52 protein-coding genes (1 of these 52 running past the window's edge) are annotated in these 57,671 nt (G+C 55.9%); 16 read left to right on the top strand and 36 right to left on the bottom strand.

Annotated elements, in window-relative coordinates; all coding sequences use genetic code 11:
* Positions 1-71: 71 nt before the first annotated feature.
* Positions 72-632, bottom strand: a complete 561-nt coding sequence (gene gmhB, locus ACQUTD_RS11570; RefSeq protein WP_318363914.1) for a D-glycero-beta-D-manno-heptose 1,7-bisphosphate 7-phosphatase — start codon at positions 630-632, stop codon at positions 72-74.
* Positions 633-822: 190 nt separating this feature from the next.
* Between gmhB and metN the strand changes: the two genes are divergently transcribed.
* From metN to proS, 6 genes are all read left to right on the top strand, one after another.
* Positions 823-1,854, top strand: a complete 1,032-nt coding sequence (gene metN / locus ACQUTD_RS11575; RefSeq protein WP_072570793.1) for a methionine ABC transporter ATP-binding protein MetN — start codon at positions 823-825, stop codon at positions 1,852-1,854.
* On the top strand, positions 1,847-2,500 hold the full coding sequence (locus ACQUTD_RS11580; RefSeq protein WP_072570759.1) for a methionine ABC transporter permease MetI: 654 nt from the start codon (positions 1,847-1,849) through the stop codon (positions 2,498-2,500). The genes metN and ACQUTD_RS11580 overlap by 8 nt, the downstream gene beginning before the upstream one ends.
* Positions 2,501-2,543: 43 nt before the next feature.
* The gene (locus tag ACQUTD_RS11585) at positions 2,544-3,359 is read left to right on the top strand and encodes a MetQ/NlpA family lipoprotein (protein WP_318363913.1); all 816 of its coding nucleotides are present in this window, start codon (positions 2,544-2,546) and stop codon (positions 3,357-3,359) included.
* Positions 3,360-3,466: 107 nt separating this feature from the next.
* Positions 3,467-3,871, top strand: a complete 405-nt coding sequence (rcsF, locus tag ACQUTD_RS11590; RefSeq protein WP_318375152.1) for an Rcs stress response system protein RcsF — start codon at positions 3,467-3,469, stop codon at positions 3,869-3,871.
* Complete coding sequence (tsaA, locus tag ACQUTD_RS11595) at positions 3,868-4,572, top strand: tRNA (N6-threonylcarbamoyladenosine(37)-N6)-methyltransferase TrmO (protein ID WP_473276149.1); 705 nt, start codon at positions 3,868-3,870, stop codon at positions 4,570-4,572. Before rcsF ends, tsaA begins: the two co-directional genes overlap by 4 nt.
* Positions 4,573-4,683: 111 nt before the next feature.
* Entirely contained in the window at positions 4,684-6,402 is a 1,719-nt protein-coding gene (gene proS / locus ACQUTD_RS11600) for a proline--tRNA ligase (protein ID WP_318377324.1), read from the top strand.
* 121 nt (positions 6,403-6,523) lie between these two features.
* On the opposite strand, the gene arfB is transcribed toward proS, so the two are convergent.
* Both arfB and ACQUTD_RS11610 read right to left on the bottom strand, forming a co-directional pair.
* A complete protein-coding gene (gene arfB, locus ACQUTD_RS11605) occupies positions 6,524-6,937 on the bottom strand; it encodes an alternative ribosome rescue aminoacyl-tRNA hydrolase ArfB (protein WP_072570750.1) in 414 nt (137 codons plus the stop codon).
* Positions 6,934-7,479, bottom strand: a complete 546-nt coding sequence (locus ACQUTD_RS11610; protein ID WP_473276152.1) for a YaeQ family protein — start codon at positions 7,477-7,479, stop codon at positions 6,934-6,936. Before ACQUTD_RS11610 ends, arfB begins: the two co-directional genes overlap by 4 nt.
* A gap of 197 nt (positions 7,480-7,676) precedes the next feature.
* On the opposite strand from ACQUTD_RS11610, the gene ACQUTD_RS11615 reads away from it, so the two are divergent.
* Both ACQUTD_RS11615 and rof read left to right on the top strand, forming a co-directional pair.
* Positions 7,677-7,877, top strand: coding sequence for a YaeP family protein (locus tag ACQUTD_RS11615; RefSeq protein WP_072570746.1), 201 nt, complete (start codon positions 7,677-7,679; stop codon positions 7,875-7,877).
* The gene (gene rof / locus ACQUTD_RS11620) at positions 7,864-8,124 is read left to right on the top strand and encodes a Rho-binding antiterminator (RefSeq protein WP_072570744.1); all 261 of its coding nucleotides are present in this window, start codon (positions 7,864-7,866) and stop codon (positions 8,122-8,124) included. Before ACQUTD_RS11615 ends, rof begins: the two co-directional genes overlap by 14 nt.
* 29 nt (positions 8,125-8,153) lie before the next feature.
* Here rof and tilS read toward each other — a convergent pair whose 3' ends face one another.
* The 20 genes from tilS to rpsB form a co-directional block, all read right to left on the bottom strand.
* A complete protein-coding gene (gene tilS / locus ACQUTD_RS11625) occupies positions 8,154-9,446 on the bottom strand; it encodes a tRNA lysidine(34) synthetase TilS (protein WP_473276153.1) in 1,293 nt (430 codons plus the stop codon).
* A 61-nt stretch (positions 9,447-9,507) separates the two neighbouring features.
* On the bottom strand, positions 9,508-9,897 hold the full coding sequence (locus ACQUTD_RS11630) for a VOC family protein (RefSeq protein ID WP_318363908.1): 390 nt from the start codon (positions 9,895-9,897) through the stop codon (positions 9,508-9,510).
* A 58-nt stretch (positions 9,898-9,955) separates the two neighbouring features.
* The gene (locus ACQUTD_RS11635; protein WP_473276155.1) at positions 9,956-12,094 is read right to left on the bottom strand and encodes a lysine decarboxylase LdcC; all 2,139 of its coding nucleotides are present in this window, start codon (positions 12,092-12,094) and stop codon (positions 9,956-9,958) included.
* A gap of 101 nt (positions 12,095-12,195) precedes the next feature.
* Positions 12,196-13,155 carry an acetyl-CoA carboxylase carboxyl transferase subunit alpha gene (gene accA / locus ACQUTD_RS11640; RefSeq protein ID WP_072570737.1) on the bottom strand — a complete coding sequence of 320 codons (960 nt, stop codon included), beginning with the start codon at positions 13,153-13,155 and terminating at the stop codon, positions 12,196-12,198.
* A gap of 12 nt (positions 13,156-13,167) precedes the next feature.
* A complete protein-coding gene (dnaE, locus tag ACQUTD_RS11645; protein WP_072570735.1) occupies positions 13,168-16,650 on the bottom strand; it encodes a DNA polymerase III subunit alpha in 3,483 nt (1,160 codons plus the stop codon).
* Positions 16,651-16,684: 34 nt separating this feature from the next.
* Positions 16,685-17,281, bottom strand: a complete 597-nt coding sequence (gene rnhB / locus ACQUTD_RS11650) for a ribonuclease HII (RefSeq protein WP_072570734.1) — start codon at positions 17,279-17,281, stop codon at positions 16,685-16,687.
* Entirely contained in the window at positions 17,278-18,423 is a 1,146-nt protein-coding gene (gene lpxB / locus ACQUTD_RS11655; protein ID WP_318363906.1) for a lipid-A-disaccharide synthase, read from the bottom strand. The genes rnhB and lpxB overlap by 4 nt, the downstream gene beginning before the upstream one ends.
* Positions 18,423-19,211, bottom strand: coding sequence for an acyl-ACP--UDP-N-acetylglucosamine O-acyltransferase (gene lpxA, locus ACQUTD_RS11660; RefSeq protein ID WP_318363905.1), 789 nt, complete (start codon positions 19,209-19,211; stop codon positions 18,423-18,425). The genes lpxB and lpxA overlap by 1 nt, the downstream gene beginning before the upstream one ends.
* Positions 19,212-19,214: 3 nt before the next feature.
* The gene (gene fabZ, locus ACQUTD_RS11665; RefSeq protein ID WP_006173598.1) at positions 19,215-19,670 is read right to left on the bottom strand and encodes a 3-hydroxyacyl-ACP dehydratase FabZ; all 456 of its coding nucleotides are present in this window, start codon (positions 19,668-19,670) and stop codon (positions 19,215-19,217) included.
* A 102-nt stretch (positions 19,671-19,772) separates the two neighbouring features.
* Positions 19,773-20,798, bottom strand: coding sequence for a UDP-3-O-(3-hydroxymyristoyl)glucosamine N-acyltransferase (lpxD, locus tag ACQUTD_RS11670; RefSeq protein WP_318375080.1), 1,026 nt, complete (start codon positions 20,796-20,798; stop codon positions 19,773-19,775).
* Positions 20,799-20,801: 3 nt separating this feature from the next.
* Positions 20,802-21,296 carry a molecular chaperone Skp gene (skp, locus tag ACQUTD_RS11675; RefSeq protein WP_072570727.1) on the bottom strand — a complete coding sequence of 165 codons (495 nt, stop codon included), beginning with the start codon at positions 21,294-21,296 and terminating at the stop codon, positions 20,802-20,804.
* 106 nt (positions 21,297-21,402) lie between these two features.
* Positions 21,403-23,820: an outer membrane protein assembly factor BamA gene (bamA, locus tag ACQUTD_RS11680; protein WP_072570725.1), complete on the bottom strand. Its 2,418-nt coding sequence runs from the start codon at positions 23,818-23,820 to the stop codon at positions 21,403-21,405.
* A gap of 29 nt (positions 23,821-23,849) precedes the next feature.
* Positions 23,850-25,202, bottom strand: coding sequence for a sigma E protease regulator RseP (rseP, locus tag ACQUTD_RS11685; RefSeq protein ID WP_072570723.1), 1,353 nt, complete (start codon positions 25,200-25,202; stop codon positions 23,850-23,852).
* Between the two features lie 11 nt (positions 25,203-25,213).
* The gene (cdsA, locus tag ACQUTD_RS11690) at positions 25,214-26,071 is read right to left on the bottom strand and encodes a phosphatidate cytidylyltransferase (RefSeq protein WP_072570722.1); all 858 of its coding nucleotides are present in this window, start codon (positions 26,069-26,071) and stop codon (positions 25,214-25,216) included.
* Positions 26,072-26,083: 12 nt separating this feature from the next.
* On the bottom strand, positions 26,084-26,842 hold the full coding sequence (gene ispU, locus ACQUTD_RS11695; RefSeq protein WP_072570720.1) for a (2E,6E)-farnesyl-diphosphate-specific ditrans,polycis-undecaprenyl-diphosphate synthase: 759 nt from the start codon (positions 26,840-26,842) through the stop codon (positions 26,084-26,086).
* Between the two features lie 186 nt (positions 26,843-27,028).
* Positions 27,029-28,228, bottom strand: coding sequence for a 1-deoxy-D-xylulose-5-phosphate reductoisomerase (gene ispC, locus ACQUTD_RS11700; protein WP_318363903.1), 1,200 nt, complete (start codon positions 28,226-28,228; stop codon positions 27,029-27,031).
* Between the two features lie 93 nt (positions 28,229-28,321).
* On the bottom strand, positions 28,322-28,879 hold the full coding sequence (gene frr, locus ACQUTD_RS11705) for a ribosome recycling factor (protein ID WP_072570719.1): 558 nt from the start codon (positions 28,877-28,879) through the stop codon (positions 28,322-28,324).
* Between the two features lie 159 nt (positions 28,880-29,038).
* Entirely contained in the window at positions 29,039-29,764 is a 726-nt protein-coding gene (gene pyrH / locus ACQUTD_RS11710; RefSeq protein ID WP_072570717.1) for a UMP kinase, read from the bottom strand.
* Positions 29,765-29,912: 148 nt separating this feature from the next.
* The gene (tsf, locus tag ACQUTD_RS11715; RefSeq protein WP_072570716.1) at positions 29,913-30,764 is read right to left on the bottom strand and encodes a translation elongation factor Ts; all 852 of its coding nucleotides are present in this window, start codon (positions 30,762-30,764) and stop codon (positions 29,913-29,915) included.
* Between the two features lie 136 nt (positions 30,765-30,900).
* On the bottom strand, positions 30,901-31,626 hold the full coding sequence (rpsB, locus tag ACQUTD_RS11720) for a 30S ribosomal protein S2 (RefSeq protein WP_072570714.1): 726 nt from the start codon (positions 31,624-31,626) through the stop codon (positions 30,901-30,903).
* Positions 31,627-31,936: 310 nt separating this feature from the next.
* On the opposite strand from rpsB, the gene map reads away from it, so the two are divergent.
* The 4 genes from map (at position 31,937) to ACQUTD_RS11740 (ending at position 36,836) form a co-directional block, all read left to right on the top strand.
* Positions 31,937-32,731 (top strand): type I methionyl aminopeptidase, encoded by a 795-nt coding sequence (gene map, locus ACQUTD_RS11725; protein WP_318363901.1) that lies wholly within the window; start codon positions 31,937-31,939, stop codon positions 32,729-32,731.
* A 64-nt stretch (positions 32,732-32,795) separates the two neighbouring features.
* Entirely contained in the window at positions 32,796-35,468 is a 2,673-nt protein-coding gene (gene glnD / locus ACQUTD_RS11730; RefSeq protein ID WP_473276165.1) for a bifunctional uridylyltransferase/uridylyl-removing protein GlnD, read from the top strand.
* A gap of 32 nt (positions 35,469-35,500) precedes the next feature.
* A complete protein-coding gene (dapD, locus tag ACQUTD_RS11735) occupies positions 35,501-36,325 on the top strand; it encodes a 2,3,4,5-tetrahydropyridine-2,6-dicarboxylate N-succinyltransferase (RefSeq protein ID WP_072570709.1) in 825 nt (274 codons plus the stop codon).
* A gap of 121 nt (positions 36,326-36,446) precedes the next feature.
* Positions 36,447-36,836 (top strand): DUF3461 family protein, encoded by a 390-nt coding sequence (locus ACQUTD_RS11740; RefSeq protein WP_072570707.1) that lies wholly within the window; start codon positions 36,447-36,449, stop codon positions 36,834-36,836.
* A 93-nt stretch (positions 36,837-36,929) separates the two neighbouring features.
* Here the strand turns inward: ACQUTD_RS11740 and cdaR are convergent, their stop codons facing one another.
* The 3 genes from cdaR to dgt form a co-directional block, all read right to left on the bottom strand.
* Entirely contained in the window at positions 36,930-38,087 is a 1,158-nt protein-coding gene (gene cdaR / locus ACQUTD_RS11745; protein WP_072570705.1) for a DNA-binding transcriptional regulator CdaR, read from the bottom strand.
* 156 nt (positions 38,088-38,243) lie between these two features.
* The gene (degP, locus tag ACQUTD_RS11750) at positions 38,244-39,674 is read right to left on the bottom strand and encodes a serine endoprotease DegP (protein WP_072570703.1); all 1,431 of its coding nucleotides are present in this window, start codon (positions 39,672-39,674) and stop codon (positions 38,244-38,246) included.
* A gap of 136 nt (positions 39,675-39,810) precedes the next feature.
* Positions 39,811-41,325: a dGTPase gene (gene dgt, locus ACQUTD_RS11755; protein WP_473276168.1), complete on the bottom strand. Its 1,515-nt coding sequence runs from the start codon at positions 41,323-41,325 to the stop codon at positions 39,811-39,813.
* 107 nt (positions 41,326-41,432) lie between these two features.
* Between dgt and mtnN the strand changes: the two genes are divergently transcribed.
* The 3 genes from mtnN to ACQUTD_RS11770 are packed head-to-tail and all read left to right on the top strand — an operon-like array spanning position 41,433 to position 43,549.
* Entirely contained in the window at positions 41,433-42,131 is a 699-nt protein-coding gene (gene mtnN / locus ACQUTD_RS11760) for a 5'-methylthioadenosine/S-adenosylhomocysteine nucleosidase (protein WP_318363899.1), read from the top strand.
* A complete protein-coding gene (gene btuF / locus ACQUTD_RS11765; RefSeq protein WP_321988637.1) occupies positions 42,124-42,924 on the top strand; it encodes a vitamin B12 ABC transporter substrate-binding protein BtuF in 801 nt (266 codons plus the stop codon). The genes mtnN and btuF overlap by 8 nt, the downstream gene beginning before the upstream one ends.
* Before the next feature lies 1 nt (position 42,925).
* Complete coding sequence (locus tag ACQUTD_RS11770) at positions 42,926-43,549, top strand: TRIC cation channel family protein (RefSeq protein ID WP_072570696.1); 624 nt, start codon at positions 42,926-42,928, stop codon at positions 43,547-43,549.
* Between the two features lie 152 nt (positions 43,550-43,701).
* Here the strand turns inward: ACQUTD_RS11770 and erpA are convergent, their stop codons facing one another.
* The gene (erpA, locus tag ACQUTD_RS11775; protein WP_072570694.1) at positions 43,702-44,046 is read right to left on the bottom strand and encodes an iron-sulfur cluster insertion protein ErpA; all 345 of its coding nucleotides are present in this window, start codon (positions 44,044-44,046) and stop codon (positions 43,702-43,704) included.
* A gap of 80 nt (positions 44,047-44,126) precedes the next feature.
* The gene (clcA, locus tag ACQUTD_RS11780) at positions 44,127-45,548 is read right to left on the bottom strand and encodes a H(+)/Cl(-) exchange transporter ClcA (protein ID WP_072570692.1); all 1,422 of its coding nucleotides are present in this window, start codon (positions 45,546-45,548) and stop codon (positions 44,127-44,129) included.
* A 178-nt stretch (positions 45,549-45,726) separates the two neighbouring features.
* Here clcA and hemL point away from each other — a divergent pair, with 178 nt between their 5' ends.
* Positions 45,727-47,007: a glutamate-1-semialdehyde 2,1-aminomutase gene (hemL, locus tag ACQUTD_RS11785; protein WP_072570690.1), complete on the top strand. Its 1,281-nt coding sequence runs from the start codon at positions 45,727-45,729 to the stop codon at positions 47,005-47,007.
* Positions 47,008-47,125: 118 nt separating this feature from the next.
* Here the strand turns inward: hemL and fhuB are convergent, their stop codons facing one another.
* From fhuB to ACQUTD_RS11825, 8 genes are all read right to left on the bottom strand, one after another.
* Entirely contained in the window at positions 47,126-49,108 is a 1,983-nt protein-coding gene (gene fhuB, locus ACQUTD_RS11790; RefSeq protein WP_473276173.1) for a Fe(3+)-hydroxamate ABC transporter permease FhuB, read from the bottom strand.
* Positions 49,105-49,995, bottom strand: a complete 891-nt coding sequence (gene fhuD, locus ACQUTD_RS11795) for a Fe(3+)-hydroxamate ABC transporter substrate-binding protein FhuD (RefSeq protein WP_473276175.1) — start codon at positions 49,993-49,995, stop codon at positions 49,105-49,107. The genes fhuB and fhuD overlap by 4 nt, the downstream gene beginning before the upstream one ends.
* Positions 49,995-50,792 (bottom strand): Fe3+-hydroxamate ABC transporter ATP-binding protein FhuC, encoded by a 798-nt coding sequence (fhuC, locus tag ACQUTD_RS11800; protein ID WP_072570686.1) that lies wholly within the window; start codon positions 50,790-50,792, stop codon positions 49,995-49,997. The genes fhuD and fhuC overlap by 1 nt, the downstream gene beginning before the upstream one ends.
* Positions 50,793-50,839: 47 nt before the next feature.
* Positions 50,840-53,050: a ferrichrome porin FhuA gene (fhuA, locus tag ACQUTD_RS11805; protein WP_473276178.1), complete on the bottom strand. Its 2,211-nt coding sequence runs from the start codon at positions 53,048-53,050 to the stop codon at positions 50,840-50,842.
* A gap of 200 nt (positions 53,051-53,250) precedes the next feature.
* Positions 53,251-54,264, bottom strand: a complete 1,014-nt coding sequence (locus ACQUTD_RS11810) for a fimbrial protein (RefSeq protein ID WP_473276181.1) — start codon at positions 54,262-54,264, stop codon at positions 53,251-53,253.
* 13 nt (positions 54,265-54,277) lie between these two features.
* Positions 54,278-56,761, bottom strand: a complete 2,484-nt coding sequence (locus tag ACQUTD_RS11815) for a fimbria/pilus outer membrane usher protein (protein WP_473276183.1) — start codon at positions 56,759-56,761, stop codon at positions 54,278-54,280.
* Between the two features lie 31 nt (positions 56,762-56,792).
* Positions 56,793-57,506 (bottom strand): fimbria/pilus periplasmic chaperone, encoded by a 714-nt coding sequence (locus ACQUTD_RS11820; RefSeq protein WP_473276185.1) that lies wholly within the window; start codon positions 57,504-57,506, stop codon positions 56,793-56,795.
* 55 nt (positions 57,507-57,561) lie between these two features.
* Positions 57,562-57,671, bottom strand: the 3' end of a protein-coding gene (locus ACQUTD_RS11825) for a fimbrial protein (RefSeq protein WP_473276187.1). 439 nt of this gene lie beyond the right edge of the window; 110 of the gene's 549 nt are visible here — the last part of the coding sequence; its start codon lies beyond the right edge, outside the window; it ends in the stop codon at positions 57,562-57,564.

A 57,671-nucleotide genomic window follows, 5' to 3' on the forward strand; every position in this document is an offset into this window, starting at 1 on the left:
CCGGACGGGATGACAAGCATAAAACTGCATTTTTGTTTCAACCGCTCACCTTTTCATCACAACGCTTATTTTTACTGCTTTTTAATCGCCGCAGGCAGGTCAGCAAGGCTATTTATCACCCAATCTGCTGCGTTTTCTGCTTCAGGCGTGACGGGTTTACCCGTGCGCACTAATACTTTATGACCCACACCTGCGGCAGCGGCAGCCTGCATATCTTCAAGTTTGTCGCCAACCATATAAGAAGCGGTCATATCAATGTGCAAAAAATCGCGCGCGGAGATAAGCATTCCCGGCTGCGGTTTACGGCAATCGCATACCTGGCGGAACTCTTCCACGCTTCCTTCCGGATGATGCGGACAGTAATAGATGCCATCCAGGTCGACGCCGCGATCCGCCAGCGACCAGTCCATCCATTCGGTCAGCGTTTCGAACTGCGCTTCGCTGAACTTACCGCGGGCGATGCCGGACTGATTGGTGACGACCACCAGCGCATAGCCCATTGCTTTCAGTTCGCGCATGGCATCTATGATGCCATCGATAAATTCGAAGTTATCACTCTCATGGACATAACCATGATCGACATTAATCGTGCCATCACGATCGAGAAAAATTGCGGGTACTGACTGTGCCACCGGTTTGCTCCTTTATATAAGACCTATGGCGTTAGTATCTCATGTTTCTGAACGCAAGAAAGTGCTCATCATACAGAGTTACATTGAAATAGACGTCTGGATGCCTTAACATCCGTTTTGTTTACGGTCATCGCCCGTATCCGGCAGAACAAAATGCCACGGCTAACTTTTAAACGATAAAAATAATCTAATGATTAAACTTTCGAATATCACCAAAGTCTTCCAGCAGGGGAACCGCACTATACAGGCGCTGAACAATGTCAGCCTGCATGTTCCTGCCGGTCAAATTTATGGCGTCATTGGCGCTTCAGGTGCGGGGAAAAGTACCTTAATCCGCTGCGTAAACCTGCTGGAGCGTCCGACGCAGGGCAGCGTGCTGGTTGACGGTCAGGATTTAACTGCCCTGACCGAATCCCAGTTAACCAAAGCCCGTCGTCAGATCGGCATGATCTTCCAGCATTTTAACCTGCTTGCTTCGCGCACCGTGGCGGGTAACGTCGCATTACCGCTGGAGCTGGACAACACCCCCGCCGCTGAAATCAAACGCCGCGTCACCGAGCTGCTGGAGTTAGTGGGCCTGAGCGATAAGCATGACAGCTATCCGGCGAATCTTTCCGGCGGTCAAAAACAACGTGTGGCCATTGCCCGTGCGCTGGCCAGCAATCCCAAAGTATTGCTGTGTGATGAGGCCACCAGCGCGCTGGATCCAGCGACGACCCGCTCCATCCTCGAACTGCTCAAAGATATTAACCGCCGTCTTGGTTTAACCATCCTCCTTATTACGCATGAAATGGACGTGGTGAAACGTATCTGCGACTGCGTGGCCGTGATCAGCAACGGCGAGCTTATCGAGCAGGACACCGTCAGCGAAGTGTTCTCGCATCCGAAAACGCCGCTGGCGCAACAGTTTATTCAGTCCACGCTGCATCTGGACATTCCGGAAGATTATCAGCAGCGCATGACGGCAGAGCCGGGCGCCACCAGCGTGCCGATGCTGCGTATGGAATTTACCGGTCAGTCGGTGGATGCTCCCCTGCTTTCTGAAACCGCACGCCGTTTTAATGTGAACAACAACATTATCAGCGCGCAGATGGATTACGCCGGTGGCGTGAAGTTCGGCATCATGCTGACGGAAATGCACGGCACACAACAGGATACGCAAGCCGCCATTGCGTGGCTGCAGGAACACCATGTAAAAGTAGAGGTGCTGGGTTATGTCTGAGCCAATGATGTGGTTACTGGCGCGGGGCGTCTGGGAGACGCTGGCGATGACCTTTGTCTCCGGCTTCTTTGGTTTTGTGATCGGGCTGCCGGTAGGCGTACTGCTGTACGTCACCCGTCCCGGTCAGATCAGCGAGAACGCAAAGCTGTATCGCAGCATTTCCGCGCTGGTGAATATTTTCCGCTCCATTCCGTTCATTATTTTGCTGGTCTGGATGATCCCCTTCACCCGCGTGATTGTGGGCACATCCATCGGCTTGCAGGCGGCTATCGTACCGCTGACCGTGGGCGCAGCGCCCTTTATTGCCCGTATGGTTGAGAACGCCTTACTGGAGATCCCGACCGGACTTATCGAAGCCTCACGCGCGATGGGCGCCACGCCGATGCAGATCATTCGTAAGGTCCTGCTGCCGGAAGCCCTTGCTGGTCTGGTGAACGCGGCTACCATTACCCTGATCACCCTTGTGGGTTATTCCGCCATGGGCGGTGCTGTGGGTGCCGGTGGCCTGGGACAAATTGGCTATCAGTACGGTTACATCGGCTATAACGCCACCGTGATGAATACGGTGCTGGTACTGCTGGTGGTGCTGGTTTATCTGATCCAGTTCTCGGGTGATCGTATCGTCCGGGCTGTCACTCACAAATAACGTTATAAACAACACAATCGACTCTGAGAGTTAAGGAAATAGCATGGCGTTTAAATTCAAGACCTTTGCGGCACTGGGTGCCCTGATTGGTTCTCTGGCCCTTGTGGGTTGCGGTCAGGACGAAAAAGATCCCAACCACATTAAAGTGGGCGTGATCGTCGGCGCTGAGCAGCAGGTAGCGGAAACCGCCGCGAAAGTGGCGAAAGAGAAATACGGTCTGGACGTGGAACTGGTGACCTTTAACGATTACGTGCTACCGAACGAAGCGCTGAGCAAAGGCGACATCGACCTGAACGCCTTCCAGCACAAACCCTATCTGGATCAGCAGATCAAAGATCGCGGCTATAAGCTGACCTCCGTGGCGAACACCTTCGTCTACCCGATTGCCGGCTACTCCAAAAAAATCAAATCTATTGATGAGTTGCAGGAAGGCGCGCAGGTTGCCGTACCGAACGATCCGACTAACCTGGGCCGTTCCCTGCTGCTGCTGCAAAAACAGGGTCTGATCAAACTGAAAGATGGCGTCGGTCTGCTGCCGACCGTGCTGGACGTGGTGGAAAACCCGAAAAACCTGAAGATTGTTGAACTGGAAGCGCCGCAGCTGCCGCGTTCGTTAGACGACGCGCAGATTGCGCTGGCCGTCATCAACACCACTTACGCCAGCCAGATCAACCTGACGCCGGCAAAAGACGGTATCTTCGTTGAAGATAAAGACTCCCCGTACGTCAACCTGCTCGTTTCCCGCGAAGACAACAAAGATGCGGAAAACGTGAAGAAATTCATCCAGGCTTACCAGTCTGATGAAGTTTACCAGGAAGCCAACAAAGTCTTTAACGGCGGCGCGGTTAAAGGCTGGTAATCGCTTTTTTCTGTAATATCCTTCAAGGCGGGCGTAAGCCCGCCTTGTCATTTCTGTACTCTCCTGTTTCAATACCTGGTAATGCCATTATTTACTGAGGATATATTATGCGCGCTTTACCGATCTGTTTACTGGCACTCATGCTGAGCGGCTGTTCCATGCTAAGCAGATCTCCCGTCGAACCGGCCAGGGGCACCGCTACAACCACAAAAACCGAGCCGGAAAAACCAAAAGCGCCGCGCGCGGCCCCGGTAAGAATTATCACCAATGCCGAAGAGCTGGTTGGTAAACCGTTCCGCGATCTGGGTGAAGTGTCCGGCGACTCCTGCCAGGCGTCTAATCAGGACTCCCCGCCGAATATCCCGACCGCACGTAAACGCATGCAGATTAACGCTTCTAAAATGCGCGCCAACGCCGTGCTACAGCACAGCTGTGAAGTTACCAGCGGCACGCCGGGCTGCTATCGTCAGGCGGTATGCATCGGTACTGCGCTTAACATTACGGCAAAATGAGTGCCTTTTCGTTTGAGCAAATAGGCGTTATCCGTTCGCCCTATAAAGAGAAGTTTGCCGTACCGCGCCAGCCAGGGCTGGTAAACAGTCGCGGCGAACTTCATCTTACTGCCCCATACAATCAGGCCGATGCCGTACGCGGCCTTGAGGCGTTCAGCCATCTGTGGGTGCTGTTTGTTTTCCATCAGACGATGGAAGGGGGCTGGCGGCCAACGGTGCGCCCTCCCCGTCTCGGCGGCAATGCCCGAATGGGCGTGTTTGCCACGCGTTCAACATTCCGCCCGAATCCGGTCGGCATGTCGCTGGTTGAATTAAAAGGCATTCGCTGCCAGAAAGATCAGGTCATTCTTGAGCTCGGCAGTCTGGATCTGGTCGACGGCACGCCAGTGATCGACATCAAGCCCTATCTGCCGTTCGCCGAAGCCTTACCCGACGCGAAAGCCAGCTACGCCCAGCTTGCGCCGCAGGCGGATATGCCGGTGTTTTTTACCGAAGACATTGCCCGGCAGTTACCGGCGCTGGAGCAGCGCTACCCTGCCCTGCGACAGTTCATCATCGATGTACTGGCCCAGGATCCGCGCCCGGCCTACCGCAAAGAAGAAGAGATGGGCAAAACCTATGCCGTATGGTTGCTGGATTTTAACGTGCGCTGGCGCGTAACGCCGTCGGGATTTGAGGTCTTTGCGCTGGAATCGCGCTAATTTTAGTGCGCTCTCTTTTGGCATCATTGCCAGGCTGATAAACTAAACCACTTTTTTTGTGTCAGGCTCGTTTTGAGCCTGTGCTCATCGTCCAAATGGAACCGTAACTACATGCGTACTAGCCAATATCTGCTCTCCACTCTGAAGGAGACACCTGCCGATGCCGAAGTCATCAGCCACCAGTTGATGCTGCGCGCCGGGATGATCCGCAAGCTGGCCTCAGGGTTATACACCTGGCTGCCGACCGGCCTGCGCGTTCTGAAGAAAGTCGAAAACATCGTGCGTGAAGAGATGAACAACGCCGGTGCGATCGAGGTGTCCATGCCGGTTGTTCAGCCCGCCGATCTGTGGGTGGAAAGCGGCCGCTGGGAGCAGTATGGCCCGGAACTGCTGCGTTTTGTCGACCGTGGCGAACGTCCGTTCGTGCTCGGCCCGACGCATGAAGAAGTGATCACCGACCTGATCCGTAACGAGCTCAGCTCTTACAAACAGCTGCCGCTGAACTTCTTCCAGATCCAGACTAAATTCCGTGACGAAGTGCGCCCGCGTTTCGGCGTGATGCGTTCCCGTGAATTCCTGATGAAAGATGCTTACTCTTTCCATACCTCTCAGGAATCCCTGCAGGAAACCTACGACGCCATGTATGCGGCCTACAGCAAAATCTTCAGCCGTATGGGTCTGGACTTCCGCGCGGTACAGGCTGACACCGGCTCAATCGGCGGTAGCGCTTCGCACGAATTCCAGGTGCTGGCGCAGAGCGGCGAAGACGATGTGATCTTCTCCGACAGCTCCGATTTCGCGGCCAACATTGAATTTGCCGAAGCGCTGGCCCCGAAAGCGCCGCGTGCCGCCGCGACGCAAGAAATGACGCTGGTTGATACGCCGAACGCGAAAACCATCGCCGAGCTGGTTGAGCAGTTCAATCTGCCCATCGAGAAAACCGTGAAAACCCTGCTGGTAAAAGCAGTGGAAGACAGCGCATATCCGCTGGTTGCCCTGCTGGTGCGTGGCGATCACGAACTGAACGAAGTCAAAGCCGAAAAACTGCCGCAGGTGGCCAGCCCGCTGACCTTCGCCAGCGAAGAAGAGATCCGCGCGCTGGTTAAAGCAGGCCCTGGCTCGCTGGGTCCGGTTAACCTGCCGATCCCGGTAGTTATCGACCGTACCGTTGCCGCGATGAGTGATTTCTCCGCAGGCGCGAACATTGACGGTAAACACTACTTTGGCATCAACTGGGATCGCGATGTGGCGACGCCAGAAGTCGCGGATCTGCGTAACGTGGTGGCCGGCGATCCGAGCCCGGACGGTCAGGGTACGCTGTTGATCAAACGCGGTATCGAAGTGGGTCATATTTTCCAGCTGGGTACCAAGTACTCCGAAGCGCTGAAAGCCTCCGTACAGGGTGAAGATGGTCGTAACGTTACGCTGACCATGGGTTGCTACGGTATCGGTGTGACCCGTGTGGTGGCTGCGGCCATTGAGCAGAACCACGACGAACGCGGTATCGTCTGGCCTGACGCCATTGCGCCTTTCCAGGTGGCGATCCTGCCGATGAACATGCACAAATCCTTCCGCGTGCAGGAACTGGCAGAGAAGCTGTACAGCGAGTTGCGTGCGCAGGGCATTGAAGTGCTGATGGATGATCGTAAAGAGCGTCCGGGCGTGATGTTTGCAGACATGGAGCTGATCGGCATTCCGCACACTATCGTTATCGGCGATCGTAACCTCGACAGCGACGAAATTGAGTACAAATACCGTCGTAGCGGCGAAAAGCAGATGATCAAAACCGGCGACATCCTGCCGTATCTGGTCAGGGCGATTAAAGGCTGAGGATTGTTATTGCCCGGCGGCGCAGGCTTGCCGGGCCTACATAAGCTCATGCAGGCCGGGTAAGACGCAGTCGCCACCCGGCAAACGACAGCCCGGTCACGTTAACCTGACCGGGCTTTTTTTATGGGCGAACTTTGCCGCGCAGAGATTTAACAGTCGATTTCTGCGCTTTGCCCGCCAGACGCCGCTCTTTGGACGCGCGCGTGGGCCGCGTCGGACGTCGGCTTTTCTGTACCACGGTTAATTCTCTTATCAACGCTTCCAGCCGCGCCAGCGCCGCTTCACGGTTCATCTCCTGACTGCGGTACTCCTGCGCCTTAATAATCACCACGCCTTCCGCGGTGATCAAATGGTGCGTCGCCGCCAGCAGGCGCTCTTTGTAGAACTCCGGCAGGCTGGAGGCGCGAATGTCGAAACGCAGGTGAATGGCCGTGGAGGTTTTATTGACGTTTTGCCCGCCTGCGCCCTGAGAACGGATCGCGGTGATCTCCAGTTCGTTGTCCGGGATAGTGACATTCGATGACAGCGTGATCATGCCGGTTGTTGCCAGGTGGTCAGATGGATCTCCAGGTTATTCTGCGCATCAGACAGCCAGATCGCCCCCTCCTGAATGGTGGCCTGCAGGGTCATGGTACGCCCGGCAAAATCGCTGAGCTTCGCCAGCTGTTCATCATCCAGATACCAGATGCTCAGGTTGCTGTAGGTCGCCAGCTTAGTCTGATTTTGCTGCCACCAGATTTGCGCAGAACGGCTGTTATAGGTAAACAACGCCACTTCTTTGGCCTGGGTGCAGGCTTTTTTGATCCGTTTCTCATCCGGCAGGCCCAGCTCGATCCACAGGTCGATGCCCATGTGATCGTTATGCCGCCAGGCTTCCGGCTCATCTTCGGCGCTCAGGCCACGGGAGAACTGTAACCGCTCGTCAGCATATTTGATCCACGCCAGCAGGCGCAGCATCATGCGCTCCTGGGTTTCAGAAGGATGGCGGGCCAGCGTGAGCGTAGCATCCATAAACTGATTACGATCCAGATCGGCCACATTGACCGTCGCTTTATAAATTGTCGCTTTTAACGCCATGACACCACTCCTGCACAAAATTATCCCCATTGTAGCGAATTAAGGGATAAAGCGCTGTTTACTCTTAAAGTAGTGACCGCTTACTACGCTGATAATGCGCCAATGAGTGTGGTATAGTCACCTTGCTAAACAGAGTTTATCTTCGTAGGCTTAAACTTACATCCCATGGTGAAGTCAGCACACTGACAGGAGGACATGTGGAAAATTACTGTGAGTTAATACGCAAGCGGTATGCGGAGATCGCCAGCGGAGACTTAGGGTATATCCCCGATGCGCTGGGCTGCGTGTTAAACGTACTCAATGAAGTGGCATCAGATGGTGCGACTTCGGAGTCTGTCAGGGAAAAGGCGGCTTATGCTGCCGCGAACTTACTGGTGAGCGATTATGTCAATGAATGATACTTATCAACCCATCAATTGTGATGACTATGACAACCTCGAGCTCGCCTGCCAGCATCATCTTTTACTGACGCTGGAACTCAAAGACGGCGAAGTTTTGCAGGCAAAAGCCAGCGACCTGGTGATGCGTAAGAACGTTGAATATCTGGTCGCTGATGCCGCTGGCACGACGCGGGAACTCCGCCTCGACAGAATAGCCAGCTTCAGCCATCCGCAAATCGGCACCGTTGTGGTGAGCGAATCCTGAGTCAATCAAGCGGGCAGCCTGGCTGCCCGTTATCTTTTCCACCGCAACGTAAAACCGGCTTCCCCCTCCGCCAGTCCGTCCCGCGTTATAAACTGCCCCGCCGCGGCAATCGGCGTTTCATCATAGAACAGAATTGGCGTGCTATCCCGCTGCCAGGGCGGCACTCCCAGCTCCTGCCAGATTTTTTTCAGCTTACGCCCCCCGGCACGACCAAGGATATGCAGCATTCCGGGCGCGTAAAAACGCACTGTCGCCCGTTCACCGGCGCGCGGGGCACGTATCTCGCCGCCTGTTATAAGCTGCAACTCTCCCAGGCCCGCGGGTAAGGCCAGCGGCTGAAAGGGATCATCCCAGCCGATTTGTCTGTCGCGCTGACTTTGCGGCACCTTTACCCACCAGAGCAGTCCCTGATAGCGACGGATCTCCCCCTCGCCCAACGTCAGGCCGGGGGTTGCATCGTCGCGCGCCAGCGCCACGTCCTGCCAGATGCGCGCCAGCCGGTCACGTGATGGCATAGCCGCGCCCTGCTGCGCCAGCCAGCGGCGCAGGATAGCTGCGCGTCGGACGGCGCTTTTCGTCATCAGCGGGGCGATATGCAGCGCACCCGCTTCGTTGGTCAGCGCGGCCAGTTCTTCCGCCAGTAGCTCGTCAAGCAGCTGCTCCTGCTCGCCGCATAGTGCTGCGCTGCGCGCCACCGCGTCGGCAAAATGCGGCCAGCGGGCGTTAAGACGCGGCAAAATATGCAGACGTAAAAAGTTGCGGTCGTATTTATCATCCTGATTGCTGTCATCTTCGATCCAGCGCAGCGCGTGCTGCTGCGCCCAGGCTTCCAGCGCCGTCCGGCGGGTATGGAGCAGCGGGCGCAGCAACAGCGTATCGCCGAAAGGCAGAGAAGCGGGCATCGCCGCCAGTCCTGCCGGGCCGCTGCCGCGCTTTAACGCCAGCAGAAAAGTTTCGCTCTGATCGTCCAGATGCTGGGCGGTAAGCAGCACTTCGCCGGGCAACAGCGCCTCGCGAAAAGCCTGATAGCGCGCCTGGCGCGCCTGCGCTTCAATACTTTGCCCGGCCTGGTTTAACGTCACGCGCACGACGGTAAGGGGTACCTGCCACTGTTCGCAAAGCGCCTGGCACTGTTCCACCCACTCATCCGCGCGGGCATTCAGACCGTGATGGACGTGGATCGCGCGCAGCGATACCTCCGGCTGCTGTTCGCGCCAGCACACCAGCTGGTGCAGCAGTACGGTTGAATCGAGGCCGCCGCTGAACCCCACCAGCAACTGGCGATGCGGTTCAAGGGACTGTGCAAGAGCGGAAATAGTCATGATGATCGTTTAAAAAGGAAGATGGCGGCACGTTACCGGGCATCTTCCACAGTGGCAAGCGTTACTGCTGGTAAAGTTCCAGCGGCAGACCGTCGGGATCGTTAAAGAAGGTAAAACGTTTGCCGGTAAAGGGATCGACACGTACCGGCTCGCAGGTCACGTTATGGGCTTCCAGATGCGCGATCGCCGCTTCAACGTCATCCACGCTGAACGCCAGGTGGCGTAAACCGCAGGCTTCCGGGTGGCTCGGACGCGCCGGCGGAAACGGAAATGAAAACAGCTCGATCACATACTGGCCGTTCAGCGCCAGATCGCCTTTCCAGGAGTCCCGCTCCGCACGGTAGGCTTCACTTTGTAAGCTAAAGCCCAGTATGTCGCAGTAAAACGCCTTACTGCGGGTATAGTCGCTCGCGATGATCGCGATATGGTGAACCTGTTTTAAGCCGAGCATGCTGTCTCCTTTTTCCGATCCCTGCACGTTACGATCGCCCGCGGCGCTCTGCAAGGGGTCAGCCCTGTTTTAGGACTCGTACCCGGTAGATGCCCTCTTCATCGCGCTTCGCCCCGTGAATGTCGGTTTCAAAGCCGGGATAATGGCGGCCAATGGCGCAGAGCATAAGCAGGAAATCGAGCACGGCGCGGCTTCTGGCTGTGATCATCTCCCCCGGCATCAGCAGCGGCACGCCCGGCGGATAAGGCAGGATCATATTGGCCGACACGCGATCGACAATCTCCTCCAGCGCCACCGTCTCCACCTCGCCTTTCACCTGCTGCTGCCAGGCCTGGTGCGGGGTCATACGCATGGTGGGCAGCACGTCAAAGGCCTGTAACATCAGGCGCGGCAGATCGTGCTGACGGATCAGTTGATGAATGCCCTGCGCCAAATCCTGAATACGCATATTGCGGTAAAAATCGGGATCTTCCGCGTAGAGATCCGGCAGCATATTTTTCACCCGCAGATTCAGATCGTAGGCGCGCTTGAACTCCATCAGCCCGCGCAGCAGTCCCATCGCCCGCGTTTTGTCGATGCCGATACTGAACAGGAACAGCAGATTGTAAGGCCCGGTTTTTTCCACCACCACGCCACGTTCATCAAGGAATTTCGCCACCAGCGCCGCAGGGATCCCTTCATCGCTCATGTTGCCCTGCTCGTCCATACCCGGCGTGAGAATGGTCACTTTGACCGGATCGAGGAACATATGATCGGCGTCCGCATCGCGGAATCCGTGCCAGCTCTCCCCCGGCGCCACCGGCCAGCAGTCGGCTTCATCGATCTCCTCCGGCTGCCAGATGTCAAAGAACCAGCCGTCGGCCTCATCTTTCAGCCGCTGCACCTCTTTACGGAAATGCAGCGCCCGCTCAACGGAACGGTTGATCAGCCGTTTGCCGGGATTGCCGCGCAGCATTGCCGCCGCCGTTTCAATAGAGGCTACCAGCGGATAGCTCGGCGAAGTGGTGGTATGCATCATATAGGCTTCGTTAAAGGTCTCCTCGTCGTACTCGCCTTTAATGTGGATCAGCGAGGCCTGCGAAAACGCCGCCAGCATTTTATGCGTCGACTGGGTTTCGAAGAAGACTTTCCCCGGCACGCGTTCACCGCTCATGCCGCTCTTTCCGGCATAGATGGGATGGAAATTGGTGTAAGGCACCCAGGCGGAATCAAAATGGATCGACGGCACATCGAGGGTTTTCTTGATCCAGTTGGTGTTGTACAGCAGCCCGTCATAGGTGGAGTTGGTGATCACCGCATGCACCGGCCAGGCCGCCCCGCTGGTGGTAGCCACTTTTTGCTCAATGCTTTCATGACTGAATTCACGACGGGGAATGCCGCCCAGAATCCCCAGCGCGTTACGCCCCGGCTTCAGCCACAGCGGCACGACATCGCTCATCATCAACAAATGAGCGAGGGATTTATGGCAGTTGCGGTCAATCAGCAGCGTGCTGCCGGCGGGTGCGGCATACATGCCGACGATTTTGTTGGACGTCGAGGTGCCGTTGGTCACCATATAGCTCTGCTCGGCGCCAAAGGTGCGGGCGATGTACTCCTCCGCTTCCAGATGCGGACCGGTATGATCGAGCAGCGAACCCAGCTCAGTGACGGAAATCGAGACATCCGCTTTCAGCGTATTACCGCCAAAGAAGTCATAAAACAAACAGCCCACCGGACTTTTTTGATACGCCGTTCCCGCCATATGCCCTGGCGTGCAAAAAGTGTATTTCCCCTCTTTCACATAGGTGTAGAGCGCGCGGGTAAAAGGCGGCGTGATGTTATCAAGATATTCGCGGGTGTACTGCTCAATGCGGGTGGCGATGCCGTCAGCGACATCCAGCGCATATTCAAAGAACCACAGCGCCATGCGCATATCGTGGGCGCTGACGTCGAGCGTTGAGTGGGTATTGATAAAAGCATACAGCGGCAGATATTCGTTGAGCTGATTAATATCGCTGCACAGCTCAATGCCGTACTCGTCCCAGTCAAAAATCACGCCGCAGATGCGCGGGTTATGCTCAATAAACTTCAGCAGATCGGCGCTGTTCTGCGGGAAGATGATTTTAAACCCTTGTTTCTCCAGTGCGATGACCAGTTCGTTTATAGGTTCATCTTTATAAAAAACGCCATGCGTTCCCATAATGGCAATAATATTCACGCGTCACTCCTGCAAAAAACCTCCGCTAATGATAGTTGAGGTAAACGGCAGGTATAAAAAAAGCCACACTATAGTGTGGCTTTTCAGAATAATGACGCGTATCAGGCGTAGCCGTAGCTCATCAGACGCTGGTAACGACGGTTACGCAGATCTTCTTTGCTCAGCACATCGAGATCCGCCAGATCGTCCAGCAGTTGCGCTTTCAGGGAGGCAGCCATCGCTTCCGGGTTACGGTGCGCGCCGCCCAGCGGTTCCGGGATCACGCTGTCGATCAGCTTCAGCTCTTTCAGGCGCGGCGCGATAATGCCCATGGCATCAGCGGCCAGCGGCGCTTTGTCGGCGCTTTTCCACAGAATGGACGCACAACCTTCCGGAGAGATAACGGAATAGGTGCTGTACTGCAGCATATTAACTTTATCGCCAACGCCGATCGCCAGCGCGCCGCCGGAACCACCCTCACCAATGACGGTGCAGATGACCGGTACGTTCAGACGCGACATTTCACGCAGGTTGCGGGCGATGGCTTCAGACTGACCGCGCTCTTCCGCGCCGACGCCCGGATAAGCGCCAGGGGTGTCGATAAAGGTAATGATCGGCATGTTAAAACGCTCTGCCATTTCCATCAGGCGCAGCGCTTTGCGATAGCCTTCCGGAGCGGGCATGCCGAAGTTACGACGAATTTTCTCTTTGGTTTCGCGCCCTTTCTGATGACCAATGATCATCACCGGACGGCCATCCAGACGCGCGATCCCGCCAACAATGGCTTTATCGTCAGCGTAAGCACGGTCACCTGCCAGCTCGTCGAATTCATCAAATGCCAGGCGGACATAATCCAGGGTGTACGGACGCTGCGGGTGACGCGCCAGTTGCGCGACCTGCCATGCGCCGAGATCGGCAAAGATTTTGCGCGTCAGTTCTACGCTCTTTTCACGCAGACGATGCACTTCTTCGTCGATGTTAATATCCAGTTTCTCATCCTGGCGGCTTACGGCCGTCAGGGAATCGATTTTCGCTTCCAGCTCAGCAATCGGCTGTTCGAAATCAAGGAAATTCAGACTCATAGTATTCCTGTATTAGTCAAACTCTAGTTCCACCTGCTCCGAACCAATAAGGCCACGCAGATCGTTGAGTAAACGATCGCTCGGAGAGACACGCCACGTTGCACCGAAGCGCAACCGCGCACGTGCATCCGCCCTCTGATAGTAGAGATGTACTGGAATGGTCCCCGAACGATGGGGTTCCAGAGACTGACGGAGTCGGTTTAAAAGCTGGTCATCAATTTGCCTGTCCGTCAGCGAGATAGCAAGCCCGCGAGCATATTTTTCCCGGGCTTCGTCAATGTCCATGACTTCGCGGGCAGTCATTTTAAGCCCGCCGCTGAAGTCATCAAAGCTGACCTGTCCGCTGACGATAAGTATGCGGTCTTTTTCCAGCAAATGCTGATATTTATCCAGCGCGTCGGTGAATAACATCACCTCCAGACGTCCGGAGCGGTCATCCAGCGTACAGATGCCGATACGATTGCCGCGCTTGGTGACCATTACCCGCGCAGCAATGACGAGCCCCGCCGCCGTGGTGACTTTCCCACGTTCCGTCGGGTGCATGTCTTTCAGGCGATTGCCGCCGACATACCGCTCAATTTCTTTCAGGTACTGGGTGATGGGGTGCCCGGTCAGGTACAGACCCAGGGTTTCACGCTCGCCATCCAGCACCACCTGTTCCGGCCACGGCTGGCAGCTGGCATAGGACTGCTCCACCTGCTCCGGCTCTTCAGCCAGCACGCCAAACATGTCAGCCTGGCCGATAGCCTCGGCTTTCGCATGCTGATCGGCGGCTTTCAGCGCATCGCCCAGCGCATTCATCAGCGCCGCACGGTGCGGCCCGAGGCGGTCAAAGGCCCCGGACATAATCAGTTTTTCCAGCACCCGGCGGTTAAGCTTTTTGGTGTCGGTACGGGCGCATAAATCAAACAGCTCGCGGAAATAGCCGTCTTTATTACGCGCTTCGAGAATGGCTTCAATCGGGCCTTCACCCACGCCTTTGATCGCGCCGATGCCATAGACAATTTCACCGTCATCGTTAACGTGGAAATGATACAGCCCGGAGTTAATGTCCGGCGGCAGGATTTTCAGCCCCATGCGCCAGCACTCATCCACCAGCCCCACCACCTTCTCAGTGTTGTCCATATCGGCGGTCATCACCGCCGCCATAAACTCAGCCGGATAGTGCGCTTTCAGCCACAGCGTCTGGTAAGACACCAGCGCGTAGGCGGCGGAGTGCGATTTGTTAAAGCCATAGCCAGCGAATTTTTCCACCAGATCGAAAATTTTAATCGCCAGTTCGCCGTCGATGCCGTTCTTTCTCGCGCCCTCTTCAAAGACAGAACGCTGCTTGGCCATCTCTTCGGGCTTTTTCTTACCCATCGCACGACGCAGCATGTCCGCGCCGCCCAGGGTATAGCCGGAAAGCTCCTGCGCGATCTGCATCACCTGTTCCTGGTACAGGATAATGCCGTAGGTTGGCTCCAGTACCGGTTTCAGGCATTCGTGCTGCCACTGCACATCCGGATAAGAGATCTCTTCGCGCCCGTGCTTACGGTCGATAAAGTTATCCACCATGCCGGACTGAAGGGGGCCAGGACGGAACAGGGCCACCAGCGCGATCATATCTTCGAAGCAGTCTGGCTGCAGACGCTTGATCAGATCCTTCATGCCGCGCGATTCAAGCTGGAACACGGCGGTCGTTTCCGAGCGCTGCAGCATATCAAAGCTTTTCTTGTCATCAAGCGGGATCGCCGCAATATCAATCGGCTCCAGGCCCTGTTTGGCCCGGCGCGGGTTGATCATCTTCAGCGCCCAGTCGATGATAGTAAGCGTTCGCAAACCAAGGAAGTCGAACTTCACCAGACCGGCATATTCCACGTCGTTCTTGTCGAACTGGGTGACCGGATGCTGGCCTGATTCATCGCAATACAGCGGCGCAAAGTCGGTAATTTTCGTCGGCGCGATCACCACGCCGCCCGCATGTTTACCGGCGTTACGCGTTACACCTTCCAGCTTGCGCGCCATATCAATCAGCGCTTTGACTTCTTCGTCGGCCTCGTAGATTTCCGGCAATTGCGGCTCGGCTTCAAAGGCTTTCGCCAGCGTCATCCCCGGATCGGGCGGGATAAGTTTCGAGATACGATCGACAAAGCCGTAAGGATGCCCCAGAACACGGCCCACGTCGCGGATCACCGCTTTCGCCGCCATCGTACCAAAGGTAATAATCTGCGATACCGCGTCGCGGCCATACATATCGGCCACGTGTTCAATTACCTGATCGCGTTTCTCCATGCAGAAGTCAACGTCGAAGTCAGGCATGGACACACGCTCCGGGTTAAGGAAGCGTTCGAACAGCAGGTCGAATTCCAGCGGATCGAGGTCGGTGATTTTCAGCGCATAGGCCACCAGCGAACCCGCGCCCGAGCCGCGACCCGGCCCTACCGGTACGCCGTTATCCTTCGACCACTGGATAAATTCCATCACGATGAGGAAGTAGCCAGGGAACCCCATCTGGTTGATCACCTGGAGTTCAATGTCCAGGCGCTCGTCATATTCCGGGCGTTTCTCTGCGCGCACCGCCGGGTCCGGGAAGAGGAATTCCAGACGCTCTTCCAGCCCCTCTTTCGATTTCAGGATCAGGAAATCTTCGGTGCTCATGTCACCGGTCGGGAACTGCGGCAGGAAGTATTCGCCGAGGCGCACGGTGACGTTACAGCGTTTGGCAATTTCGACGCTGTTTTGCAGGGCTTCCGGCAGATCCGCAAACAGCTCCACCATTTCGTCTTCGGTACGCAGGTACTGCTGCGGCGAATAGTTACGCGGGCGTTTGGGATCGTCGAGGGTAAAGCCGTCGTGGATGGCCACACGGATTTCGTGCGCGTCGAAGTCACCGGTATCGATAAAGCGTACGTCGTTAGTGGCAACGACCGGCAGGCCGCGGGCCTGCGCCAGTTCGACGGCCGCATGTAAATAGTTCTCTTCGTCCGGGCGGCCGGTGCGAATCAGTTCGAGGAAGAAACGGTCCGGGAAGTGCGTTTCGTAGAACGAGACGCACTGATCGACCAGCGCGCTGTTGCCGCGCAGCAGGCTACGACCGACGTCGCCCATGCGCCCGCCGGACAGCAGGATCAGGCCATCGCCCAGCTCCGCCAGCCAGTCGCGATCGATCCACGGCCCCTGCGCGCCATAGCCACGCTGGTAAGCGCGGGAGATCAGCAGCGTCAGGTTCTGATAGCCGTTGTTATTGGCGGCCAGCACGGTGATCTGCGTCAGCTCGTCGCCCATGATGTCGCTCTGCACATGAAAATCTGCGCCGACAATGGGCTTCAGCCCCGCGCCATGGCCCGTCCCGTAGAACTTAACCAGACCGCAGAGGTTGGTAAAATCGGTGATCGCCAGCGCAGGCATGCCCAGCGAGGCCGCCTTTTTCACCAGCGGCCCGGTCTTTGCCAGCCCATCGATCATGGAATAGTCGCTGTGCACCCGCAGGTGTACGAAACGTGGTTCAGCCATTTTAGCTTCCGGTTTACTTATTGTGCTGCAAGGATCAGGACACCAGTCCCAGTGCGCGTTTTACGGGCGCAAAGCTACGCCGGTGATGCTCTGTCGCACCGTGCATCGCCAGCCGCTCCAGATGGAAGGCTGTCGGATACCCTTTGTGCCGGGCAAAGCCATATTGAGGAAAAGTCAGATCCAGCGCCGCCATTTCCGCATCGCGCGTCACTTTGGCAATAATAGACGCCGCGCTGATTTCTGCGACCCGGCTGTCGCCTTTGACGACCGCCATGGAGGGCATCGGCAGCGCCGGACAGCGGTTGCCATCAATCAGGACATATTCCGGGGCGATATGCAGCCCGGCCACGGCACGCTGCATCGCCAGCATGGTGGCGTGCAGAATATTCAGCTCGTCAATTTCATGCGGTTCGGCACGGCCCAGGCTCCAGCTCAGCGCCTTGTCTTTGATTTCATCAAACAGCGCCAGACGGCGCTTTTCCGATAACTTTTTCGAGTCATTCAGACCCACAATCGGGCGCGCCGGATCGAGGATCACCGCCGCGGTCACCACGGCGCCGACCAGCGGGCCACGGCCAACTTCATCCACACCGGCCACTAATCGGGTGTGCGGATAGATAAATTCCATCATTGCGCTAACTCCAGCACCGCATCGGCTGCTTGTTCATCGGCATTGCAACGGATCTGCTGATGCAGTTCGCGGAATGTCTCATGCATGGCATGGCTGGTTTTGCCATTGGCGAGCAGGGGCAACAGCGCGTCGGCTAACGCCTGCGGCTGGCACTCTTCCTGTAATAATTCTTTCACCAGCTCACGCCCGGCCAGCAGATTCGGCAGCGACACGTAGTCGGTTTTTACCAGGCGTTTGGCGATCCAGAAGGTGAACGGCTTCATGCGATAACCCACCACCATCGGGCACTTCGCCAGCATGCACTCCAGCGCGGCGGTGCCGGACGCCAGAAGCGCGGCATCGCTGGCGACCATCGCCTCACGACCCATGCCATCCAGCAGATGCACGCGCAAATCCGGCGCGACATCCGCTTTGATACGCTCAAACTGCTCGCGGCGTTTCGCGTTAACCAGCGGCACCACCACTTCAAGATCCGGATAGTGGCTACGCAGAATCTGTGCGGTTTTCAGGAAATCTGCGCTGAGCATTTCCACTTCCGCCCCGCGGCTGCCGGGCAGCAACGCCAGACAATGCACATCATGAGCGATGCCCAGCGTATCGCGGGCCGCGTTTTTATCGGGATCCAGCGGCATCGCGTCCGCCATGGTATGGCCGATAAAACGACACGGCACGTTAAACCGGTCATAAAACGCTTTTTCGAAAGGCAGAAAAGCCAGCACCAGATTGGTGGATCTGCCGATTTTGAAAACGCGTTTTTGGCGCCAGGCCCAGACGGACGGGCTGACGTAATGGATCGTTTTGATCCCCTGCTTTTTAAGATTGCCTTCCAGCGTGATGTTGAAGTCCGGCGCATCAATGCCGACAAACACATCAGGCTTAAGGTCGGTAAAACGGCGGGTAAGATCGGCGCGAATATGCAGCAGACGACGCAAACGACCCAGCACCTCCACGATGCCCATCACCGCCAGCTCTTCCATCTCGTACCAGGCTTCACAACCTTCGGCCTGCATACGCGGCCCCGCGACGCCAACAAAACGCGCGTCAGGGTGGCGTGCTTTCAGCGCTTTAATAAGACCTGCGCCAAGAATATCGCCGGAGGTTTCTCCGGCGACCAGGGCTATCGTAAGAGGACGACCAGACATTAACGGATCAGACCACGGGTTGAGCGTTCGAAGAACTCGGTGAACGCTTTCACTTCCGGATGCTGTTCCGCCAGTGCGGCGATTTCCGGCTTCGCTTCTTCCAGCGTCTTACCACTGCGGTACAGCAGTTTGTAAGCGTTACGGATAGCGAACAGCGCCTCTTTGCTGTAACCACGGCGCTTCAGCCCTTCGATGTTGACTCCGAACGGCGTGGCGTGGTTACCCTGGGCAATTACATACGGCGGGACGTCCTGCGCCACACCGGAGCAACCGCCGACCATAACGTGAGCGCCAATAATGCAGAACTGATGCACAGCCGTCATGCCGCCGATGATTGCAAAATCATCAACCGAAACGTGGCCCGCAAGCGTTGCATTGTTAGCAAGAATACAGCGATTCCCGACGGTACAGTCATGCGCAACGTGCGCGTTAACCATCAGTAAGTTGTCGCTGCCCACCTTCGTCAATCCACCACCCTGAACGGTTCCACGGTGAATGGTGACGCTTTCGCGAATGCGGTTACGATCGCCCACTTCTACACGGGTCGGCTCACCAGCGTATTTCAAATCCTGGTTTGCTTCACCGATAGTGGCGAACTGATATATCTCGTTGTCACGGCCAATAACAGTGTGGCCATTAATCACAACATGAGACTTCAGTACGGTACCCTCACCAATTTCAACATGGGGTCCAACAAGACAAAACGGTCCAATATGAACGTTAGCGCCGATGACGGCACCGTCTTCCACAATGGCGGTAGGATGAATAAAGGCGGTTTTATCAATCACGTATCAGGCCTCCCGGCTACGTGCACACATCATAGTAGCTTCACAAACAACTTTGCCGTCAACCGTAGCCACGCCTTTAAAGCGTGTCAGGCCGCGACGCGTTTTTTCGAACGTCACTTCCATGATCATCTGATCACCAGGAACGACCGGGCGCTTAAAGCGCGCTTCATCGATGCCCGCAAAGTAATACAGCTCGCCTGGCTCCAGTTTACCAACGCTTTTAAACGCCAGAATACCGGTGGCCTGCGCCATGGCTTCCAGGATCAGGACGCCCGGGAAAATAGGTTTGCCAGGGAAATGCCCCTGGAAAAATGGCTCGTTAACCGAAACATTTTTTACTGCGCGCAGAAAACGACCTTCTTCAAAATCCAGCACACGATCGACCAGCAAGAACGGGTAACGGTGCGGCAGAAGCTCTAAAATCTCTTCAATGTGCAGAGTATGAGTGTCAGTAGTCAAAATACTCTTCCTGTCTAAATATACTTAATGGCAATAATAACACGGCCCGCGGCAAGCTAATGCCGTCAGGCCGGGAAGTTTGGGCGTAAAACGGATGAATTATTAGTCTTGTTGATTGACCTTGCGCTCAACGGCTTTAAGACGCTTGCTCATATCATCAATGTTCATCACCAGTGCTGCTGTTTTGCGCCACACTTTGTTGGGTTGCAGCGGGATACCGGAGGAGTATACGCCCGGTTCAGTAATCGGACGCATCACCATGCCCATACCCGTTACGGTGACTTTGTCGCAGATTTCCATATGACCGTTAATCACGCTGGCACCGCCAATCATACAGTAACGGCCAATTTTCAGGCTGCCCGCCATGATGACGCCACCCGCGACTGCGGTATTGTCGCCAATCACAACGTTATGTGCAATCTGGCACTGATTATCAATAATGACGCCATTACCGATAATGGTGTCATCCAGCGCCCCACGATCGATAGTGGTACAGGCGCCGATCTCTACGCGAGAGCCAATGATCACCCGGCCGAGCTGCGGGATCTTAACCCAGTTGCCGCGATCGTTGGCATAGCCAAAACCGTCCGCGCCGATCACCGTCCCGGACTGGATCAGGCAATTCTCACCGATCTCAATCTCATGGTAAACGGTAACGTTGGCCCATAAACGCGAGCCTGCGCCAATTTTAGTCTTTTTCCCGACGAAGCATCCCGCGCCAATCACTACGTTATCGCCTAATACCACATCAGATTCGATAACGGCGTTCGCGCCGATGGAGACGTTTTGACCCAGCGTTGCCGAGGCATCAATCACCGCGCTTTGCGCAATGTTCTGTGCCGGCTGCGGCGTGGAATCAAGAATCTGGGCCATACGCGCGTAAGTGAGGTAGGGATTCTTCACTACCAGCGCCGCGCTTTTGGCGTAAGGGAGATCGTCCTGCGTCATGACGACAGCAGACGCCTGGCAGGCGGCCAGGTGTTCACGGTATTTTGGATTTACCATGAAAGTAATTTGACCTGCTTTAGCAGACTGCATGGACGCAACGCCGGTGATGACGATATCGCCATCACCGTGTAATTCTGCATCCAACTGCCCTGCTAATTCAGACAGTCGAATTGAAGGCATTACTTATTTAACCTGTTTCAGCACATCAGCGGTAATGTCTTTCACATCACTGCTGTTGTAAGCAACGGTATTTGCGTCAACCACCAGATCGATGCTCTGGTCGTCAGCCACTTTCTTCACAGCCGCCTGGATACGGTTAACCAGTTTGCCGCGCTCTTCGTTGGAACGACGCTGACGATCCTGCTCAAAAGCTTGTGCTTTCTGAGAGAAGGTCTGGCGCTGTGCCATTACGTCTTTTTCCAGCTTGCTACGATCGGATGATTTCATGGTAGAACCATCACGCTGCAAACGCTGCATTTTAGACTGCAGATCGGTTTCCATTTTCTGAAGTTCACCGGCACGGCCTTTGAACTCATTTTCCAGCGTTTTGGAAACGCCAGTTGTCTGTGCCACCTGCTGGAACAGGTTGCCCATGTTCACGATTGCAATTTTGTCTGCTGCCTGCGCGGACGTTGCCATCGCTAAACCGAGACCTGCCGCTAATAACCACTTTTTCACTGTAAACTCCTTACCATCCCAAATGTACCCGCAGGTACCATTCTTTGCGTGACAGGGCGAAACCGTGTCACGCTACACTGCTATTGCAGTCCTTTGCAAAGACCAGTTACCAGGTTTTACCGATGTTAAACTGGAACTGCTCTGCTTTGTCGCCATCGTACTTCTTAAACGGCTGGGCGTAAGAGAAGACCAACGGCCCCAATGGAGACATCCATTGTAGTGCGATACCGGCAGACATACGAATATTGCTCGGGTCACTGTAATCAGGCACACCAATCGCTTTCATCTGCGCGGTGTCTTCCCAGTTCGTATCCCAGACGGTACCTGCATCCCAGAAGAAGGAGGTACGAACAGAATTAGCATACTTGTCGCTGATGAACGGCGTCGGCGTGATGAATTCCAGGCTGGCGACGCCCATGGCGTTACCGCCCACAGCATCATCAGAGTTACAGACAGAGCCTGCTACGTTGTTATCACAGTTATCCTGGCCGTTACCGCCGTAGTACACCGCTTTCGGACCAATGTTATTGGACTGGAAGCCACGTACGCTGCTGGAGCCACCGGCATAGAAGTTCTCATAGAACGGCATCTCTTTGCCGCCCAGGCCATCGCCGTAACCCCACTTGGTACGACCCAGAACGACCCACTTGTGGTCATCATCAATCGGGAAGTATGAAGCCGTATCCAGCGTGACTTTGTAGAACTCGTTATCGGAGCCTGGCACCGTGACTTTACCGTTCAGGTTGACGCGCGAACCTTCCGTCGGGAAGTAGCCGCGGTCGAGTCTGTTATAGGTCCAGCCATAGTTAAAGGTGAAGTCATCGGCCGCGAAGCCGTTGTCATCATCCTGCGTACTGGCGCTCTGGCCGATGGAGTCAAGATAACGCCACATGGCGACCTGAGGTTCCATATTGGACAAATCGTTATGCACATAACCTAAGCCCAGACGCAACGTGTTGTACTCGTTGATCGGGAAGCCCAGTGTACCGTCAACGCCGTAGCTCTTGTTGGTATACGAGGAGAGGTCAGCGTCATCTGCTTCGAAGTCGTTATAGAAGATACGACCGCCCAGACTCACACCATCAACGGTGAAGTACGGGTTGGTGATCGAGAACTCAGAGTAGGTCTGGTAATCGTTTTTCGTGCCGTTGATGCCAACGGAATAGCCGGTGCCTAACCAGTTATCCTGCTGCACGCCGACCTGGAAGCTAACGCCGCTTTCCGTACCGTAGCCGACACCGAAGTTGAAGCTACCGGTGTTACGCTCTTTAACTTTATAAACGACGTCCACCTGATCCGGGCTGCCAGGAATACGCTGGGTATCGGTATCCACCGTTTCGAAGTAACCGAGACGGTTCAGACGCTCTTTACCCTGGTCAACCAGATCGCTGCCCAGCCATGCCCCTTCCATCTGACGCATTTCGCGACGCAGAACGGCATCCTTCGAGGTGTCGTTACCTTCAAAGCGAATTTTACGAACGTAGTAGCGGTTACCGGCATCAACGTTGACATGCAGCTTAACGGTTTTATCCGTGTCGTTGATTTCAGGCTGCGACTGTACGCGCGGGTAAGCATAACCATAGCGACCAAGAAGCTTTTTAATATCGTCTTCCATTTTGGTCACTTTGGTGCCGTTATACAGCTCGCCCGGCTCAATTTTGGTCAGGCTTTCAATCTCGGCAGAGTGACCTGCCAGATTACCGCTGACCTCCACGCCGGAAAGCTTGTACTGATCGCCTTCGGTGACGTTTACGGTAATGTAGATGCCTTTTTTATCCGGCGTCAGGCTGACCTGCGTCGAATCAATGTTGAAACGGGCATAGCCACGATCCAGATAGTAGCTGCGCAGGGTTTCCAGATCGCCCGCCAGTTTCTGTTTCTGGTATTTACGATCGCCTACCACGTTCCACCATGGCACTTCATCACGCAGCTGGAAGGTTGAGATCAACTCTTCGGTGCTGAAGGCGTGGTTACCAACAATGTTGATCTGCTGGATCTTCGCCGAGACGCCTTCCTGGAAGACCAGTTTCAGGTCAACACGGTTACGCGGCAGCGGCGTGACGACCGCTTTTACGCTGGCGCTGTACTTACCGACGCTGTAGTAGAAATCCTCCAGCCCTTTTTCGATATCGGAAAGGGTGGTGCGATCCAGGGATTCGCCAACACGCACGCCAGAAGCCTCAAGGTTCTGTTTCAGCATGTCATCTTTCACTGATTTGTTCCCAGAGAAAGTGATGCTGGCGATAGTCGGACGTTCTTTCACCTGTACAAGAAGGGTATCGCCATCACGCAGGACGCGGACGTCCTCGAAGTTGCCAGTGGCAAACAACGCACGAATGGTATTACTGATATCTTCATCATTAACCGTATCGCCCTGACGGACTGGCATACTGAGGAGGGCCGCACCAACGGCGACACGCTGAAGGCCTTCGAAATGAATGTCCTTCACTACGAATCCATCAGCACCGTATACGGTGGCGCTGCTAAACAGCAGCGACGCTATGAGCAACTTTTTCATCGCCATCGTTATTATGCGTTCTTCCTAACTAGCTCTCATAACCGAGAGAAATCATTGAAAAGTGCAAGCCCCATTAACAACACCAGCAAAATCGAGCCAATGCGGTAACTAAAGTCTTGAACTCGCTCGGATACCGGTCCGCCCTTTAGCTTTTCAATCGCTAAAAACAGCAGGTGCCCCCCGTCCAGAACAGGAAGCGGGAACAGGTTGATGATCCCAAGGTTCACGCTGATAAGAGCGAGGAACATCAGATAGTAAATCAACCCAAATTCTGCTGACATCCCAGCCCCCTGGGCGATAGAAATCGGCCCACTGAGGTTGTTCAGTTTGACATCACCGGTTATCAATTTCCCCAGCATACTGACCGTCAGCTTCATCAATTGCCAGGTTTTATCCGTGGCTTCAACGATGGCGCTGAATGGTCCGTACTGGCGTACTGTCTTGTACTCGTCAGGCAGCGGGATAATTTTAGGCACCACGCCTGCAAACCCTTCGTCCTTGCCGCTACCCGGTTTTGTATCTGGTATCAGTGTCAAAGACAAGGGGCTGCCCTGTCTTTCGATATCCAGTGCTAACGGCGTGCCGGGATTATCCCGGACAAGGGTGACAAAGGTCATCCACTGCGTTAACTGCTGACCATCGACTTTAACGATCCTGTCGCCTGCTTGCAAACCTGCTTTACTTGCAGCGGAGTCAGCCTGCACTTGCGCCAGTACCGGTTCAATCTGCGGACCGCGTGGCTGAATGCCGAGCGAGGCGACCGGATCTTCGCGGTCAGGCTCAAACGCCCAGTCGCGTAAATCCAGCGTCTTGTTCTGACGGCTGTCAGTACCAAAGGGGGCCACGCTGATTGTAGTCTGCGCATCGCCGATTTTGGACACCAGTTGCAAACGCACAGCATCCCAGTCAGGCGTTTCGATACCATCAATCGCTTTAAGTTCCGTGCCGGGCGTAATTTGCGCGCTGGCGGCGATTGAGTTGGGTGTTATTTCACCGATTACCGGGCGTACGCCAGGCACGCCGATGATAAACACCAGCCAGTAAGCGACGATAGCAAAGAGGAAATTGGCTACGGGACCCGCAGCAATGACGGCAGCACGCTGCCCGACGGTTTTGTTGTTAAATGCGGTATGGCGCAGTTCCGGGATCACCGGCTCTACGCGCTCATCCAGCATTTTAACGTAACCGCCAAGAGGGATAAGCGCGATAACGAATTCCGTACCCTGCTTATCGGTGCGACGCCAGAGCGCTTTACCAAAACCGATGGAAAAACGCTCTACCCGCACACCACAACGACGAGCAACCCAGAAATGGCCAAATTCATGCACCGTGATCAGCACGCCCAGCGCAACAATGAACGCCGCCAGATTCCAGAGAATACTCAGCATATAATCTTCCGTTAAATCGTCCTGAATACCAGCAATAACAGACAGGCAAACACCGGCACCGCCGCTGTCAGGCTATCTATGCGATCAAGTATACCGCCGTGTCCTGGAATAAGGTTACCGCTATCTTTGATACCGGCTTCACGCTTAAACATACTTTCCGTTAAATCACCGAGTACAGAGGCAAGCGCTGCGACAATTGAGCACACCAGCAGCGTGGAAGGCGCAACGTCCAGATTTGCCCACACGCCATAGCCCCAGGATATTACCGCGGCCGTAAATAAACCGCCAATAAACCCCTGCCAGGTTTTGCCCGGCGATACTTTCGGCGCCAGTTTATGCTTGCCGAACAGTTTACCAAACATGTATGCGCCGGAGTCTGCGCCCCATACGAGGATCATGACATACAGCAGCCACAGCGCGCCGCTGTAGTGGTTATCGTCATAGTGCCAGGCGCGCAGCGTCAGCATTCCCCAGAAGAACGGCACAATGGTGAGAATACCGAACACGAGACGTAGCGCTTTTGAATGTCGCCACAGGCTGGCCGACGCCGGATAAAACAGCACCAGCAGCAGCGCGGCAATCCACCAGCCTAAGGATGCCCACAGCGCGCCTTCAACCAGCGGTTGGCGGACGTTGTAATGGTATTCCGGCATCAGTAACAGCCAGCCCGCAAGCAGCAGCCCGCACAATACCGCCAGCCATACCCGCGCGTTCCGGGACGTGAAACCGCTAAACTGCCCCCACTCCCATGCGGCAAGCATGCATACGGCGATAGTGACAATAGCAAATCCCACCGGCGGCAGTAAGAACAGCGCCGCGATAACCACAGGGATTAATACAAAAGCAGAAATCAGGCGATACTTCAGCAAAAGCTACCCCCATCAGGCTTCGTCGCCACCAGGCTCGGTGCCGCCGAAACGACGCTCTCGATTGGCAAAGGCATGCAGCGCACCTTCAAAGTCTTGTTCATCGAAATCAGGCCAAAGAACATCAGTAAAGTAAAGTTCGGCATAGGCAATTTGCCACAACAAAAAGTTACTTATGCGATGTTCTCCCCCTGTCCTAATTACTAAATCTACGGGAGCCAGTTCATGCATGCAGATTTGCTTACTCAGCGCGTCTTCATCAATCTGGTCGGGGCGCAACAGCCCTTCCTGGACCTGAGCAGCTAAATGCTGTACTCCCTGAATAATATCCCAACGCCCGCCATAGTTCGCTGCAATATTCAGCGTCAGCCCCGTATTCTGTGCCGTCAGGGCCTCAGCTTTACGGATCCGTTCCTGCAAACGGGCGTTAAAACGGCTGGTGTCGCCGATGACGTGCAGACGCACATTATGGCGGTGCAGGCTTTTTACTTCGCTATCCAGCGCCCACACGAACAGTTCCATCAGCGCGCTGACTTCCTGCGCTGGCCGGTTCCAGTTTTCACTACTAAAAGCGTACAGCGTCAATGCATCGATGCCGTTATTCGCAGCAAACGAAACCGCACGACGAACAGACTTGGCTCCGGCTTTATGACCAAAAGCCCGTAATTTCCCTTGTCTTTTCGCCCAGCGACCATTGCCATCCATAATTATCGCAACATGACGGCAGCCATGCGCTGGCAAATTCTCGCTTAATGGTTGATTAGCAGACAACATAACGCGTTATTAGTCCCTGAAAAGGATTTAGCGGTAGCCAGGAATACTGAAGCCTTTACATAAAAAAGCCGTGTAAAACCACGGCTTACCTGACCTGAAAGGACAAAAGCCCCACGATCAGGTGGCGCAGACTATATCACTGAAGTAATACGCTAACAAATAGCACAACCACGAGTGGCTGTAATATCACCAGCTTGCGAGTTGCGTCACTTGTTTTTGTGCAACATCACGCGCAAGTTTATCAACAGCCAGTACATCATCGATACTTTGCGGTTCGCGCAAATCCATCTTCTCAAGCACAGACAGATTCAGGGCAGCAATGTCGGTAAAGCGAATAGCCGAGTCCAGGAAGGCCGCGACCGTCACTTCGTTTGCCGCATTCAGCGCTGTGGTTGCCGCCTGCCCCTGCTCAAACGCGTCCATTGCCAGCTTCAGGCAAGGATAGCGATCGTAATCAGGCGCGCAGAACGTCAGTGCACTCAGCGTACTGAAATCCAGCGGCTTCGCGCCTGAGACCACACGATTAGGCCAGGCCATCGTATGGGCTATCGGCGTGCGCATATCCGGCTCGCCCAGCTGCGCTAACACGCTGCCATCCAGATAACGTACCATGGAGTGGATCACCGACTGCGGGTGGATCAGCACTTCCATCTGATCGGCGGAGGCATTAAATAACCAGCGTGCTTCAATGTATTCCAGACCCTTGTTCATCATGGTGGCTGAATCAACGGAGATCTTACGTCCCATTGACCAGTTCGGATGGCGACAGGCCTGATCGGGCGTCATTGCAGCCAGTTCAGACAGCGGCGTTTCGCGAAATGGGCCACCAGACCCGGTAAGCAGAATCGACATCACGCCGTTCTGCTCCAGATCAGCGTACCCCAGGTTGTGCTGGAAAGGTTGCGGTAAACTCTGAAAAATAGCGTTATGTTCGCTGTCCACCGGCAAAAGCTGCGCGCCGCTGTGCTTCACGGCCTCCATAAACAGCCGTCCACAGGTCACCAGCGACTCTTTATTGGCAAGCAGCACGGTTTTACCGGCACGAATAGCCGCCAGCGTCGGCAGAAGCCCTGCCGCCCCGACGATGGCCGCCATCACCTGATCAACCTCATCCAGCGCGGCCATGTCACAGGCCGCCTGCTGACCGCTAAGCACCTCGGTACGGCTGCCGTGCTGCGCCAGCGCGGCTTTCAACTGACGGGCGCAGGCGTCATCATCCATCACCGCATAGCGCGGTGAGAATTCGAGGCACTGTTCGACCATCCGCGCCACGTTTTTACCGGCCACGAGCGCCGTCACCGCGAAGGTTTCAGGATTGTGGCGAACCACATCAAGGGTGCTGCAACCAATAGATCCGGTTGAGCCAAGGAGGGTTAATTGCTTCATCAGACGCCCGGCGTAATTTTGGAGGATAGAAAGCAAAACGCCGCCAGCAAACCCTGTGGATTTCTGTACGGCGTTGTCATCATGTGCGCAGGATCAGAACTGCATCAGTTCCGCTTCTTTATCCGCCAGCGCCGCATCGATTTTTTTAATCGCCGCGTCGGTCTGTTTCTGCACTTCTTCCTGTGAACGACGATCGTCATCTTCGCTGATGGCTTTGTCTTTCAGCAGCGCTTTCACTTTATCGTTCGCGTCACGACGGACGTTACGTACAGCAACGCGCGCGCCTTCTGCTTCGCCACGCACCACTTTGATCAGATCTTTACGACGTTCTTCCGTCAGCGCAGGCAGCGGAACGCGAATGTCGCTACCGGCAGAGTTCGGGTTCAGACCCAGATCGGATGCCATGATCGCTTTCTCAACGGCCGGGCCCATGGAACGGTCGAACACGTTGATTTTCAGCGTACGTGAATCTTCAACCGTGACGCTGGCCAGCTGACGCAGCGGAGTCGGGGTACCGTAGTACTCCACAACGATCCCGTCCAGCAGGCTCGGGGAAGCGCGGCCAGTGCGCACTTTGCTGATTTGGGTTTTGAATGCTTCTACGCATTTTTCCATGCGTACTTCAGCATCTTTTCTGATGTCGTTTATCACGTTACGGATCCTTGAAAACTTGTCTCAGGCAGGCCACACATAGCCACACCGAAAGGTGCGCTAAGTATAGCCTCGTTTCATTCATACACTGTCACAGTGTCTGATAAAAATCGCTTTTAAATAAAGCGGGATCTTACCTTTATTTAGCGCTCACGGAAATTAATCCGTGATTAAAGTGCCTTCTTTTTCACCCATGACCACCCGGCGCAGCGCACCCGGCTTGTTCATGTTGAACACGCGGATCGGCAGTTTATGGTCGCGGGCCAGGGTAAAGGCCGCCAGATCCATGACTTTGAGTTCACGATCCAGCACATCAGCATAGCTCAGCTGATCGTACAGGGTAGCGGTCGGATCCTGCATCGGATCGGCAGAGAACACGCCGTCAACCTTGGTGGCTTTCAGCACCACATCGGCTTCGATTTCGATACCACGCAGGCAGGCTGCGGAGTCAGTGGTAAAGAACGGGTTGCCGGTACCGGCAGAGAGGATCACCACGCGGTTATTACGCAGCAGGCTGATCGCTTCCGCCCAGCTGTAGTTATCGCACACGCCATTCAACGGAATTGCAGACATCAGGCGGGCGTTCACATAGGCGCGGTGGAGCGCGTCACGCATCGCCAGGCCATTCATTACGGTTGCCAGCATGCCCATGTGGTCGCCCACTACGCGATTCATACCCGCTTTCGCCAGACCTGCGCCACGGAAAAGATTACCACCACCAATCACCACACCGACCTGGATGCCTAATTCAACCAGCTCTTTAATTTCCTGTGCCATGCGGTCGAGGATGCTTGCGTCAATACCGAAGCCTTCGGAGCCCTGTAACGCTTCGCCACTAAGCTTAAGCAGAATGCGTTTATAGACGGGTTTTGCATTGGTAGCCATGATTCTTTCCTGAGACTGTCAACGATTGAGAGGGGTTATTTCAGGCGACATATTACGTCGCAAACCAGCACGAACAACATAGGTATTTTGCTGATTTTTTAAAGCGGGGTACAAAAAGAAGCCGCCCTCAGGCGGCTCCTTTTAGTGATTAAGACTGCTTGGACATGGCAGCAACTTCTGCTGCGAAGTCAGTCTCAACTTTCTCGATGCCTTCGCCCACTTCGAAGCGGATGAAGTTAGTTACGTCAGCGTTGTGCTCTTTCAGCAGCTGAGCAACAGTTTTGCTCGGATCGATAACGAACGGCTGACCGGTCAGAGAAACTTCGCCGGTGAATTTCTTCATGCGGCCTTCAACCATTTTCTCTGCGATTTCTTTCGGCTTACCAGACTGCATGGCGATGTCCAGCTGTACCTGGTATTCTTTCTCTACCACTTCAGCAGACACGTCTTCCGGCTTAACGAATTCCGGCTTGCTTGCAGCAACGTGCATTGCCAGCTGCTTAACCAGTTCTTCGTCAGCACCGGTCGCGGCAATCAGAACGCCGATACGCGCGCCGTGCAGGTAGCTGCCCAGCACATCGCCTTCGAGAGCGGCAACGCGGCGAATGTTGATGTTCTCACCGATTTTTGCCACCAGCGCAACGCGCTCTTCTTCGAACTGCGCTTTCAGCACGTCAACGTCAGTGATTTTGCCAGCAACTGCAGCATCCAGCACTTTGTCAGCGAACGCCTGGAAACCACCGTCTTTAGCAACGAAGTCAGTCTGGCAGTTAACTTCCAGAATCACACCGTAGTTGCCGTCGATTTTGGTTTTGATCACGCCGTCAGCAGCTACGTTGCCTGCTTTTTTCGCCGCTTTGATCGCGCCAGATTTACGCATGTTTTCGATGGCCAGCTCGATGTCGCCATTGGCTTCAGTCAGCGCTTTTTTACAGTCCATCATGCCTGCGCCAGTACGTTCGCGCAGTTCTTTTACCAGGGATGCGGTAATTTCAGCCATTCTAAAATCCTCGGGAGATTTGATCTGCCTGGTCGTGATGACCAAACAGCTTAAAAGTGAAAAAGGGGCCATAAAAAGGCCCCTTAACCAAACTCGATACTACCTGGTTAATAAGGGCTCCGGGGAGCGTGCCTTATTATTCAGCTTCTACGAAGCTTTCTTCCGCCTGCGCAGCCAGATCCTGAGAACGGCCTTCACGTACGGTTGCAGCAACAGCGCTCAGGTACAGGGTTACAGCACGGATTGCATCGTCGTTACCCGGGATAACGAAGTCAACGCCGTCCGGATCGGAGTTGGTATCAACGATAGAAAACACCGGGATGCCCAGGTTGTTTGCTTCTTTGATTGCAATGTGTTCGTGGTCAGCATCGATTACAAACAGTGCGTCCGGCAGGCCGCCCATGTCTTTGATACCGCCCAGGCTGTTTTCCAGTTTCTCAAGCTCACGAGTACGCATCAGCGCTTCTTTCTTGGTCAGCTTTTCGAAAGTACCGTCCTGAGACTGAGTTTCCAGGTCTTTCAGACGTTTGATGGACTGACGAACGGTTTTCCAGTTAGTCAGCATACCGCCCAGCCAGCGATGGTTCACGAAGAACTGGTCGCAGCTGTTAGCAGCTTCTTTCACCGCTTCGCTTGCAGCGCGTTTAGTACCAACGAAAAGGATTTTACCTTTACGAGAAGAGATCTTGCTCAGTTCAGCCAGGGCTTCATTGAACATCGGTACAGTTTTCTCAAGGTTGATGATGTGAACTTTGTTACGTGCGCCGAAGATGAAAGGCTTCATTTTCGGGTTCCAGTAACGGGTCTGGTGACCAAAGTGAACACCAGCCTTGAGCATGTCGCGCATGGAAACAGTTGCCATGATTAAAACCTCTATATAAAAGTTGGGGTTATGCCTCCACGTATCCCATATTACCGACCCCGAAGGGCACCCCGGAATATGTGCCGATACGTGTGTGTTATTTACACAAAGTGAGATTTGTGGCTTCACGTGCCAAAATGGAACGGAAGTCCGGCGCGCTTTATACCATAAATACGCCCGTGACACCAACAGTTGTTGGCGACGGATGCGCTTAATCATTCCCAATCTGGCAGGCGGCGCGTCAGGCTGATACCATTGACGCCACTTACACAATTATGGTCGACCCGATCGACCCCGATGGACAGAATCAATGGCTATCTCTATTAAGACTGCGGAAGAAATCGAAAAAATGCGCGTGGCGGGCCGTCTGGCTGCCGACGTGCTGGAAATGATCGAGCCTTTCGTTAAACCTGGCGTCAGCACCGGCGAGCTGGATCGTATTTGTAACGATTATATCGTCAATGAGCAGAAGGCGGTGTCTGCCTGCCTCGGCTATCACGGTTTCCCGAAATCTGTCTGCATCTCTATTAATGAAGTGGTGTGCCATGGCATTCCGGATGACGAAAAACTGCTGAAAGATGGTGATATCGTGAATATCGACGTCACGGTAATCAAAGATGATTACCACGGCGACACCTCCAAAATGTTTATCGTCGGCAAACCGACCATTCTGGGCGAGCGCTTATGCCGCATCACCCAGGAGAGCCTCTATCTGGCCCTGCGCCTGGTGAAGCCGGGCATTCGTCTGCGCAGCCTGGGCGCCGCCATTCAGAAATTTGTCGAAGCGGAAGGCTTCTCTGTGGTGCGCGAATATTGCGGGCACGGCATCGGTCGCGGCTTCCACGAAGAACCGCAGGTGCTGCACTATGATGCGGATGACGGCGGCGTGGTGTTGCAGGCCGGTATGACCTTTACCGTTGAGCCTATGGTTAACGCGGGCGATTACCGCATTCGCACCATGAAAGACGGCTGGACGGTGAAAACCAAAGATCGCAGCTTGTCTGCACAATACGAGCATACTATTGTGGTGACGGATAACGGCTGCGAAATTCTGACGTTACGAAAGGATGACACCATCCCGGCGATACTCTCGCACAACGAATGATGAAGAAGCCGGCGATTGCCGGCTTTTTTTATGGCGATAGTTTTTTCTTATAAATGGGCGCGATATGAGTCATAACCTCTGCGAGCAGTTCAGTCACACGGCCCCTTCCCTGCCCGGTCAGCCGGAAAACCCTAACGCCTGGCCTGCGGGAGAGCTGACGTGCGCCGGGATCAAAGCGCGGCTGGACGCCTTCCAGCACTGGCTGGGCGAGGTCTTTGATGCCGGGCTTTCTGCCGAACAACTGATTGAGGCCCGTACCGAGTTTATCGATCAGCTGTTACAGCGCCTGTGGATGGAGTACGGGTTTGGCGAGGTCGCCGACACCGCGCTGGTGGCGGTGGGCGGTTACGGGCGTGGCGAACTGCATCCGCTGTCAGATATCGATCTGCTGATCCTCAGCCGTAAAAAGCTCTCAGAGGAGCAGTCGCAAAAGATTGGCGAGCTGCTCACCCTGCTGTGGGACATTAAGCTGGAAGTCGGGCACAGCGTGCGCACGCTGGAAGAGTGCCTGCTGGAGGGCTTATCGGATCTGACGGTCGCCACCAATCTGATTGAATCCCGGCTGTTGATTGGCGACGTGGCGCTGTTCCTGGAGCTGCAAAAGCATATTTTCAGCGATGGCTTCTGGCCGTCGGAAAAATTCTTCGCCGCCAAAGTTGAAGAGCAAAACGAGCGCCATCAACGCTACCACGGCACCAGTTACAACCTTGAGCCGGACATCAAAAACAGCCCCGGCGGCCTGCGTGACATCCACACCTTACAGTGGATCGCCCGCCGTCATTTTGGCGCCACCTCCTTAAACGAAATGGTTGGCTTCGGCTTTCTGACCCAGGCCGAACGTAACGAACTGAACGAATGTCAGCATCTGCTGTGGCGCATCCGTTTTGCGCTGCATCTGGAGCTTAACCGCTACGATAACCGTCTGCTGTTTGACCGCCAGCTAAGCGTCGCCCAGCGCCTGAACTATTCCGGCGACGGCAACCAGCCGGTCGAGCATATGATGAAAGACTTCTATCGCGTGACCCGTCGCGTCACCGAGCTGAATCAGATGCTGCTGCAACTGTTTGACGAAGCTATCCTTGCGCTGACTGCCGATGAGAAACCGCGCGCCATTGACGATGAGTTTCAGCTGCGCGGCACCCTTATCGATCTGCGGGACGAGACGCTGTTTATCCGCGAGCCGCAGGCCATTCTGCGCATGTTCTATATGATGGTGCGCAACAGCAGCATCACCGGCATTTACTCCACCACCCTGCGCCATTTGCGCCATGCCCGTCGTCATCTGACGCAGCCGCTCTGTTTTATCCCGGAAGCGCGCACGCTGTTTCTCAGCATGCTGCGTCACCCCGGCGCGGTCAGCCGTGGCCTGCTGCCGATGCACCGCCACAGCGTGCTGTGGGCCTATATGCCCCAGTGGTCGCACATTGTCGGCCAGATGCAGTTCGATCTGTTTCATGCCTATACGGTGGATGAGCACACCATCCGCGTCCTGCTGAAGCTGGAAAGCTTTGCCGATGAGGCTACGCGCCAGAAGCATCCGCTGTGCGTGGAGCTGTGGCCGCGCCTGTCGCATCCGGAGCTGATCCTGATTGCCGCCCTGTTCCACGATATCGCCAAAGGGCGCGGCGGCGATCACTCAGTGCTGGGCGCGCAGGATGTACTAAAGTTCGCCGAACTGCACGGTCTGAACTCACGGGAAACGCAGCTGGTCGCCTGGCTGGTGCGCCAGCACTTATTGATGTCCGTGACCGCCCAGCGCCGTGATATTCAGGATCCCGAAGTCATTAAGCAGTTCGCCGAAGAAGTACAGACCGAAAACCGTCTGCGCTTCCTGGTCTGCCTGACGGTGGCGGACATTTGCGCCACCAATGAAACCCTGTGGAACAGCTGGAAGCAGAGCCTGTTGCGCGAGCTGTACTTCGCCACGGAAAAACAACTGCGCCGTGGGATGCAAAACACCCCGGATATGCGCGAGCGTGTGCGCCATCATCAGATCCAGGCGCTGGCGCTGTTGCGCATGGACAACATTAATGAAGAAGCGCTGCATCATATCTGGGCGCGCTGCCGGGCGAACTATTTCGTGCGCCATAGCCCAAATCAGCTGGCGTGGCACGCGCGTAATCTGTTGCAGCACGATCTGAGCGAGCCGATGATCCTGCTCAGCCCGCAAGCCACGCGCGGCGGCACGGAAATCTTTATCTGGAGTCCTGATCGCCCCTACCTGTTTGCCGCGGTCTGCGCCGAGCTGGATCGCCGCAACCTGAGCGTGCATGACGCGCAAATCTTCACTACCCGCGACGGCATGGCGATGGACACCTTTATCGTGCTGGAGCCGGACGGCAAACCGCTGGCGGCGGATCGCCATGAGGACATTCGCTTTGGTCTGCTGCAGGCGATCACCCAGAACAGCTGGCAACCGCCGCAGCCTCGCCGACAGCCGGCAAAACTGCGCCATTTTACCGTCGACACCGAGGTCAATTTCCTGCCGACCCACACGGACAGAAAATCCTTCCTCGAACTGATCGCCCTCGATCAGCCTGGGCTTCTGGCCCGCGTCGGCCAGGTGTTTGCAGACCTGGGAATTTCCTTACATGGGGCGAGAATTTCGACAATTGGCGAGCGAGTAGAAGATTTATTTATAATCGCCACAGCGGACCGGCGTGGCCTTAATAATGTGCTCCAGCAGGAAGTGCAACAACGGTTGACAGCGGCCCTCAATCCAAACGATAAAGGGTAACGATTTTTTTTATACAGATGGAAAGAGTAAACATGCAGCAATTACAGAATGTTATTGAGACCGCTTTCGAGCGCCGTGCCGACATCACCCCGGCAAATGTGGATACCGTTACCCGTGAAGCGGTTAATCAGGTTATTGCCCTGCTGGATTCCGGCGCGCTGCGTGTCGCAGAAAAAATTGACGGTCAGTGGGTTACGCACCAGTGGCTGAAGAAAGCGGTGCTGCTCTCTTTCCGCATTAACGATAACAAAGTGATCGAGGGCGCTGAAAGCCGCTACTTCGACAAAGTGCCGATGAAATTCGCCGACTACGACGAAGCGCGCTTCCAGAAAGAAGGCTTCCGCGTGGTGCCGCCAGCGGCCGTGCGTCAGGGTGCCTATATCGCCCGTAACACCGTGCTGATGCCGTCCTATGTCAACATCGGCGCGTACGTCGATGAAGGCACCATGGTGGATACCTGGGCCACGGTGGGTTCCTGCGCGCAGATTGGCAAGAACGTTCACCTCTCCGGCGGTGTGGGTATTGGTGGTGTTCTTGAGCCACTGCAGGCGAACCCGACTATCATTGAAGATAACTGCTTCATTGGCGCACGTTCTGAAGTGGTGGAAGGCGTTATCGTGGAAGAAGGTTCCGTGATCTCGATGGGCGTGTACATCGGTCAGAGCACCCGTATTTACGATCGCGAAACCGGCGAAGTGCATTATGGCCGCGTGCCGGCAGGCTCGGTTGTTGTCTCCGGCAACCTGCCGTCTAAAGACGGCTCTTACAGCCTGTACTGCGCGGTGATTGTGAAAAAAGTAGATGCGAAAACACGCGGAAAAGTAGGCATTAACGAATTGCTGCGCACGATCGACTAAGGTATCTCCTCTCCCCCTCAGGGAGAGGGTGACTCACCCCGCCTTTTTTGCACGACGCAGTGGCGAAGATAGATTTTTTCGTTAATTATTCATAGGTTATGTTGAGCTTAAGGGTACCGCTATGTACGATAATCTGAAAAGTTTAGGCATTACCAATCCGGATGAAATCGATCGCTACAGCCTCCGTCAGGAAGCCAATAACGATATTCTGAAAATCTATTTTCATAAGGACAAAGGCGAGTTTTTCGCGAAAAGCGTGAAGTTTAAATACCCGCGCCAGCGTAAAACCATTGTCGCGGATGGCGTGGGCCAGGGCTACAAAGAAGTGCAGGAAATCAGCCCTAACCTGCGTTATGTGATCGATGAGCTGGATCAGATCTGCCAGCGCGATCGTACGGAAGTCGACCTGAAGCGTAAGATCCTAGACGATCTGCGTCATCTGGAATCGGTCGTGACCAATAAGATCAGTGAAATCGAAGCCGATCTGGAAAAGCTGACCCGCAATAAATAACCGTTGCATGCCCGGTGGCGCACGCTTACCGGGTCTGTAAGGATGCGAATTTACAGGCCGGGTAAGGCGCAGCCGCCACCCGGCATATTTTATCTAACGCTGTTCATCCAGCTGCAACGCCACATACAGCAGCAGCCGATCGTCAAAATTCCCCAAATCTAAACCTGTTAATTCCGAGATGCGGTTGAGCCGGTATTCCAGCGTATTACGGTGGATAAACAGCGCTTTGGACGTCGCCAGCGGCTGCACGTTATGGCGGAACCAGGCCGTCAGCGTACGCCTGAGCAGCCCGTTGTTATCCATCGCTTTCAGACGCGCCAGCGGACGGGAGAGTTCATTTGCCTGCCAGCCGCCGCGCAGACTGTCGAGCAGCACCGGCAGCATCAAATCCTGATAAAAATAGCTGCGGTTTTCCGGCATCCGCTGTTTACCCACCATCATGGTGGTACGCGCGGTACGATATGACCGGGCGATGCTGCCCGGCCCGGTAAAATAGTTGCCGAGCGCCACGCGAAAGCGCAACTGCCCGTTCTCTTTCATGCGCGAAATCAGCAGTTCCACCCGCTTGCGATGATCTTCCGCATCCCAGCGGCCAAACTGATTGAGCGCCGGTTTCAGCACCACCATCTCCGTCAGCGACACAATGGCGATCAGGTTATTCCGCTCCGGCGTGGTCAGGGCGTTTTGCAGCTGCTGAAGTTCCGCCATCGCGCTGTCGACGCCGAGCTGGCCGCTGTCCACTTCCACCACCGCCACCACGCGCGGCTGATTTAAATCGATGCCCAGACGCTGCGCCCATTCGGTCAGCGCCGGGGTGTGCTCTTCTGCCTGGATCAGGTTCATGACCAGCTCTTCGCGCAGGCGGCTGTCCTGGGCTAACAGATGCATCAGGCGGGACTGTTCAAGCATCATTTCGGCGGTCATGCACACCAGCTCGCCATATTTGCGCAGCGTCTCCGGCTCGCCGGTAAGGCCGATAACGCCGACGATCTCCCCTTCCAGACGCAGCGGCAGATTAATGCCCTGACGCACGCCGTGCAGGTGACGCGCCACGGCGTCATCAATATCCACCACCCGACCCTGAGACAGCACCAGCAGCGCGCCTTCGTGCAATTCCCCAATACGCTCCCGATCGCCACTGCCGATGATCCGGCCACGCGCATCCATCACGTTGATGTTGGTATCGATAATGCACATCGTGCGTGACACGATGTCCTGCGCCATTTTGGTATCAAGATGCCAGCCAGCCATTTATCCCTCCCGTAAGCAGTGCTCCAGAATAGAAAAGATAATAGCGGCGCGCATTGTGCAAATGCACAGAGCCGGGATCAGAAGTGTGGAGTTGTGGAAAGCTTCACAGAACGGAGGGATAACTCCCTTCTCCGTGGCGGAGAAGGGAGCGGCGGATTACTGCATCAGCAGATACAGCGAGGTATCGCCACGCTGAATATTCAGCGCCAGTACCGACGGTTTGCTGTCGAGGATCTTACGCAGTTCAGCGATATTTTTCACACGCTGCTGGTTCGCGCCAATGATCACGTCGCCTTTTTTCAGGCCAATGCGGGCCGCCGGAGAATTGGCTTTCACATTGCTGATGGTGACGCCCTGATCCTGGCCTTTGTTGCTCATTTCCGCGCCTTCAATACCGCTGAAGACGGTGCTGGATTCCACCTGATTCTGGCTGCTCTGTTGCAGTTCCAGATTGACGGTCACCGGCTTACCGTCACGCAGCAGGCCAAGGGAGACTTTGCTGCCGATTGGCATTGAGCCGACTTCCGCACGCAGCGCCGCAAAGCTGCTGATCGCCTTGCCGTTCAGGGTGGTGATCACATCGCCCGCTTTAATGCCCGCTTTCGCGGCGGAAGAGTTCGGCATCACCTGGCTGACGAAGGCCCCGCGCTGAGCGTCGACTTTCATCGCTTTCGCCAGCTCAGAGTTGAGTTCTGTTCCCAGAATACCCAGTTCACCACGACGCACCTGGCCGTACTGCACCATCTGCGCGGTCAGGTTTTTCACCATGTTGCTCGGGATAGCAAAGCCGATACCGATGTTACCGCCGTCCGGCGCGAGGATCGCGGTGTTGATACCGATCAGCTCACCATTCAGGTTCACCAGCGCGCCACCGGAGTTACCGCGGTTAATGGCCGCATCCGTCTGGATAAAGTTTTCATAGTTTTCCGCATTCAGGCCGCTACGTCCCAGCGCAGAAACGATCCCCGAGGTTACGGTTTCGCCCAGGCCAAAGGGGTTACCGATCGCCACGGTATAGTCACCCACGCGCAGCGCGTCGGAGTCAGCAAGTTTGATAGCCGTCAGGTTTTTCGGGCTCTGGATCTGGATCAGCGCCAGGTCAGAGCGCGGATCTTTACCCACGACTTTCGCGTCGAATTTACGCCCGTCGCCCAGCTGCACTTTAATGGTGGTGGCGTTATCCACCACGTGGTTATTGGTGACGACATAGCCTTTTGCGGCATCAATGATTACGCCGGAACCCAGCGCCATGAATTTTTGTTGCTGACCGCCGTCAGATCCGCCCGGCGCGCCGCCCTGGCAGAACGGCGAGCTCTGGAACGGCGATCCTTCCTGGCAGAACGGCGAATCGTCACCAAAGAACTGCTGGAAGTTACGGCCCATACGCGGCGTGTTCACCGTCGTGCTGCCTTCCACATTGATGCTCACCACCGATGGCATGACTTTTTCCAGCATCGGCGCCAGACTCGGCATCGGCTGGGCGGCCTGCGCGGAGGACGCGGTTTCAGCCGCCATAGCTGACATCGGAGAAAGCGCTAAACCTAAACTTAATGCCAGTGCACTCATGGCTAACGTCGTTTTTTTCATGTTGTTTAATCTCTGATTACTGATTACGCAAAAGGGCTGTGTTGTTTCAGTGAGAGTCATTTTATAGCGCGAAGTTCCAAAACGGACTTTCTGCAAAAGTAAAAATTTATTGTCAGTCTTTACAATTGCTGCGCTATTATTCAACGGCCATTAAACGGCGGTATTCATCCCAGGCGTACAGATCTGTCATGCCGCTGATATAGTCCTGGATCAGGCGACAACGGTAATAAAACTCCAGTACAGGGAAATCTGTCGCTGCGCGATCTAATTTACTGACCGCCTCTACATACGCCAGCCGGTGACGGGTTGAGAGCTTATGAAAAAGGCGGGTTTCAATCGGGAAACGCCGCAGCCGTTCTTTTTCCGCCAGCTCGCTAAAATCGCTGAGCGTTAATTGCAACAGCGGTCGATAGATATCGAGCAAACCGCTGATCACCCGGTACCCCTGCAATTCCAGCTGTTCTACATCGGGGTGGCTGAAGACATTTTCAACCGCGACGCTCTTATATAATTCAAGTAATTGGCTGTAGCCGCTTTCGTCTTCCAGCAGCGCATGATTAAATTCTCCGGAGAAAATCTGCGGCAGATTATCAATAAAGCGCTGCGCCGCGTAAGGCACCAGCTTATTAAGCGTGTTGACCCGCAAATACATAAAGAACTGATCTTCGGCGCTGCGGCTTAATCGGTTGGCGCGGGATTTATCCCAGGCATTTTCGACGACCTGGGCAAACAGCGATCCTTTTTCATGGCTGCCCCAGGCATCATAAAGATGCTGATAAAGCTGCTCGACGGTAAATATTCTTTTCTCGACGGCGTCTTCCAGATCGGCGACGCAATAAGAAATATCATCCGCGGCTTCCATTACCCAGGTGAGCGGGAAACGGCTGAACGTATCCAGTTCCAGCTCTTTACGTAAGCGCTCGACGTAAGCTTCCTCGGAAAAATAATAGCCGGGCTTCTTCATTAAATAATTATGACTGGCGGGCGGCTCGCCCACCCACCACGCCGGACGGGTATATTTTAAAATACAGCCCACCTGCGCCCAGGTGAGGTTCATACGCATCAGCGAATGCACCAGCCGGATCCCCTGCGCATTGCCTTCAAAATGACACAGATCCTGGCGCACCTTCCGCCGCAGGCCGTTCAGTTCATCCTCCCCTTCCCGCAGGCGCAGCGCGGTCACCTGACAGCGATCGCTGCTCAGCGGCTGGCTGGCGGCATCCTCCGGGAACAGGCGCTGGCGAAACCAGTCGTTGATTGCCGCTTCGCCAAAATGGCCGAACGGCGGGTTGCCAATGTCATGCATCAGACAGGCCATTTCAACGATGCTTTCAAACGGCCCGGTCAGTTCGGCCAGACCGTAGGTTTCCAGCAGCCGCTGCTCTTTGAGGCGGCTTAAGATCTCTTTGGCGATGTAACGCCCCACCTGCTGTACTTCCAGCGAGTGCGTCAGCCGGGTGCGTACGGCGGCATTGCGCTCCAGCGGGAAGACCTGAGTTTTCTGTTGCAGACGGCGGATCGCCGGGGAATTTACAATGCGCCCGCGATCGCTTTCAAAGATGCGCAGGATCTCATGTTCCGTTTTGACGCCCTGCGGTGAGCGGTAGCGGCGATGCCAGTTTATTTTTCTGCGAAAATCGATCTCAGCCATTTCTTCTCCCGCGATCGTGCGTCATGTGAAGTAATGCATTCCTGCCTGCCATGATAGACTATGCCCTGAAAACGTAACTCAGTCTTATCACATTAGCGAGTATCTCTATGAAAGTTGGCATTATTGGTGCAATGGAAGAAGAAGTGACGCTGCTGCGTGACAAAATCGAAAATCGTCAGACGCAGAATATCGCGGGCTGCGAAATTTACACCGGTACGCTCAATGGCACTGAAGTCGCCCTGCTGAAATCGGGTATTGGCAAAGTCGCGGCGGCGATGGGCGCTACCCTGCTGCTGGAGCGCTGCAAACCTGATGTGATCATCAATACCGGCTCGGCAGGCGGTCTCGCGCCAACGCTAAAAGTGGGCGATATCGTGGTTTCCGACGAAGCGCGTTACCACGATGCCGACGTCACCGCCTTTGGTTACGAACTCGGCCAGCTGCCGGGCTGTCCGGCGGGCTTTAAAGCCGACGAAAAACTGGTTGCCGCCGCCGAAGCCTGCATTGCGCAATTAAACCTGAACGCCGTGCGCGGACTGATTGTCAGCGGCGATGCCTTCATTAATGGCTCTGAAAACCTCGCGAAAATCCGCCATAACTTCCCTCAGGCGATTGCCGTTGAGATGGAAGCCACGGCGATTGCCCACGTCTGCCATAACATGGGCGTGCCTTTCGTGGTGGTACGCGCTATTTCTGACGTGGCAGATCAGGAGTCGCATCTGAGCTTCGAGGAATTCCTCGTCGTGGCGGCGAAGCAGTCCAGCCTGATGGTTGAGACGCTGGTGCAGAACCTGGCGCGTGGCTAAGGGTTCCTTCAGGGCGCTTGCCGCCCTGCTTCTGCTGACGCCAGCGTGGCTTTATGCCGCGCCGCGCGTGATTTCCCTCTCCCCGGCCAATACTGAACTGGCGTTTGCCGCCGGGATCACGCCGGTGGGCGTCAGCAGCCATTCCGATTACCCGCCCGCGGCCAGTAAAATTGAGCAGGTCGCCAGCTGGCAGGGTATCAACCTTGAGCGCATCGTGGCGCTTAAGCCCGACGTGGTGCTGGCCTGGCGCGGCGGCAACGCGGAACGTCAGGTTAATCAGCTCACCCGTTTTGGTATTCGCGTGCTGTGGGTTGACGCCGAAAGCATCGAGCAGGTGGCGCAATCGCTGGAGCGCCTCGCCGAATACAGCCCGCAACCTGAACAGGCGCACGCCAGTGCTCAGGCGATGCTCACCGATTATGCCGCCTTAAAAGCGCAGTACGCCGGTACGCCGAAGAAACGCGTCTTTATGCAGTTCAGCACTCACCCGCTGTTTACCAGCGGCAGCGGAACCATCCAGCACCAGGTGGTGACACTGTGCGGCGGTGAAAATATCTTTGCTTCCGCCCGTGTTCCCTGGCCGCAGGTGAGCCGTGAACAGGTGCTGGCCCGCGATCCGCAGGCCATTGTGGTCACCGGCGGAGTGGACGCCATTCCGAAAGTGCAGGCATTCTGGAATAATCATCTCAAAAGTGAGGTGATAGCCCTCAATAGTGACTGGTTTGAACGTGCATCCCCGCGTATTATCCTCGCCGCAAAACAACTCTGTACCGCTCTCGCACAGGTAAAATAAAATGCTTGTCTACTGGCTGGATATTATCGGCACCGCCGTTTTCGCCATCTCCGGCGTACTGCTTGCCGGCAAACTGCGTATGGATCCCTTTGGCGTGCTGGTGCTGGGGGTGGTGACCGCCGTCGGCGGCGGCACTATCCGCGATATGGCGCTGGATCACGGCCCGGTGTTCTGGGTAAAAGATCCCACCGATCTGGTGATCGCCATGGTCACCTGCCTGTTAACCATTCTGCTGGTGCGCCAGCCGCGCCGCCTGCCGAAATGGGTGTTGCCGGTGTTCGATGCCGTGGGGTTAGCGGTCTTCGTGGGGATTGGCGTGAATAAGGCGTTTCTGGCCGGAACCGGGCCGCTGGTGGCGATTTGTATGGGCGTGGTCACCGGCGTGGGCGGCGGTATTATCCGCGATATGCTGGCGCGGGAAATCCCAATGATCCTGCGCACCGAAATCTATGCCACAGCCTGTATTATCGGCGGCATCGTGCATGCGACGGCGTTTTATACTTTCGGCGTACCGCTGGAAACGGCGAGTATGATCGGGATGGTGGTGACGCTCGCCATTCGTCTGGCGGCGATCCGCTGGCATCTGAAACTGCCGACCTTTGCGCTGGATGATAATCCGCGATAAGACATGATATTGCCCGGTGGCGCTTCGCTTACCGGGCCTGGAACTGTCATGATTCGCCCGGTGGCGCTACGCTTACCGGGCCTACAAAATAATGTGATGATGTTTTGCAGGCCGGGCGAGACGGCGTCGCCGCCCGACAACAGAGCAGAGAATTAAATGCTGAAGGACGATCCGCAACCGCAGGTGCTTTTGGCGTTCGGGTTGGTCACGACAAAGCGCGATCCTTCCAGACCTTCGGTATAATCCACCGCGCCGCCCACCAGATATTGCAGGCTCATCGGATCCACCACCAGCGCGACGCCGGATTTTTCAATGGTCATGTCGCCATCGTTAACCTGATCGTCAAAGGTGAAACCGTACTGGAAGCCGCTGCAACCGCCGCCGGTAATGTAGACGCGCAGCTTCAGGTTCGGGTTGTCTTCGTCTGCGATCAGATCTTTTACTTTAATGGCTGCGGCTTCGGTAAACTGCAGCGGCAGGGCTACTTCATCACTCATTTTTTGCTCCCAATGATACGGCGATGCGGGCAAAAATTAACCCGATCTTTAAATTATTATCTAATACCCTGGTGAATCGTTCAAGTATTCTCCCTGAATGCCTGCGCGTGGGTCTTAGCCTCAAGGTCAGCTTCCTGACGCGCCAGCGTACGGGCAAGGATGGTCGAGTATAACGGTTTGCCGCCTAAAAATTGTGCCAGTAGTGTTGCGCCAAGACAGGTAATAATCATTGGCAAAATGAGCTGATAATTATCAGTCATCTCCAGAACCAGCACGATGCCGGTGAGCGGCGCACGCACGGAAGCCGCCAGCAGCGCGCCCATCCCGGCAATAGCGAAGGTGCCCGCCTCCAGATGATAAGCCGGAAACAGCCCGGCGCAGGCCATACCAAACGCCGTGCCTAACAGCGTTCCCAGCGCCAGCATAGGCGCGAATATCCCGCCCGGCGCGCCGGATGAAAAGCACAATAAGGTGGTGATCACCCTGGCAACAAAGATGAACAGCAGCATGCCCACCGCGTAATTTCCGGCGGCGGCAATAGGGATCAGCATAAAGCCGCCCCCGGAAATTTCCGGAACAATCAGCCCCAGCACACCGCACAGCCCGCCGATAATCCCGCCGATCAACACCCATTTTTTAATATTGCCGCCGTGCAGACGGGCGAACATATCCTGCGTGCGCAGCACCAGCGTATTAAACAGCGGCCCGACGCAGCCGAAGACCATGCCGAGCACCAGATACAGCCACAGCGTATTCACCGGCGCATTCGCCAGCTTGCCCACTTCGATCACCGCCCCTTCGCCGTTAAAAATGCGAAACACAATGCTCGACATGATCACGCCGGTAAACACGGCTTTTATGGAAATCAGGTTATAGCGAAACTGCGGGCGCATCTCTTCGAGGATAAACAAAATGCCTGCCAGCGGCGCGTTAAACGCTGCCGACAGCCCCGCCGCCGCACCGGTAGCCAGCAGCGTGTGGCGGGCTTCGGCGCTGCGCATGCGGAAAATATCCAGCACCATGCGCCCGACGTTGCCGCCAAGCTGTACCGTCGGCCCTTCGCGCCCCAGCACCATACCCGCGCCCAGCGTACCCATACCGCCGATGAATTTAACCGGTAATACGCGCCACCAGCGCACCGGGCGTAGCTCCTCCAGCGCGCCCTCGATTTCCGGAATACCCGAGCCGCCCGCCTCCGGCGCGAAGCGTCGCACCAGAAAATAGCCGACCATCGCCAGCAGTGCCGACAGCACAAAGGCCAGCGGCCATACCAGCCAGGCGCGATCCGCCACCTGCGCCAGCGTGCCGATGCGCAGGTTTGACACGCCGTTCACCGCTTTCTCGAACGCCACGCCCACCAGTCCCGCCAGGGTGCCGACCAGCGCCGCCATCAGCAGGATCGCCAGCGGCGTTTTGTCGCGCTGCAACAGACGGCGGATCAGATCGCCGCGCCGCAAACGCACCAGTTGCTGTGTGCGGAAGGAAGAATTTTCTGCTTTCATATTGGCTTAATTAATTCGTCACACAAATGAGTTGGCCTATTTTACCCATGCGCACCGTCATGGTGGCAATAAAAATACCCACAAAAGTGCCCTTTCAATCGGGGGAAACTTTTATAACCTCCGGCGAATACTTTAGAATGGCCCATAAACCCTTTTTCCACGAACCAGGAACTCACTTATGAGTAAGTCTCAAGACCTCTATAGCGCCGCACGTAAACTCATCCCCGGCGGCGTGAACTCGCCGGTACGCGCGTTTACCGGCGTCGGCGGTACGCCGCTGTTTATTGAGCGTGCGGATGGTGCTTACCTGTACGACGCCGACGGCAAAGCCTATGTGGATTATGTCGGCTCCTGGGGACCGATGGTGCTGGGGCATAATCACCCGGCGATCCGTAACGCGGTCATCGAAGCGGCGGAGCGCGGCCTGAGCTTTGGCGCGCCGACCGAAATGGAAGTGAAAATGGCGGCGCTGGTAACTGAACTGGTGCCGACCATGGACATGGTGCGGATGGTGAACTCCGGTACCGAAGCCACCATGAGCGCCATCCGCCTGGCGCGCGGCTTCACCGGTCGTGACAAAATCATCAAATTCGAAGGCTGCTACCACGGTCACGCTGACTGCCTGCTGGTAAAAGCCGGCTCCGGCGCGCTGACCCTCGGCCAGCCGAATTCACCGGGCGTACCGGCGGATTTTGCGAAGCATACCCTGACCTGCACCTATAACGATCTGGCGTCTGTGCGTCAGGCGTTCGAGGAGTTCCCGCAGGAGATCGCCTGCATTATCGTGGAGCCTGTCGCGGGCAACATGAACTGCATTCCCCCGCAGCCGGACTTCCTGCCGGGCCTGCGCGCGCTGTGCGATGAGTTTGGCGCGCTGCTGATCATCGACGAAGTGATGACCGGGTTCCGCGTGGCGCTGGCGGGCGCGCAGGCTTACTACGATGTAGTGCCGGATCTGACCTGCCTCGGCAAAATCATCGGCGGCGGCATGCCGGTGGGCGCCTTTGGCGGGCGTCGTGAGGTGATGGATGCGCTGGCCCCGACCGGCCCGGTGTATCAGGCGGGTACGCTGTCCGGCAACCCGATTGCCATGGCGGCAGGCTACGCCTGTTTAACGGAGGTCGCCCAGCCCGGCATCCACGAAACCCTGACCGATCTGACCACCCGCCTGGCGAATGGTCTGCTGGACGCGGCGCAGGAAGCAGGCGTACCGCTGGTGGTGAACCACGTCGGCGGCATGTTCGGGATCTTCTTCACCGACGCTGCCGAAGTGACCTGCTATCAGGATGTGTTGAAGTGCGACGTGGAGCGCTTTAAGCGTTTCTTCCATCTGATGCTGGACGAAGGCGTTTACCTGGCGCCGTCAGCGTTCGAAGCGGGCTTTATGTCGGTGGCGCACAGCGAAGAAGATATTAATAAGACGATTGATGCGGCGCGTAAGGTGTTTGCGCAGCTTTAGTTGTTGTTGTGCCCGGCGGCGCTTCGCTTGCCGGGCCTACAGTATTGTAGGTCGGGTAAGCGAAGCGCCACCCGACAAAACCATCGTCAGGTAAGGCGCTGCCGCCACCCGGCACGTCTCACCGGCTCTGCTTCCTCAGCAAATAAATAAAGTACGGCGCGCCGATAAAGGTCGACAGCAGCCCCGCCGGGATCTGGTACGGGAACATGATCATTCTGCCGCACCAGTCCGCAAACACCAGCAGTAATCCCCCCGTTAAGGCAGACATCACCATATGCGGCATTGTACGGCGGAAGCCCATCATGCGCGCAATATGCGGCGCCATCAGGCCGACAAAACTCAGCGGACCGATGGTCATGGTCGCGGCGGCGGTCAGACAGGACGCCAGCAACAGCAGCCCGACGCGCGACGGCGTGAGCGCCACGCCAACCGCGCGGGCTGTTTGACCGCCGAGCGGCAGAATGGTCAGCCAGCGGCGGCACAGCGGTGCGATCGCCAGCAGTACAACGGTCGCTGCCATCGCCCACATCACCTGCGTGGCGGTGGCGCTGTAGGTCGAGCCGGAGATCCACGTCAGGATCTGCGCCATACGCGGATCGCCGCTCGCCTGCAACATCATCAACAGCATGGTAAAGGCGGTACTGAGCGCCATCCCCGCCAGCAGCATCCGTTGCGGCGAGAATCCCCCGCGACCGGCGGCCAGCATAATGATCATAAGCGTCACCGCCGCCCCCAGGCTGCCCGCCGGCAGCAGCCAGCCAAAGGCGTTGCCCGGCACAAAGAACAGCATCACCACCACGCCGAAGGCCGCGCCGGAGCTGATGCCCAGCACTTCGGGGCTGGCCATCGGGTTACCCGTCAGGCGCTGGATAATGCAGCCCGCCACCGCCAGCATCACACCCGCCGTCAGCGCCGCCAGAATTCGCGGCGCGCGCCACTGCATCAGTTCATTGAGCAGCGAACCGCTCGCCCAGTGCCACCCTTCTGCATCCCGCCCCAGCGACAGCGCCACCGCCATACCGAGCAGCAGCACGATGACGCCCGCCAGCGCAAACCAGGGCACATGCTGACGCTCAGTAAACACGCGATCGCCCCCTTCCATTGAGGGCGCGCTCATACTCTTAAGACGCGGCAGCAGCCACAGCAGCAGCGGCGCACCCACCAGCGCCGTTACCGAGCCGGTGGAGATTTCCATCCACACCCGCATCAGCCAGAGCACCACCTGATCGGAAAGCCAGAGGATCAGCGCGCCAATCAGCGGGGCCAGCAGCAGCCGCGACAGCAGCCGCCGCGCGCCGAGCATTTTCGCCAGCAGCGGCGCGAACAGGCCGATAAAGCCGATGATGCCCACCGCGTTGACCACCAGCGCGCTGAGCACAATCGCCAGCATCAGCGCGCCAAGTCTGGCCAGCGACAGCGCCAGGCCCAGGTTACGCGCCACGCCGTCATCCAGCCCCATCAGCGTCAGCGGACGCAGCAGCAGCAGCGTGAGCAGCGCGCCGCCAAGCAACTGCGGCCACAGGCGTTGCACGACGCTCCAGTCGGACTGCGTCAGCGTGCCGGTGCTCCACAGGAACATGCTTTGCAGCTGATCGTGGTGGAAAAGCACCAGCAGCTGATTGATCGCCCCGCAGTACAGGCTAACCACCAGCCCGGCGAGGATCAGCGTCACCGGCGAGAGGCGTTTTCCCCAGGCAACGCCAAACACCAGCGCGCCCACCACGCAGGCCCCGGCCAGCGCGGCAAATTGTGAGGTCATCACCCCTGGCAGCGCCCACAGGGTGGTAATGGTGATCCCCAGTTGCGCGCCGGTAGCGACGCCCAGCGTCGTCGGCTCCGCCAGCGGATTACGCAGCACCTGCTGGAACAGTACGCCCACCAGTCCCAGTCCTGCGCCCACCAGCAATGAAATCGCCAGCCGCGGCAGCAGGCTGTAATGGAACAGCATCTGCTCAATGGAATTACTATCCGGTTGCCAGACACCCTGCTGCCACTGCGCACGGGGCAGCGCCACGTTGAGGTTATTCCACGTCAGGCCAAGGCCGACGATAAACAGCACGGCAAGCAGCGCCGCCGGGAAAGGCGCAATACGACGGCTCATGCCTGGCCTCCCATCACTTTATCCAGCACGCGGACAAAGTGCATTGCCGACAGGGTGGCGCCGTAGAACCACACCGCAGGCGCACGATAAAAGCGTCCGGCGCGCACAAAAGGCATCGACTGCCATAGCGGGGTCGCCATCAGCGCCTGCATATCCCGCTCGTTACCGTGATCGAAACAGAGCACATCCACATCTTTAAATTCGCCCAGCCGGTCGATACCCACCGCCGTACTGCCCCAGAAGGTGGTTTCCCCCTGCCAGGCATTAGGAATACCAAAGGCGTCAAGCGGCTCCTGGAACAGGCAGTTCGGGCAGAACACCAGCATATGACGCGCATCCAGCAGCGTGACCATCAGTAATGGCCTGCCGCCCCGCTGCGCAAAGCGCGGTTTCATCGAATCGATAAAAGCATCGAATTCATTGAGATGCGCCCGCGCGGCTGGCTCCCGGCCAATCAGCTGCGCCATTTCCTGGAGCGACTGACGCGCCATGGTGAGCGGCTTTTTGCCGTCGCTGAAGGTGAATCCACGGCCAGGGGCGATACGCGCCAGCACATCCGCCGACGGGCCATAGCCGGCAGACCAGACCATATACGAGGGTTTCATCTGGGTGAGCAGTTCGAGATTCGGCTCGGTGCGCAGGCCAATGTCGATCACCGAGTCGGGCAGCGCCGGTTCGTTGACCCACAGGTTGTAGTTGGGCACATCGGCAACGCCATAGGGGGTGATGCCGAGCGCCAGCAGCAGTTCCACCGGCAGCCATTCCAGGGCGACGATGCGATGCGGATCGACAGCCGCCGCGCGGGCGCTGCCCATTTTCAGCAGCAGCGGCGACAGGGCCATCGCCGTCAGCAGGCGACGACGGCTAAAGAGGTTTACGTCAGTCATCAGAGAACAAAGCTCACCGGTGCAGCCCCTGTCGGGTGAGGCAGAATGCCCATCGGGATACCGTAGATTTTTTCCAGCGTATCGGCGCGCATCAGCGATTCCGGCGTGCCTTCGGCGATCTTCTCCCCGCCGCGCAGCGCCACCAGAAAATCGCAGTAACGCGCCGCCATATTAATATCGTGCAGCACGGCGATCACCGTCAGGCCGCGCTGCTGGCTGAGGCGGTGCACCAGCGCCAGCACATCTACCTGATGGGCGATGTCGAGCGCCGAGGTCGGCTCGTCGAGCAGCAGGCAGCGGCTGTCCTGCGCTACCAGCATGGCGATCCACGCCCGCTGGCGCTCGCCGCCGGAGAGGCTGTCCACCAGACGGTGCGCCAGCGGTTTTAATCCCACCAGCGCAATGGCTTCGTCGACTTTTTCCCTGTCGGCGACACCAAAACGCCCCAGCGCGCCATGCCAGGGATAACGCCCTATCGCCACCAGTTCGCGCACCGTCATGCCTTCCGCCTGCGGCAACTGCTGCGGCAGATAGGCCACTTTGCGGGCAAAGGCTTTGCTGTTCCAGCTGTCCAGCGGTTGTCCGTCCAGCAAAATATCGCCGTCCGACGGCGGCTGGTGGCGGCCAAGCATTTTCAGCAGGGTGGATTTACCGGAACCGTTATGACCAATAAGACCGGTCACTTTGCCCACCGGGAAGGTTAACGACAGCGGGTGCAGCAGCGTGCGGCCAGGCACCCGGAAGGCGACATCGGTAAGACGAAACGTGGTATCGGGATGGGAGTTGTTTTCCTGCATAGCGCCAACTTGTAAAAAGGGCACGGCAAGCCGTGCCCAAAAGGAGATTAGAAGCGGAAGGTTGCGGTACCGACAATCTGGCGTTCCGCGCCCCAGAAGCAACCGTAAGTCTGGAAGCAGCTGGAAACGTATTCACGATCAAGCAGGTTATTCACGTTAATCGCAAGACTGGAACCTGCCATGCCGAAGCGCGCCAGATCGTATTTCACTACCGCATCCATAACGGCTGCGCTACCCACTTTGAAGGTGTTTGCCGGATCGCCGTAACTGGAACCAATAAAGCGGCCACCGGTACCCAGCGTCAGGCCAGACAACGCACCGTCGTTGAAGGTGTAATCACCCCACAGGGAAGCCATATGTTCCGGCACCTGCTCCACGCTGTTACCTTTAAGATTGGTATCTTTCGTGTATTCAGCGTCAATGTAGGTGTAGGAAGCCGTCACGTTGATATTGGCATTTACCGCCGCTTTGGCTTCGAGTTCCACGCCCTGAGAACGGACTTCACCTGACGGAACTTGCAGGGTCGCGTTATTCGGATCGGTGGTCAGCGTATTGGTTTTGGTCAGATGATAGACCGCAGCCGTCATCACGACAGGCAGATCTTTAGGCACGTATTTCACGCCAGCTTCATACTGCTCGCCTTTCGAAGGCGCAAAGGCCATACGCGGTGTACTGTAAAGATCGAAAGCGTTAGGCTCGAAAGACTGACTGTAGCTCACGTAAGGTGAAATACCATTGTCAAACAGGTAGTTCACGCCGCCACGCCATGTAAACTGATGATCGTTGCGCTCAATAGAACCGCCGTCATCGCGCACTGTGGTGCCCTGCTGCGACCAGTCATAACGACCGCCAAGCGTGAAGACCCATTTATCCCATTCAGCCTGATCCTGAACGTAGAGGCCAGTCTGTTTTGTTTCGTTAAGTTGATAAGGCGCTGCGTCGCCAAAATCAAAATCTTCCAGCGTTTGCGGATTGTACAGATCAACGACTGGTGCAGTGCCAAAGGTGGCATTAATGTCGTTACGCATCCGCATAAAATCCACACCGGTCAGCAAGGTATGATCCACGGCTCCGGTCGCGAAAATGCTTTGCAGCTGAGTATCAACGCTGAAGTTTTGCAGGCGTTCGTTATCCACGACGGTACCACGACCCAGGTAGTGATCGCGATCGGCTGGCGCAATGGCCTGGCAAGGGGCGTTAAACGCGTTCGCGGTACAGATCCCTGTGCCATAGACGCTTTTCTGCGCCGTTTTCATTTCGGCAAAACGCAGGTTCTGACGCACGGTAAAGGTATCGTTGAAACCGTGCTCAAAACTGTAGCCAACCATTTTCTGGTTGCGGGAATAGGTGTTGTTATCCGCGCCTTCGTTAAAACTAGTCGACAGACGTGAACCGTTCGGCAGACGCTGGACGGTGCCCTCTTTCGGCAGCCACCCGTAATAGCCTGTTTCCGGCTCGTTCTGGAAATAGGACAGGAACGTAAAGTTTGTTTTATCGTCAGGGCGCCAGGAGAACGATGGTGCAATGGTATAACGCTGCTGCTCAGCATTAGTTTGTTGCTCATTGTTAGAACGAGCCAGCCCCGTCAGGCGATACGAAAATTCACCGTTATCATCCAGCGCATCGCTGAAATCGAAGCCCGTCTGATAGAAACTATCGCTGCCCATTTTGAACTGAACTTCATGTAATGGCTCTGTGGTCGGACGCTTGCTGACCATAGAAATAATGCCGCCCGGATTGCTTTTACCATACAGAACAGAAGTTGGGCCACGCATCAGCTCAACACGTTCAAGCATGTAAGGGTCAATAACAGCATCATTGTAAAAGTTACCTTGCAGCTTCATACCATCAAGGTAGTTATTCTGGCTAAGTCCGACGGAAGTAAACCCACGAATACTGACGAAATCATAGCTGGTGGAAGCGCCGCGATTACTGACCACAACACCAGGTGTATAACCCAGTGCTTCTTTAACCGATTTCGACTGATGCATTTGCATCTCTTCATTAGTTACCACCGAAATCGACTGCGGCGTCTTTTCAATCGGCGTATCGGTTTTGGTTGCTGTTGCCGTGTGTTTGGCAGCAATTGTCGCCGCCGGGCCCCACGCGCTTTCCTGCGGGGCGGCGGAGGTGGTGACAGTAATAGTGTCTTCAGCTGCATGGGCATAAAAAGACATGCCGCTGATTGCGGTAGCGACCACGACTGCGATTTTACGCAGTGAAGAATTGACCGGCAGAGCCGTTTCAGGACGCGCCATTGTGTGTCTCTCTGGAATGGGATGAATGATAACGTAAACGATAATTATTATTATGACCGCAGCATATTATGCGAGCATCCGGCTTGAAAGCAAGGGATATGCGGCCCTACAAGAATTGAGGGTTTAAGAAATAATCAGATGATCAGAAAGGGTAAAAAAGATGTGCCCGAATGTTTAATAACCCGTGCAAAGTTCACATTTCAGCGATAGTAAACCTCAAAAGTCGCCGCCGCGTTGACATGCCCGCCTTTGACGGTGCCGGTTTTGATATAGCGCGCTTTTAGCGGGATAGTGACCGACTGCCCGGCGCTGGTTTGTGACACCGCCGTATACTCCTGGTCAAACTGCAACACCGCATTATTACTGTTCAGGATCTGGATACCCACACCCTGAGCGGCCCCTTCTTCTGCCACAATATTCAGGATATTGCCGTTTGTCACGCCAGTCGAACCTGCGGTAGTGAAGCGGTAATCGATTTTTCTTCCGGCGTCGCAGTTATCAATCTGGAGCTTAAACCTGTCATCGGATACCACCCTTGAGACATTATTTGTAAACTCACTCGCATTAATCTCCTCTAAAGGCACGGTGATGTTTTTTTCCACCAGATTACAGGTCGTGTGCTGCACTTCAACGAGGCTGGAGCTGTAGCTCAGGTAGCCGACGACGGTGTTATCGTACTTCCATTCGGCATTAAATTGACCGATGTACACCATCCCCGAACTTACCGGCCCGGTCACGACAAACTGCGCCGCGCCGTTGAGCGTTAAGGTGTAATAGCCATTCTCTTTGATAACAGGCGACATATCTTTATGCCAGGGTCTGACGATATCGTCGGCTTCGAATGTTGGCGTAGTCGCGTTTGTCCAGGCGGCGCGAAAGCCGATACCCGGCACACTGGTTTGATAGACGCCCTGCAGGGGATTGTCCGCCCGCTCGTCAGTTGCGTTGACATTGGTATAACCCTGCCAGATGTCCGCAACGGCTGTACATTCAACTCTGATCGTATAGCTGGACTGACGCTCGCTATAAATGATCGAACCAGGTTCAGCATCGCTGTTGACGATTAATGTCGGCGGCGCGAATCCAATCCTTGCAGCAGGTTTTCTGTCAAGAATGGTGCACGACGCCCGCGCGGCCGTACTCAATAACGCCGAACCGATCAGCAGCAGCGCAAGACCGCAGCGCCATGCCATTAAAAACATTTTATTTTTCATCTCAACATCCTGTTTATTCGCAGCTGACGGCTCTCATCAGAAACCTGGCATTCATTTTTTTCGGCACGGTGATCCAGCCTGCGCAGCGCGTCTCCGGCGTATCGCCCCATTGCACGGTGAACGCTTGCGTACCCTTTAATCCCGTCACGTAGACCTCACCGCCATCACCCACAATCGCCGTCATGCCTTCGATACTGAACACCGCGCCGAATGGCACTACGCCCTCACGGTGCGTCAGGGTTAACAGCGCGCGTTTACCCGAGCGGGCGGAAAAATCGGCTGCCAGAACGGCCCCTTTTGTCGGAATGGCTTCGACCGCGGCATCCTGAATATCAATATCATCCCGCCCCTGCGTGTTCACCGTAATGGTATTGCGCCGGTAAGGGGTCAGCGTGGGAACGATGGCGTTGCCCCAGGCGTCGGTATAAATGCCCTGTGAACTCTGCACTTTCACATGATCGCCATCGGTAATATGCACCACGGCAAAAGCGTCCTGCACCGTACGCCCCAGGGTTACGCCATGGGAATGCGCCACCACCGAACCCTGTGCGCTGTATCCCCACTGTTTACTGTTTTTCTGGTAGCTGTAGTTGGTGCTGAAATCGCCCATAGAGGCGCGATAGCGGGAGGAGAGATAAGCGCCATTGCCAGCCTGGTCGCTGGTGTAGGTCTGCTGGAGGTTATAGGTCAAGTTATTGTCTTCCAGCAACGAGCCGTTAAGACCCACCTGGTGCGACGCGGGGCCATTTTTCGCCCTGTTCAGACTGTAAGTGGCCCAGGATTCCGGCAAAAAGCGTGACAGCGGAATATTCAGTGACAGAGCGAGTTGCCGGTCGTCACGGGTCGTGGGCGTTTTGGTCAGGCTGTAATTCACTGACCAGTTCGCCCCGTGCCAGCTGCTGCTGTAGCCAAAGCTGACGCTGCGCTCGCGCCCCGCCATTCCCCAGTAGTTTTGCTGCCAGGCGTTAGCATAGACGGAACCCCATCCCCGTAGTGACTGGGAAAGATTGAGTTGCAAGCGGCTGCGTCTGTTGTAGACGTTGCGATAGCTGTACATATCGCTGCTGTCATAGCCGCCATTGCGCTGATCCAGGGCTTCCTGAAAGGTGTAGAAGCCAGACGTGGAATAACGGTAGCTGGCCAGCGTCAGCGTAGTATCGGTTGCCGGAAAGTCTTTCGCGTACTGCGCACGCCATGACTGCCCCTTCTTATCGCCACGTTCATCTGTAAAAGAAGTGTGTGCCTGCGTCAGATCCAGCGACAGGGAGCCCAGCCGGTGTAAATCGGCTCCCATGCCAACCAACCCGGCGCGATACATAGACGCGCCAAGTACGCCGCCGTAAACCGTTGTGCCGAATGGCAGACCATAAATCACCGTCGCCTGACCAAAGCCCGGCTCTGCGCCATGATTAACATCGCGGTATTTACCCGCTGAAAGGCTGTATTTCAGCGCGCCTTCACGCTGCATGATGGGAACGGACGAACTGGCCTGGATAAAGCTTCGCTGTGTACCATCGGCTTCCTCAACCGTCACTTCGAGATCGGCGCCTGCCGTCACCTGCGTGAGATCGCGCAGCTCAAAAGGCCCTGCCGAGACGTTGGTCTGATAAATGATGTAACCATTTTGCTTAACGGTCACCTTCGCGTCGCTGTTAGCGATACCCCGAACTACCGGGGCAAATCCCTGTAATCCGCCTGGCAACATAGCGGTGTCCGTTTCCAGGGTTACGCCTGTCATCTGCACGCTGTCGAACAGCTCGCCGTTAGTCGAGGTCTGTCCGGCGCGAAACTGGCTGCGTAAGCGTTTAACATCGCGCTCAAGGGTGCTGCTGATGGACCGCCAGCCGGTGTCACTCGCCCAGCTACTGGTATTGCGTACGCGCCATGGCCCCATGTTCAGACCGGAGTTCAGGCTTGCCCAGTTTGCCACGCTGCTGGTGGCGTCAGATTGCTGACGCGCGCCAGAAACATAATAACTGGACCAGATTGCGGGCATACCGTCATCCCAGTTTGCCGGATTAGTTTCGCCTGAGATCCGCGTATTGCGATACATCTGGGGGATATGCAGTTGCAACACCTGGGTGTCCGGACTGAAATCATAACGTGCCCCAGGAATGTACTCACTGATGTCGCCTACCGTCGCATTATCCGCAAGCTCATGTAATGCCGGAACGGTATCGACCTTTACGCCCAGTTCAGCCAGTTCGGCTTTGGTAAATTGCGGAATGAGTTGTTTATTGTCTTTCGACAGGAGGTAATTGAGGTTTCTTTTATCAAGGCGATCCTCATTCCAGACGATAGACGTCAGGTACTGGCCAGGCGTCAAGCCGTTATTACGCAGCCAGGCTTCAATCGCCCCGGTATTTTCCAGGGGTGTCTCTGTTTCCAGTGCGCTGAGGTTGAAATAGTCTTCAGCATACACGGCGCTGGTCACCGTTGATATTGCCAGTGCCAGCGCGCTGAGCCCAAAAATCCGGCCATTACACCAGGAAGACATAAACGCCACCCACGATAAATTCACAGCCAGGTTATAACGCTTGCTGACGCGGTTCGGTCTCGGCGCCAAAATCGTTGATCGCGGTCCACATCACTGACCCCTGCGCCGCCGTCGGCAGGGCAAAAACCTGCTCGCCATAAGGGGCGATCATCATGGATAGCGCGGAAGGGGTATCCTGCTTGCCGAGCGGTTTTACCTCTTTCTGCGCCACCTTAAGCTGGCCCAGGGTAACGTAAAACGGCGTGGGGTTTTTGATCGTCAACTGATTATTGCGGCGGCTGAACTGCAACGACTGCCACGCCGTTTTCGCGGCGGTATCGCTGAGCGTGGCCGGGCGGTAAAACAGTTTGATTTTCGTCTTGATCGCAAATTGCAGAGTATTTTTATCGCGCAGTTCTTCAGGCACAGAAGACACCGATTTGATATTTGCCATAAACAAGGATTCGCGATCCTGGGGTAAATGTGTTTTATCGCCGGTATAGACGACATGCAGCAGCGTTTGACGATTTTCATCGAGCTTGTAAATGGGCGGCGTGATGACAAAAGGCGCTTTGCTGTCATCAATATTGCTGACCCAGCTATGCACCAGATAACGCTTAGCATCATCTTTATTTTTTAACGTGACCTGGACTTCAGCCTGGTCTGAGGGATAAATAATTCGCGTTCCGCCAATGACGACGCCCGCCTGCGCCAGGGTAGCGCCCAGCAGAAAGAAGATCCCGAGTATGGCATTATAAATTCGCATTTCCTTCATTCCATTGAAAATACTGGCCCGCCCTGGGCCAGTTTATCTTGATAAATTAACGATAAACCAGGGTGTATGTAGCTTGCGCGGAATAATCACCCGCTGTCGGTAAATCCGCACCAACCTGAATAACTTCAGCGGTGTAGTTAAATACGACGTCCATCC

Source organism: Enterobacter sp. K510 (assembly GCF_055804875.1).

Excerpts from the sequence above, each read along its gene's own strand:
- metN (WP_072570793.1), top strand. The coding sequence starts at position 823 with ATGATTAAACTTTCGAATATCACCAAAGTCTTCCAGCAGGGGAACCGC.
- ACQUTD_RS11580 (WP_072570759.1), top strand. The coding sequence starts at position 1,847 with ATGTCTGAGCCAATGATGTGGTTACTGGCGCGGGGCGTCTGGGAGACG.
- ACQUTD_RS11585 (WP_318363913.1), top strand. The coding sequence starts at position 2,544 with ATGGCGTTTAAATTCAAGACCTTTGCGGCACTGGGTGCCCTGATTGGT.
- rcsF (WP_318375152.1), top strand. The coding sequence starts at position 3,467 with ATGCGCGCTTTACCGATCTGTTTACTGGCACTCATGCTGAGCGGCTGT.
- tsaA (WP_473276149.1), top strand. The coding sequence starts at position 3,868 with ATGAGTGCCTTTTCGTTTGAGCAAATAGGCGTTATCCGTTCGCCCTAT.
- proS (WP_318377324.1), top strand. The coding sequence starts at position 4,684 with ATGCGTACTAGCCAATATCTGCTCTCCACTCTGAAGGAGACACCTGCC.
- arfB (WP_072570750.1), bottom strand. The coding sequence starts at position 6,937 with ATGATCACGCTGTCATCGAATGTCACTATCCCGGACAACGAACTGGAG.
- ACQUTD_RS11610 (WP_473276152.1), bottom strand. The coding sequence starts at position 7,479 with ATGGCGTTAAAAGCGACAATTTATAAAGCGACGGTCAATGTGGCCGAT.
- rof (WP_072570744.1), top strand. The coding sequence starts at position 7,864 with ATGTCAATGAATGATACTTATCAACCCATCAATTGTGATGACTATGAC.
- tilS (WP_473276153.1), bottom strand. The coding sequence starts at position 9,446 with ATGACTATTTCCGCTCTTGCACAGTCCCTTGAACCGCATCGCCAGTTG.
- ACQUTD_RS11630 (WP_318363908.1), bottom strand. The coding sequence starts at position 9,897 with ATGCTCGGCTTAAAACAGGTTCACCATATCGCGATCATCGCGAGCGAC.
- accA (WP_072570737.1), bottom strand. The coding sequence starts at position 13,155 with ATGAGTCTGAATTTCCTTGATTTCGAACAGCCGATTGCTGAGCTGGAA.
- dnaE (WP_072570735.1), bottom strand. The coding sequence starts at position 16,650 with ATGGCTGAACCACGTTTCGTACACCTGCGGGTGCACAGCGACTATTCC.
- rnhB (WP_072570734.1), bottom strand. The coding sequence starts at position 17,281 with ATGATGGAATTTATCTATCCGCACACCCGATTAGTGGCCGGTGTGGAT.
- lpxB (WP_318363906.1), bottom strand. The coding sequence starts at position 18,423 with ATGTCTGGTCGTCCTCTTACGATAGCCCTGGTCGCCGGAGAAACCTCC.
- lpxD (WP_318375080.1), bottom strand. The coding sequence starts at position 20,798 with ATGCCTTCAATTCGACTGTCTGAATTAGCAGGGCAGTTGGATGCAGAA.
- bamA (WP_072570725.1), bottom strand. The coding sequence starts at position 23,820 with ATGGCGATGAAAAAGTTGCTCATAGCGTCGCTGCTGTTTAGCAGCGCC.
- rseP (WP_072570723.1), bottom strand. The coding sequence starts at position 25,202 with ATGCTGAGTATTCTCTGGAATCTGGCGGCGTTCATTGTTGCGCTGGGC.
- ispU (WP_072570720.1), bottom strand. The coding sequence starts at position 26,842 with ATGTTGTCTGCTAATCAACCATTAAGCGAGAATTTGCCAGCGCATGGC.
- ispC (WP_318363903.1), bottom strand. The coding sequence starts at position 28,228 with ATGAAGCAATTAACCCTCCTTGGCTCAACCGGATCTATTGGTTGCAGC.
- pyrH (WP_072570717.1), bottom strand. The coding sequence starts at position 29,764 with ATGGCTACCAATGCAAAACCCGTCTATAAACGCATTCTGCTTAAGCTT.
- tsf (WP_072570716.1), bottom strand. The coding sequence starts at position 30,764 with ATGGCTGAAATTACCGCATCCCTGGTAAAAGAACTGCGCGAACGTACT.
- rpsB (WP_072570714.1), bottom strand. The coding sequence starts at position 31,626 with ATGGCAACTGTTTCCATGCGCGACATGCTCAAGGCTGGTGTTCACTTT.
- map (WP_318363901.1), top strand. The coding sequence starts at position 31,937 with ATGGCTATCTCTATTAAGACTGCGGAAGAAATCGAAAAAATGCGCGTG.
- glnD (WP_473276165.1), top strand. The coding sequence starts at position 32,796 with ATGAGTCATAACCTCTGCGAGCAGTTCAGTCACACGGCCCCTTCCCTG.
- dapD (WP_072570709.1), top strand. The coding sequence starts at position 35,501 with ATGCAGCAATTACAGAATGTTATTGAGACCGCTTTCGAGCGCCGTGCC.
- ACQUTD_RS11740 (WP_072570707.1), top strand. The coding sequence starts at position 36,447 with ATGTACGATAATCTGAAAAGTTTAGGCATTACCAATCCGGATGAAATC.
- cdaR (WP_072570705.1), bottom strand. The coding sequence starts at position 38,087 with ATGGCTGGCTGGCATCTTGATACCAAAATGGCGCAGGACATCGTGTCA.
- degP (WP_072570703.1), bottom strand. The coding sequence starts at position 39,674 with ATGAAAAAAACGACGTTAGCCATGAGTGCACTGGCATTAAGTTTAGGT.
- dgt (WP_473276168.1), bottom strand. The coding sequence starts at position 41,325 with ATGGCTGAGATCGATTTTCGCAGAAAAATAAACTGGCATCGCCGCTAC.
- mtnN (WP_318363899.1), top strand. The coding sequence starts at position 41,433 with ATGAAAGTTGGCATTATTGGTGCAATGGAAGAAGAAGTGACGCTGCTG.
- ACQUTD_RS11770 (WP_072570696.1), top strand. The coding sequence starts at position 42,926 with ATGCTTGTCTACTGGCTGGATATTATCGGCACCGCCGTTTTCGCCATC.
- erpA (WP_072570694.1), bottom strand. The coding sequence starts at position 44,046 with ATGAGTGATGAAGTAGCCCTGCCGCTGCAGTTTACCGAAGCCGCAGCC.
- clcA (WP_072570692.1), bottom strand. The coding sequence starts at position 45,548 with ATGAAAGCAGAAAATTCTTCCTTCCGCACACAGCAACTGGTGCGTTTG.
- hemL (WP_072570690.1), top strand. The coding sequence starts at position 45,727 with ATGAGTAAGTCTCAAGACCTCTATAGCGCCGCACGTAAACTCATCCCC.
- fhuB (WP_473276173.1), bottom strand. The coding sequence starts at position 49,108 with ATGAGCCGTCGTATTGCGCCTTTCCCGGCGGCGCTGCTTGCCGTGCTG.
- fhuD (WP_473276175.1), bottom strand. The coding sequence starts at position 49,995 with ATGACTGACGTAAACCTCTTTAGCCGTCGTCGCCTGCTGACGGCGATG.
- fhuC (WP_072570686.1), bottom strand. The coding sequence starts at position 50,792 with ATGCAGGAAAACAACTCCCATCCCGATACCACGTTTCGTCTTACCGAT.
- fhuA (WP_473276178.1), bottom strand. The coding sequence starts at position 53,050 with ATGGCGCGTCCTGAAACGGCTCTGCCGGTCAATTCTTCACTGCGTAAA.
- ACQUTD_RS11810 (WP_473276181.1), bottom strand. The coding sequence starts at position 54,264 with ATGAAAAATAAAATGTTTTTAATGGCATGGCGCTGCGGTCTTGCGCTG.
- ACQUTD_RS11815 (WP_473276183.1), bottom strand. The coding sequence starts at position 56,761 with ATGTCTTCCTGGTGTAATGGCCGGATTTTTGGGCTCAGCGCGCTGGCA.
- ACQUTD_RS11820 (WP_473276185.1), bottom strand. The coding sequence starts at position 57,506 with ATGCGAATTTATAATGCCATACTCGGGATCTTCTTTCTGCTGGGCGCT.